This window comes from Psychrobacter cibarius (assembly GCA_030686115.1).
Lineage (GTDB): Bacteria > Pseudomonadota > Gammaproteobacteria > Pseudomonadales > Moraxellaceae > Psychrobacter > Psychrobacter cibarius_C.
In genome coordinates this window covers 403,700-461,370 of record CP131612.1, presented here as the reverse complement: position 1 = coordinate 461,370, position 57,671 = coordinate 403,700, and the positions used below count along the sequence as shown (strand labels likewise).

The following is a 57,671-nucleotide window of genomic DNA, read 5'->3' as shown; positions in this document are numbered from 1 at the left end:
CACTTAGCACGCTCCCATGGATGACCTTTTTCTTTGAGCTTACTTTGCAAGTCACGTAAGGTCAAATCCAGCCCCAAGGTCACGCCACCAATCGCTTGCTGTGCTTGTTCAAGCGTGGCTGCCGATAAGTCTGCTGCTAATTGTACACACAGCTCAGCTTCATAATGGGTCTCACCATATATCGCTGGATTGGGACGGACGATATCATGACGCACACTGACCACTGACGATGCTGGTTTCATAAATAAGATGGGTGATTTTGGTATCTCATTGCCAAGCTCGCGGGCGTGTTCCGCATAGTTACGGCCGACACAGACCACCTTGCCGATGGATGCACGTACGCTATCGTTAACCATTGCGATGCTCGTGTCATCATTGACACTGGCAGCAATCGCATTGATTAAAGACATATGGGGTGATTGGCTCATACTAGACACTCACAGCAGATTATTGATAGGTTGGTCATACATACTGCACTATCTGTCGTTATTTTTCTAGGGCTTATCTTCATTTTAAAAATAGTCATAAAAATGAGATAAATGGCAGTTAAACAAAATAATAGCGGGTTAATATTAAGATATTAACCCGCTATTTCATTGATTTTTTAGCATTATTTTGAGCCAAACCATTAAGGTATGGTATTGGTCATTACATCAGGTGGTACATAGCTTGTGTGGCGATTCATTCTTTTTTCAAACAACCTAAAGCTAAATAGAATCACCCATGATAATAGAAGGTAAATAATACCAGCAGCAAAGAACAGCTCCATCAAGGTATAAGTTCGCGCACTAATGGTTCGAGCGACACCCGTAATATCCATCAAAGCGATGGTCGACGCAAGCGCACTGCCTTTTAGCATAAAGATCACTTCATTGCTATAAGCTGGAATGACAATACCAAAGGCACGGGGTAAGGTAATACGCGTAAGCTTCTGCCATTTCGACATACCGATAGCGTCAGCTGCTTCGAGCTCACCAACAGGAATGGTCTGAATCGCACCGCGAATGATTTCTGCCAAATAAGCACTGGTATTCATAGTAAAGGCAATGATGGCACACCAATACGCTTGACTGAGCACAGGTTCCCATAAGAACGAATTCCGTATCGCCTCAAACTGTCCTAGACCATAATAAATCAAAAATATCTGTACCAGCAGCGGCGTGCCACGGAAGAAGAAGATATAAGAAAATGGTAGTATCTGTACCAGCCAATTTTTTGACAAGCGCAACTGGGCTAACACCAAACCAAAAAATAGACCGATAATACCTGAGATAACCACCAGCTGTACGGTCAATACTGCCCCGTTTAATAAATCAGGAATACTATCAAAAATGACCTGCCAATTCCAATCCATAGTATCTCTCCTCTATCCTATGGTCGATTGACGGTGGGTTGACTGACGGCTCAGCTTTTTAGCGTAGCGTGCCGCTGGATTGGCGCGCCATTCGAGCCACATCATAAAACCAGTAATCAACATGGTTAAACCCAGATAAATAATCGCCGCTGCCATATAAAAAGTAAATGGCTGCTGCGTTGATTGAGCGGCACGTGATGCCTGATACATGATGTCTTTGAGACCCACGACCGATACCAATGCAGTATCTTTGAGCAACACCAAAAACAAATTGCCCAATCCTGGCAACGCAATCTGCCAAACTTGTGGCAAAGTAATGCGATAAAACGTCTGAAAAGGACGCATACCAATCGCTTGCGCCGCCTCCTTTTGCCCTATCGGAATCTCTTGGATCGACATGCGAAAAATTTCAGTCGCATAAGCGCCAAACGCGATAGACAACGCCATCACGCCACCCCAAAAGGCACTGATCTCAACATATTCGTTATAGCCGAATTTTTTGAGAATCGTCATCAGCAGCATAGAGCCACCGTAATAGATAAACAGTACCAATAGCAACTCTGGAATACCGCGCATTGTCGCCGTATATACAGTCGCAATTTTACGCAGCAGCCATACATTGGACAGCTTAGCTGTGGCACCGAGCAGCCCTAAAGCCATGCCGATGACTAAACTGGTCATGGCAAGCTTGATGGTGACGGTAGCGCCGCTCAGTAGTAGCGCGCCAAATCCTTGTAAATCAAACACAATTATCCACTCAGTCTCTTTATATTAGCAATTTGCAAAATATGAGTTAAAAGAATCAGCATCAATCGCTGAGCGCTGCTGATAAGCGTATTTTATACCAAATAGACCTTGGTGCTTTGCGTCATAGATCGACGTCAAATCAATACGATTATTGCGGCGGAAATTGACACAGTAGAAATGAGCGCTGATTTTATCATATTCGCTGCCAGCTATGTTAATACTCACACGTAAAAGCAGTGCTTAAATAGACGCTTATCTTCTTAAAATCACATTAGATTAGTCATATTTTTACAAACCGAACAGTCAATATCACAAGACCAAACTATTTTTTATAAAAAACAAAAAAAGGATATCGCTATTGAAGCAATACCCTTCCTATGAAATGGAATTCAAATTAACCTAGGGCGTGTCCTCAATTCAATTGATAGCAATCTAAATGAGCTAAAAATGGTTAAATCTTGCCAAACATCGTCAAATAGCTAGGTAATATCTCGATATTATCTGCACTATTTTCCTTGTTTGACTGCAATTTACCTGATTTTTATCACCATTTTTAAAATGAGGACACGCCCTAGTAAAAATCACCATTCTCACGATTACGATGCAACAGTGCTAAATGTATTTTAAGACTTATTCAGCAGGTTTTTCTGTCGGCTCAGTATTGACCGTTGAGCTTGACGCTGGAATCGCAAAATATTTTTGATTGATTTTATCGTAAGTGCCATCCGCTTTAATATTGACCAATGACTTATTAATTTTTGCTTGCAATGCATCACCTGGACGCACCGCGATGGCAAAATTATCATTGATGTCAATCTCTTGACCTTTGAGCGCATACTGACTGCCTGAGGTGGAGCCAAGCCATTCTAGCGCTGGCAGCTTATCAGACACCATCGCATCGACACGATTCGAACCCAAATCCAAAAACGCATTACTTAGTGTGTCATAAAGCTTCATATCAGCATTTGGATAAACCTTTTCTAACCACTGCGAAGAAATGGTCGAGCGCTGAGCGGCAATAGAATGCGCATTGATATCATCGCTATTGCTAGGATCGAAGCTGCTGTCTTTTTTGGCCAAAAACACCAAGGTATTGCTAAAGTACGGCTCTGTAAAACTGACTTGTTGCTCACGCTCAGGCGTCACCGACATGGCGGCCACAATCGCATCGTACTTACCCGCTTTTAGACCCGGGATGATACCGTCCCAATCTTGCGCCGTGATTTCACATGTTACCTTCATATCGGCACAGATAGCGTTGGCAATATCAACATCAAAACCACCAAGGGTCCCGTCCGCATTGGTATAATTAAAGGGAGCATAAGCGCCTTCGGTACCAATACGTAACACATCACCCGTCGCTGCGGTCTCAGCGGCGTCTGGGCTGACATCATCATTTACATCATTTTGACCATTGCTACACCCTGCTAAGGTTAAAAGCGCCGCCATCGCAAGCAAGGGCGCTGAAAAACGTCGCGCCTTGATGCCATTGATAACGGATGCGTTCGCGATTGCACGGTGTTGGTCAAAATGGTTATTCATGATCATCCTTGGGGTTTGTGAGTAAAATAACACTCATCTCTATGAGTGAATATCGCCATACGTGACAGCCATATCAGCCGAGCACAGAGATGAGCTATGATATTAGTTAGTCGCCGCTTCAGCTGATTCTTCTTTCACTTCAACAGCATCATCACCTTCAACCACCATCACTTCTTTTACGTCGGTGGTTGCCACGGCTTTTTGCGCAGCAGCGGTAGAGCTGGTGCCAAAATAGCTGCCTGTGATTTGATCATAAGTACCGTTTTCTTTTAATTCAGCCAACGCTTTATTGAATTTAGCGACCAATGGATCGCCTTTACGAAGCGCGATACCCATGGCATCTTCGTCGGTGCTGATTTCTTGTCCTTTCACTTCATAGTCTTTACCAGCATCCGTTTTGAGCCAATCGATGCCAGTGACTTTATCGGACATCATTGCCCGTACGCGACCTGAAGTCAGATCCAGATACGCATTGTCTTGGGTATCATAAAGCTTGATATCAGCATCTGCATGTTCATCCTGCAAGTACTGTGAAGCGACGGTTGAGCGCTGTGAGGCAATGGGCTGACCTTTTAAGGCATCGACGCGAATATCATCACCTTTTTTACCAATCAAGATAATGCCGGTGTGAAAGTACGGATCAGTGAATTCAACCACTTCTTTACGCTCAGGCGTGATCGACATACCTGCGATAATTGCATCGAATTTTTGGGCATTTAGACCAGGAATGAGACCATCCCAATCTTGTGAGATGACTTCACATTTCGCTTTCATTTGTGCACACAGAGCATCGACCAGCTCAATCTCATAACCAATTAACTTGCCATCAGCATCGGTATAACTGAACGGCTTATAGCTTGATTCGGTGGCAATTTTTATGTTCATAGGTGCATCGGCTGTGGTGTCAGCTGCCGCACCATCTTCTGGCGTGGCGCTATTATTACAACCAGCCAGCATAAGCATCGCGGCACTTAATGGCGCAAGCCAAAGCGCCTTAGTTTTTAATGATGATGTCATTGATATTGTCATGTTTGCTATTCCTTCATTTTTCAATCAGAAGATTATTGACCAAAGTTCGCTTGCTCAAGACGGGCCAGCTCACCGTTACTACGGATTTCGCTGAGTGCTTTATTAAAGTCGTCTCTGAGTGCGTCACCTTTACGAACAGCAATGGCAATATTGTCGTCATTGTCAATTTCGTCACCAACGATACCAAAGCCTTCAGGGTTGTCTGCCAACCATGATTTGGCAGAGACTTTTTCCGCCAATACCGCATCGCTACGACCAGACTTTAGATCCAGATAAGCATTGTCATAATTGTCATACAACTGCACAGTATTGCCGTCTTTGCCTTCATAGTTATCTTGTAAATAAGCGCCAGGCGTGGTTGAACGTTGACCACCAAGTGTCAAGTTTTTGATCGCCATAGGATCAAAACTGCCTTTGGTATCGGTCAGCCAAACCATCGTATTGGCAAAGTAAGGCTCGGTAAAGTCGACTTTTTCTTGACGCTCAGGTGTAATAGACATACCCGCAATCACTGCATCATACTTTTGTGCTAAAAGACCCGGAATAATACCATCCCAATCTTGAGCGACGATTTCACATTTGGCTTGCATCTGTTTACACAAGGCATTGGCAACGTCAATATCGTAGCCTGCCAAGCTGCCATCAGCATTGGTGTAGTTAAAAGGAGGGTAAGCACCTTCGGTCGCGATACGAATGGTCTTGCCAGCCGTTTCTGCTGCAGTGGCGTCAGTGTTGCTATCAGTAGTTTCATTAGCCGGTTGACTACAGGCGCTCAGCATCAATGCGGCGGTAACGGTCATCGATGACCACAATAGGCGAGAATTCGACATCATACATTCCTTAAATTCTGATGGGTTTTTAATGTAGGGTTCTGATATTTTGTTCTCTGACGTCCCTGCCAGACAAGCAATATAGATAGCAGAATACACAAGCAGCCGTCATTATCGACCACCTGTAAACCTTTTGATAATACCTGAGTAAAATATCAAAAACAAACGTTTTACATACCGACTGTTATTAACGAGTAATAAACGGTCAACGCTGCTTACTAAGCAGTAATTTTATGCTTAAAATAAAATGACGATAGGGTGGTAAGAATATTACCACCCCATTTTTGCATATAAAACGGATACTAAATACGAGGCTAGTTCTGACGATGCGACGCCATAAAGTCTTTGACACGCTCAGAGGTAGGATTATCAAAAACTTGCTCGGGCGTGCCCATCTCTTCAATCACGCCTTGATGCAAGAACACCACTTTGCTTGATACTTCTCTCGCAAAACGCATCTCATGGGTGACGATAAGCATAGTGCGCCCCTCTTCTGCCAACTCACGCATGACAGCGAGCACTTCATTGACCAGCTCAGGATCTAAGGCTGAGGTTGGCTCATCGAATAGTAGCACCTGTGGCTGCATGGCAAGCGCACGGGCAATAGCGACACGCTGACGCTGACCGCCAGATAAATTCGCTGGATACGCGTCTTTTTTATCAAGCAAACCGACTTTATCAAGCAGCTTTTCAGCATCGCTAATGGCTTGATCTTTTTTAATCTTTAAAACCTGCGTTGGTCCTTCGATGATGTTTTGCAAAATCGTTTTGTGCGGCCACAAGTTAAAGTTTTGGAAGACAAAACCCACGCGCGCGCGCAAGTTTTCCAATTGCTTGATATCGACCGCTTGCAGCTCACCTGACTTGGCAGGCTTGAGCATCAGCTCATCATTACCGATAATAATACGACCTTGATTGGGCTTTTCGAGCAAATTAATGCAGCGCAGCAAGGTAGATTTACCTGAGCCTGATGAGCCCAAAATAGAGATGACATCACCGTCATATGCGGTAAGGGACACCCCTTTTAGCACTGCCAATGAGCCATAGCTTTTATGGACGTCTTGTAAATCTAAGGCGATAGGCCTAGTCGGATCTTTTGCAATATCAAGCATGGTTCAGCAGACTTCCAATAAATATGAGTGAAAACACGAATAAAAATAAATAAAAAATAGCGGCATAGGCAGCATAAATAGTATCAGCATCAATCATAGCATTATCGTGATAAGGCAATGATTCGTGACACAAATAGAAAAAATGTCACATTGTCTCTTATTACACAGCAAAAAGGCAAATCCTGTATTGAACCAGATGCTCAATCAACGCTGAATCAATGCACAATCAGTGGTAAATAAATATTAATAAGCCACTAAATAGCTAACACAAAAAAGCCCAGACTGTATTTACAGCGCTGAGCCTTATTTTATCACTTTCGTGTACTGGGCGTAGTTTTATCTGATTATCTAGTTTTATTCGCTTATATCATCAACTAATGATAACCAGTTAATCAAAGTAGCGATTTAATACGTTGAGACATGTTCTTCGCTCTCAGTGCCGTCCAGCACTTCGGCGTCATCTGCTGTTGCCACCGCCACATCATCATTACTACCCACTGCCATGCCATCATCGGCGCTAGCAACTGCAATATCATCGCCATCGCCTGCTGTCGCAACACCAGTAGCTTCATCCTCTACTGCTGTTTGTGCATCAACGGCTGGAGCAGTTTCCATAGGCGCTTCTTCTTTCTTACCGCAAGCGCCCAATGTCAATGCCGCGGCAACCAAACCAACTGTCAGCAAGCTTTTACGCGTGGTGTTGTCGATAGTGTCATTTCTAATAGCCATTTTTATTCTCCATCATTATTTCATTTATTGAATTGTATTTGACGAGCAACCATTCGTACATGAATGTCTGCCCTTTAATTGCTTTTTGATGCACCGTTAAGCTCTACTATACGTATGATTAATGCTAGCTACCTTAGTAGTTACAACGCAGTTCTGTTAAAACCACGTAACCGAAAGTTTGCGTTTTTGCTTTCTCTGAAATGATGTTTGTATCATGAAGTGGCAAGGACTCAGTAATGGTAAAGTCAGTAAAATGACGCGACGACCATGCTCATAAACGCTATGTAAAGCAGGCACTGTTCACAAAATCATCTTTACTATCGCCTCAATCTCCTCTATGTTAAATAGCATAATACCTGACAGGTATCAAAATCATCTTTTTGCCACATTTTCGCCTTTTTGGGCGCTTTCATTTTCTTAAAACATTTATAACATAAGGAAAATAATTTATGAGTCAATCGAATACCACAGACGTTACTGCCTATATGCAAGCTGTTGGCAAACAGGCACGAGCTGCTTCGCGTGTGCTGGCTGCGGCAAACACTGGTGACAAAAACTCAGCATTAATGGCGATTCATGATGTGTTAAAAGAGGCCAAATCAGATATCTTGGCCGCCAATAAAATCGATATGCATAATGGACAAAGCAACGATTTAGAGGCAGCCTTACTGGATCGCTTAGAGCTAAATGATGCCCGCTTTGACGGCATGCTCCAAGGGTTAAAAGACGTCGCCTCATTACCAGACCCTATCGGCGAAGTCACTGACATGACCTATCAGCCATCAGGGATTCATTTGGGGAAAATGCGGGTGCCGCTCGGCGTGGTCGGTATGATTTATGAGTCACGCCCTAACGTGACCTTAGAAGCGGCTTCATTGGCGCTAAAATCAGGCAACGCTATTATCTTGCGCGGCGGCTCTGAAGCGTTTGAATCCAATCAAGCAATCGCCAAATGTATCTTGGAAGGACTACAGAAAGTCGGGCTGTCTGAGCACAGTGTGCAAGTATTACAAACGACCGATCGCGCTGCTGTCGGCGAGCTGATTACCATGACTGATTATGTCGATGTCATCGTCCCACGCGGTGGCAAAGGATTGATTGAGCGTATCAGCCGCGATGCTCGCGTTCCTGTCATCAAGCATTTAGATGGCAACTGCCACACCTTTATCGATAGTGATGCGGATGCCGAAATCGCCATCAAGGTCAGCGTCAATGCAAAAACCCATCGCTACGGTACGTGTAATACCATGGAGACGCTATTGATCGACGAATCAGTCGCGGGTGAGCTATTGCCAAAGATTGCCGAAGCCATCATCGCCGCTGATGATGCGATGCAATTGCGCCTTGATGATAAGTCGCAAGCCATCTTAAATGATAATGCTAAGCTTGCTGGACATTTGTCTGCGGCCACTGCTGAGGATTGGGATACCGAATATTTAGCGCCTATCTTAGCGGTAAAAGTTTTGTCAGGTATTGACGAAGCCATTGAACATATCAACACTCATGGCAGCCATCATACCGACGTTATCATTACCGACAACTATACCAAGTCGCAACGCTTCATCCGTGAAGTCGACTCGGCGAGCGTCATGATTAACGCCTCTAGCCGTTTTGCCGATGGCTTTGAGTATGGATTGGGTGCCGAGATTGGCATCTCGACCGATAAAATCCATGCTCGTGGTCCAGTAGGACTTGAAGGTCTCACCTCACAAAAATGGATCGTGTATGGTCATGGTGAGACTCGCGCCTAACGTCTTATCGCTTAGCCTATCATCCACTCTCTCATTTAACGTATAATCCACAAAAAAACGCCAGCTCAATTGCTGGCGTTTTTTAGTAGTGTCAAATATGTTATATATGCGGTATTAAAACTATGTATATGATAGAAGTCATGCGGCACGATAACAAAACAGGCGATAGGAAAGTGGGCTTATGCAGAGTGGTAAAATCAAGCACTGGAATTCAGATAAAGGCTATGGCTTTATCGATGTAGACAACCAAAGTGAAGACGTGTTTTTTCATGTGAGTAAAGTGCGATTATCACAGCCGATAACCATCGGTCAAAGCGTCTATTTTAATAGTGAGCGTAATGATAAAAACCAACTACGAGCCACTGAAGTCACTTCCAACGAATTGAGTATTTTAGCCACTCCAGACTCAAATATAACCAATCACCATTCAAATACTAACAGCCGAAACAACTCTACTGATAATAACAAAAACTCGCGACACACTACCCGTGACAATCGCCATAGTCAGCGTGGCAACCAAAACAAGAGAAGCTTAGGCTCTACCCTATTTAGTTTGATTGCTCTTATTACCGTCGCTGTTTACTTTTTTGGTGATTTGTCGTCTGGGTTTTTGACCGATAGTATTGACCCAACGACGGTATCACAAACCTCATCAGAGGCACAGCCAGCAAAGATAAGCGGCGTCACGGGCGATGCTCAGATAGACAATACCATTGTCCTTATTCAACGAGGCGGGCCTTTTCCTTATCCTCATAAAGATGGCACGACATTTTATAATCGTGAGGGCAGATTGCCCACGCAGTCGCAAGGCTACTACCGCGAATATACCGTGCCGACCCCTGGCGTGTCACATCGCGGTGCACGGCGTATCGTCACAGGTGGTCATCCGCCGACCGTATATTACTTAACCGTTGATCACTATGATAGCTTTCGCAGACTGGACGTAAAATAATATGAGTAAAGCCATCCACTATATTAATCTGGGTTTTGACCAAGATATTAACCAAAAAACTACAGCACTAAATGCTAGCATGCCCGCTCAGACTGTTAACATACCGGTAGACGAGATACTTAATAAAACCACATTATTAACAAACTTAGCCAATGCCTGTGATTTTCCCAGCTATTTTTCACATAACTGGGATAGCGCATGGGACTGTTTAAAGGACAGCGAAGTGACTCACCTGATGCTGGATCTAACAGCGGTGAAAAAAATAAACACCGAAGATTTTAATGTTTTCAAAAGCATCATTGAAGATGCCTACAGAGATTTTGGCAAGCCGCAATTATGGGTTATTATGCCGTCCGTGGATGATGCCTAGTCGCCAATCACCACACAAACCTGAATTCGAGATAAAACCATATTTATCCCGAATTCAGGTTAATTTATTTTTATAGAAAGGATTAATATATGGAAATTACCCTAAACGGCTATTACACGCTGATACTAGCCACTCTAGTGCTGCTGCTTGGGCGCTTTTTGGTCAAGAAAATTAAATTCTTAGAAGATTTTAACATTCCAGAGCCTGTTGCTGGTGGTTTGGTCGCGGCAATAGTGGTCTATATTCTAAATATCATTTGGGGATATAGTTTTAACTTTCATCAAGGATTACAGACGGCTACCATGCTGATGTTTTTTGCCTCTATTGGTTTGAGTGCTGATTTTAGTAGACTCAAAGCCGGTGGTACGCCATTGTTGATTTTTACCATCGTTGTGTCCGTTTTTATCGTCTTGCAAGATGTCGTTGGTGTGGCCATGGCAAGCGCGTTGGGACTTGATCCACTACTTGGATTAGTGACAGGTTCTATCGCCCTGACTGGTGGTCACGGTACGGCAGGCGCTTGGGGTATCACCTTGGAGCAAGATTACGGTGTGGTCGGTGCAACGACACTTGGTATCGCCGTTGCCACCTATGGCTTAGTCGCTGGTGGTATCATTGGTGGTCCTGTTGCCCGTCGTCTGATTCAAAAGCTGGGGTTAAAACCAACACCCGCCAATCCCAATCCTAGTGACATCGAAAAAGTCGCTGGTGCGCAGTCGCTTTATAGCACCAAACATGATGAAGATTCAGCGAGTAGTAATAAAGAAATTTTCGAAAGACCTGATAGCATGCGCTTTATCACGGCCTCTTCTACTATTGAGACATTGGCATTGTTTGCCGCAGCGTTGGCTTTCGCCGATGTCATGACGCTTGTTGCCCAAGGCACGTGGTTTGAGCTACCTACCTTCGTTTGGGCGTTGGCAGGTGGTGTGATTATTCGTAATGTCTTAACCACTATCTTTAATTTTGATATGTTTGATCGCTCTATCGACGTATTTGGTAACGCTTCTTTGAGTCTGTTCTTAGCCATGGCGCTGCTGTCATTAAAGCTATGGCAGCTGACTGATTTGGCAGGCCCTGTGTTGATTATCTTACTGGTACAGACTGTCATTATGGTCGTTTATGTCTATTTCATAACCTTTAAGGTGATGGGTAAAGACTATGATGCAGCGGTCTTGTCAGCTGGACATTGTGGTTTCGGTATGGGTGCGACGCCTACGGCGATTGCCAATATGCAGGCAGTCACGGATCGCTATCTGCCTTCGCCTAAGGCGTTTTTGATTGTGCCAATGGTTGGTGCATTCTTTGTCGATATCGTCAACGCGACGATCTTGCAGATATTTACTAAACTGCCGTTTATGTAATTTGATAAGCAATAAAGTCGAATTAACCTGAATAAGGCTGGGCTACGCTATCGTAACCCAGCCTTTTTTATTGGTTATTCAACCTTCCTATAAAGGTATGATTGAACTAAGCTAGATCATTACCTAGTATTGAGAGAATGATATGAGTAAAGACAAACTTATCAAATTATCGAAGGAAGAGGAAGAAGCGCTGTTAGATAATTTGAGAGATTATATGAGCGAAGAGTTTGATTTGGATATCGGTAATTTGCCTGCCAAGTTCTTATTCGATTTTATGGTGGACTTGATCGGCTCTAAAATATATAACCAAGCCATCGATGATGCTGAGCCTTGGTTATATGAGAGATTTATGGGCATATTAGAAGACAGTCATGCGTTGAAGAAAGATTAGCTACTATTTTCTACGACACATAAAAACCGCCTAGCCATTCAGCTAAGCGGTTTTTCACATCAAACTAAGACGCTCAAGTTTTAAAGTACTTCAAGTAACAAATACTTAACGCAAATTTTTATATATTAAAGCGTAAACCTAACCACATTGAGCTTGTTCTCTTCTGCAAACTCAAATAACTTATGAACATGATTTAAATTCTCAAGAAACGTATTCAAACCTTCTTGGCTCTCTGCTTCGTGGTAACCGATGTCGTGTACCAATTTTTTTAAGTCTGTCGCGGCAAACGCTTTGACAATCTTAGGCACGACGGCCACATCATATAATAGCCTGTCATGCTGCTCATGCAGAGGCGTGTTGTCTGCCAAAAATAACAGATCGCACAAGGCGTAATGTCCCTCTCCCAACAGCTCAATCAATTCTTCCGTATAGTGTTCAAAAGATGCTTGTTTCACATCCAAGTATTGGTTGTCACGATTTTCTCTTAGCTCATCAAGTGTAATACTACCATTTAGCATACTTGCTAAATTTTCCTCACGAACACTACAAAAACAAAATGACATAGATGTAGAAATAGGCATCGTACTCCCCTTATCTGTTATTAAAAATAAAAACCACCTAGCAGAAGCTAAATGGTTCTTTCTTCAGTTCAATGAGATTGTATAAAAGATAGGTCGCAGGTTAAGTAATCAATAGCGAGTATTATTATGTAAGTAAGATAAGTAAAACCCACAGTCTTGACTGATTTGCTCATCTGTCATTTTAGCGCTTTTCTTTATACTGAATTTTCACCTGCTACAGATTATTAATCGCGTTTCACTGAATTATCTAGCTAGTTTATCTAGCATGGTCGAGAGCCATGCATTGTTATCTGCAATATACGTGTCCCCTAGTGCTAGGATCTCATCAGCCGCTTGCACAGAGTCAGGATGATCAATCATCGCTTCTTGTATATACGTCTGTCCATGTGACACCATATCTACCATACTCTTGTTAGTCACTTCAAAATGACATTGCCAACCAAGCACCCACGTACCTAATTCTTTATGCTTTGATGTTTGATAAACAAAACCTTGATTGGCCCAAGTATGTGACGTTGCAATTGGCATCGCGCCTTTGGGACACTCAAAACCATCGCCATGCCAATGAAATACAGTGAATTCATTCTTTGGCAAATCTGCTAGCAGCGGATGCGCAAGCCCCTGTTCGGTCAATTGAATGGGCAGCCAGCCAACCTCTTTTATGCCTGATGGCGCAACTTTCGCCCCCAAGCTATCTGCAATCAGTTGTGCACCCAAACAAACACCAATCACGGTTTTTCCGTCATTAATACTTTGCTGAATGAAAGATTTTTCATCAGCTAGCCACTGAAAGTCACTTTCATCATGAATGCTCATTGGTCCACCCATAACGACTAACCAATCAAAACTGTCTTGCGCGGGTAATGGTTCATTTTTATAAAAACGTGTGACCGTAATACTATGGCCTCGATTATCTGCCCACTGCTTGATATGGCTGAGCTCTTCAAAATCAACATGGTAAAGAGCATGAATTCGTAGCATCATCAAATTATCCTTTTATTAAAAAAATAAAAACCGCCTAGCAAAAGCTAAGCGGTTTTTGTTATACAGCTCCCAAAAAGAGTCAGTTAAGACTTACTGATTTTTTTCGTAAACTGGTAACTCTTTGCAGATCGCTTCTACTTTACCGCGTACTTCAGTAGCGACGGCTTCATCACCGCGGCTATCTAATACATCACAAATCCAACCTGCCAAATCACCCGCTTGCGCTTCGTTGAAGCCACGAGTAGTGATTGCTGGCGTGCCGATACGGATGCCAGACGTCACGAACGGAGATTTTGGATCATTTGGTACGGCGTTTTTATTCACAGTAATATGCGCATCGCCAAGCCATTTGTCCGCTTCTTTACCCGTCATTTCTTGCTTAACTAGGCTGATCAGCATGAGATGGTTTTCAGTACCGCCAGAGATGATTTCATAGCCGCGGTCTTGAACCACTTTTGCCATCGCTTTAGCATTTTTAACCACTTGCTGCTGATAAGTAGAAAAGTTATCTTCTAACGCTTCTTTAAAGCAAACCGCTTTTGCCGCGATGACATGCATCAACGGGCCACCTTGGTTACCTGGGAATACGGCAGAATTGAGCTTTTTAGCAAGTACTTCATCACGCGCCAAAATCATGCCTGAACGTGGACCACGTAGGGTTTTGTGCGTAGTCGTTGTAACCACATCAGCGAAAGGTACTGGGTTTGGATAAACACCACCAGCAACTAGACCAGCAACGTGCGCCATATCTACTAGCAAATAAGCGCCAACTTCATCAGCGATTTCACGGAAACGTGCCCAATCGACTACCTGTGAATACGCTGAAAAACCAGCAATAATCATTTTAGGCTTATGCTCTTTTGCCAAACTTTCAACTTGATCATAATCGATAAGACCAGTGCCTTCGACCAAGCCGTACTGTACGGCATTGTAGTTCAGACCTGAAAAGTTAATGTGTGCGCCGTGAGTCAAGTGACCACCTGCGTCTAAGCTCATGCCTAGTACGGTGTCATTTGCTTCAAGTAACGCTAAAAATACGGCAGAGTTTGCTTGGCTACCAGAATGTGGCTGGACGTTGACGTACTCAGCACCGAACAACTCTTTTGCACGATCAATCGCCAATTGCTCTACAACGTCTACATGCTCACAACCACCATAATAACGCTTACCAGGATAGCCTTCAGCGTATTTGTTGGTTAGATCTGTGCCTTGCGCTTCCATCACTGCTTGCGAGCAGTAGTTTTCAGACGCAATCAATTCGATATGGTTTTCTTGACGAACGCTTTCTGCAGCCATCGCTTCTGCAAGTACTGGATCAAAATCTTTGATAGAAATATCTTTAAACATAGTGATGTCCTAGGTAGTGACTGTCATTGAAAAATGTCGTTGAAAAGAAGCTTATAGGCTGCCCACAATAAAACAATTACTGTGTCAACGTCGCTCAAAGTACCAGCGGTACTTTTACGCTCAGTTTTATGGTATGACCATTATTGTGAATTGAGTCTATTAGCAAAGATAAGTAGGAGTAAGCAGAGGCAATAGGCCTGTCATTAACTTGTCCAATTCGGCAATAAACTCGATACGCGTTGGCATCAAAATCATCGCTAAACATTAAGTGTAACATGAAAATTTGTACGGTGAGCGCAAAAAAACCTCACTGTAAGCTGAGTGAATTAAATGGTGATATAACACAGATAAATAGCCAATAAAATAAATGGTTTACCGCTATCATATTGCTCCTAGCCTGTTGTTGGTCAGCAGAGTAGTAGCGATATTTATCTATTGGCTGGCTACTTAACGGATATTTAACTGTCAGTAGCGACAAATGCTGGCAAGAAAGTTTCGCTGATCAGCAGCTGGCGACCATACCAATCATAACGTGTTTGCCGTTGCCAACCCTCACTTTTCTGCTGGATAAAACGCTGATTGGGCAAGGTCCGACTGCGTTTAAATAACACATAACCGATGGGTGTGCCTTTGAGCTGCTGTAGACGGCGGGCGTTACCTTTGAGACTGGGTAACGGAAAGATACTTTGCGCGGCCACCCACGGATGCTCGTCATTGCCATACAGTTGCGCCTCTCGCACCCATGCTAGCATGGGACGATTCAGCATGGCACCTGTGACATTCAATTGTTTTTTTTGTGCCAATGACAGCAATCGGTAGCCCTCAAAGCTACGCTCCACGCGTAAGGGCTGCCCTGCTTTCACTTCCAACACCGCCGTGAGAGAGCCTGCGACATTGAGCCACGAGAGTAGCTCACTAGGAGGAGACAAATGGGTAGGACAAAAAAATTGAGTACTGGACATAGTTAACGGCTAATAGTGACATAATAATAAAAAAGAAAGCGAGCGTTAGGCGTATTAAGCAAAGCCTATTGATTGGTATCAAAGGCTGGCATATTATCCGCATTAAAGGGCAATGCCTCAAACGCTTGCTGACGATACTGCGCCATATGCGCACGGTCTTGGGCGCAAAAATTGGCGATAGCTGGCACAAAACGTGGATCATAAATACGGTGGATAGAGTGTGTCGTCGTTGGAATAAAACCACGAACCAGCTTATGCTCCCCTTGCGTACCCGGATCAAAATACTTAAGCTCTTGCTCGATGGCAAACTCAATACCTTGATAATAACATAGCTCAAAGTGTAAGCTGTCGTACTCACCCAGTGCTCCCCAATAGCGACCATAAAGAGTGGCATTGGTACTATTGGGTTTATCATATAAAAACAAGCTACTGGCGATAATTTCTCCAGAGGCATCTAACGCTTGTGCGAGCATTAAGTGCTCAGACATAGTCGCTGCCAGTGCCATAAAAAAATCTATCGTCAAATAAGGCTGTTGTCCACGTATTGCATAGGTCATTACATAACAATGATAAAAGACTTTCCAGTCGTCCTCGGTAATATCATCGCCGCATTTACGTTGGCAGATGATGCCTTGCTCCGCAACTTTACGACGCTCAGCACGAATGGTTTTGCGTTTTTTGGCTTTTAGCGTTGCTAAGAATGCTTCAAAATCAGCAAACGGTTGGCAGTCTTGTAGCAAGTCTTTATTTTGCCATAAGAACTGACAGCCTTGACGTTCCAGTATAGGCATGTCAATTGCGGTTAACTCTAAACTATTATCTTGAGCGGCTAGCAAATGCGCTACATCAATATCAGTAGGCATAGATGCCGTGGCAATTGTAGCCAGCTCAGGCGTAATAAATAATCCATGCCAGCTTGAGGCGCCTACTTGCTGAGCAATATCATCGACGCCTGCGATAGCTGTCTTTATGATATCGGTGGTTAACGTCTCACCTTTTGCCAACCAAAGCCGCTGACCCGTAATCGGTGTATAGGGCACGCTGGTAACCAGCCTTGGATAATAATCCACACCATAACGCGCATAGGCTTCTGCCCATGAATGGTCAAACACAAACTCGCCGCGATGATGACCTTTGAGGAATACTGGCAACACCGCCACAGGATGCGCAGCTTCATTAATCGCAGAATGGTTTTCACTATGGTTTTCGCTATGATCAGCGTGGTCTATCGAGCTGTCGCTTTGACTATCTGCGACACGATGTACTAACACAAATAGCGGCAACCAGCCTGCCTGCTCACCAATCGCACCAGTGTCAGCTAACGCTTGCCAAAAAGCAAATGACATAAAAGGGGTATCGGGGGTTTGCCAGTCTGCTTGACTCTGCCAGCTGGTGTCATTGAGTAATGCATATTGTAAACTCATAATACTCACTATTTATTTTTATATGGGCGTAGTTTTTTATACCTTGTTTCGTATATGACTGGCCTAGCAAAATTCTACTCAAACTCTGTCACAATTATGCTCTCATAATTTTCAGATATTACGAATAAAATAGATAACAATGCGCTCTCGATAATAAAAGCTATCCCAGTAAAGTCATCTCTAAAAACATAGATGATTTGGTTTGTCAGCTCATTGCTGCAATGAGAGTAAGAATCACTTAGTCACGACTCATATCTATGATATGACTGGCAGTTTTTTGAATAATGATTGTATTATTCATCGTTTTATGACGAATATTAGCAGGCAGTGTTTGTATAGAAAGGATGAAATTTTTATCGATGACTGGTAGAATAAGGCTCTTAACAGCTTAATGTAATTAAGACATATTAGAAACAACCGAAAACACTACACTTAGTTCATTATGCGATATTGACATCGTATCAGATTTATAATCAGTTAACTATGATGTAGCGTCCGCACTCTATTTTTAAGTCATTCATATGAGCAGGTCGTTCAGACAAGACAGTCAAACTGCCGCTTAACGAAGAAAAATTCTAAGCAGACTCGATAGTTTCCAAGAAACTGTGTACAAAAAGCTCGCGACACATTATTTAGTATCGTTGCATGATCCATTATTACATCAGAGCTGTATGGAATTATTAACTTATATTTGAGCCTTATTATTAATTACAACTAAAAGGAATGCCCAACTAATGTCTAAAATTATTTATACAAAAACTGACGAAGCACCAGCGCTAGCAACCTTATCATTTTTGCCAATTGTAAAAGCTTTTACTCAAACAGCAGGCATCGAAGTTGAAACCAGCGATATCTCTGTTGCTGCCCGTGTGTTGGCTGAGTTTCCAGAGTACTTAACGGAAGAGCAGCGCGTTCCTGATAATCTGGCTGAGCTGGGTCGTCTGACTCAAGATCCAGATACCAATATCATTAAACTGCCTAATATCAGTGCTTCTGTTGGACAGCTAAAAGCTTGTATCAAAGAATTGCAAAGCAAAGGCTACGCTATCCCTGATTTTCCAGATGATCCTAAGACAGAAGAAGAAGAAGAGATCCGTAAGCGTTATGGCAAAAGCTTGGGCAGTTCTGTCAACCCAGTATTGCGTGAAGGCAACTCAGATCGCCGTGCACCAAAAGCGGTTAAAAACTATGCACGCAAGCATCCACACTCTATGGGTGAATGGAAGCAATGGTCACAGACCCACGTGTCGCACATGCACAGTGGCGATTTTTATGCTGGTGAGCAATCTATCACTTTGGATAAAGCACGTAGCGTACGTATGGAGCGCGTGGCTGAAGATGGCACTATTCATGTCTTCAAAACAGGCATTGCCTTGCTGGATAAAGAAGTCATCGACTTGATGTTTATGAGCAAAAAATCATTACTTGAGTTTTATGAGCGTGAAATGGAAGATTGCCGCGAAGCTGGTATCTTGTTTTCACTGCACGTAAAAGCCACGATGATGAAAGTATCGCATCCTATCGTGTTTGGTCATGCGGTCAAAACTTATTATAAAGATGCCTTTAATAAACATGGCGCTTTCTTTGACGAGCTAGGTATCAACGTCAACAACGGCATGGCAAGTTTATATGAAAAAATCGCTGAGCTACCTGCCAGTAAGCGTGAAGAAATCGAACGCGATTTACATGCTTGCCAAGTGCATCGTCCACGCCTAGCGATGGTTGATTCATCAAAAGGTATCACCAACTTCCATTCACCAAGTGATGTAATTGTTGATGCATCTATGCCTGCGATGATTCGTTCAGGCGGTAAAATGTGGGGCGCTGATGGCAAAATGTATGACTGTAAAGCGGTCATGCCTGAATCTACCTTTGCTCGCATCTATCAAGAAATGATTAACTTCTGTAAATGGCATGGCAATTTTGACCCAACGACGATGGGTACGGTCCCTAACGTTGGTTTGATGGCACAAAAAGCCGAAGAGTATGGCTCGCATGACAAGACTTTTGAGGCGAGTGGTTCAGGATTGGCTCGTATTGTCGATGAAGATACTGATGAGGTATTGCTTGAGCAGCAGGTTGAAAACGGTGATATTTGGCGCATGTGTCAGGTTAAAGATGAGCCTATCCAAGATTGGGTAAAACTTGCGGTACGCCGTGCCCGTGAATCAGATACACCAGTTATTTTTTGGCTAGACCCTTATCGCCCACATGAGAACGAGCTGATCAAAAAAGTTCAAACTTACTTAAAAGATCATGATACTACAGGCCTGCATATTGAAATCATGTCACAGGTTCGTGCGATGCGTTATACGCTAGAGCGCGTTGCCCGTGGTCTGGATACTATCTCTGCGACTGGTAATATTTTACGTGATTACTTGACTGACTTGTTCCCAATTTTAGAATTAGGAACCAGTGCAAAAATGCTGTCAGTCGTACCATTAATGAAAGGCGGCGGTTTGTTTGAAACGGGCGCTGGTGGTTCTGCACCTAAGCACGTTCAACAGCTACTAGAAGAGAACCATTTACGTTGGGATTCATTGGGTGAGTTCTTAGCTTTGACCGTGTCTTTGGAGCATTTGGCCAGTCACGATAACAATGCTAAAGCGCAAATCTTGGCGGATACGCTAGATACGGCGACAGAAAAACTGTTGTTAAACAACAAAGGTCCTTCACGTAAAACAGGTGAAATCGATAACCGTGGTAGTCATTTCTATCTGGCGATGTACTGGGCACAAGAGCTTGCGGCACAAGATAAAGATGCTGATCTAAAAGCAAAATTTGCACCGCTGGCAGAAAAACTTGAGAGCAACGAAGCTGCTATCGTCAAGGAGCTAAATGAAGCTCAAGGCAAGCCTGTAGACTTGAAAGGTTACTACTTGGCAGACGAAGCATTGGCTGAACAAGCGATGCGTCCAAGCACGCTATTCAATGCAGCAATCGCCTCATTGTAATTGAGTCATGTGCTAATACAGCAAACAATTGGGCTTAATTTTCTTTACTTATAAAGACTTTTGAACCCAGTTAGGTAAAATAAAAACACCGCTTAGGTCTCAGACTTAAGCGGTGTTTTTTATGCTTGAACATAAGATAGTACGTTTAAAACGTTACTTTTAAAATATAGTCAGAGCACTTTTAAACCGCTACGGTGTTACCCACCCTAGATGTACTCAGTGTACTATCTGCGGTCGGTCGCCTTGTAGCGATTCTAAAATTCCTTGACTATATCACTTATAAACAGCAAAAAAATGTCAATAAAAAAACCACCTACATAACTGTAGATGGCTTTATAATATTTATATGTTCAGCGATACTTTTGTGAATATTGATATTTTTATTGATACTATAAAATTCTGATAACTGCTGACTCAGCTCTATATACTTTTTAAACATCCATGTGCTTGATAACCGCTTTACCAAACTCAGAAGTACTGAGCAAGATAGCATCTGGCATGAGGCGCTCAAAGTCATAAGTGACCGTTTTATTAGCAATAGCACCTTGGATACCACTGATAATGAGATCAGCGGCTTCTGTCCAGCCCATGTCTCGTAACATCATCTCAGCTGATAAAATTAATGAGCCAGGATTTACTTTATTCTGACCCGCATATTTAGGTGCTGTGCCATGAGTTGCCTCATAAACTGCAATTGCGCCGCCTTTGTTAGCGCCCGGTGCGATACCAATACCGCCCACCTCGGCTGCTAGGGCATCTGAGATATAATCACCGTTTAAGTTTAGCGTCGCAACGACTGAATAATCCGCAGGACGCATCAAGATTTGCTGCAAAAAGGCATCAGCAATAACATCCTTGATAATAATATCATTGCCTGTTTTTGGATTTTTCATTGTCATCCAAGGACCACCATCTAATAATTCTGCATCAAAGCGTTCTGCGGCCAGCTCATAGCCCCATTCCTTAAATGCGCCTTCGGTATACTTCATAATATTGCCTTTGTGCACTAAAGTCACACTGGGCAAATCATTATCGATAGCATGTTGAATGGCTTTACGCACCAGACGCTGCGAGCCTTCTTTCGATACTGGCTTGATGCCGATACCGCAATCATCATCGAAGCGGATCTTCGTGACGCCCATCTCTTCTTTTAAAAATTTGATGATTTTCTTAGCGTCTTCACTGCCTGCTTTCCATTCGATACCTGCATAGATATCTTCTGAATTTTCACGGAAAATGACCATATCTGTCAGCTCAGGATGCTGAACAGGACTTGGTACACCTTCAAACCAACGAACTGGGCGCTGACATACATAGAGGTCAAGCTCTTGACGTACCGCTACATTCAATGAGCGAAAGCCACCGCCAACTGGCGTGGTCAATGGGCCTTTGATACTGATAACATAGTCTTTTAAAATCTCTAGCGTCTCGCTTGGCAGATAGTCACCATCATATATTTTAGCGGCTTTTTCGCCGAGATAAGCCTCCATCCAAATGATGGACTGTTTGCCATGATAAGCTTTCTCCACTGCCGCATTGACCACTTTTATCATGACAGGCGTGATATCGATCCCGATGCCATCGCCTTCAACGAACGGGATAATAGGATGATTGGGTACATTTAGCGACAGATCAGCATTTACGGTAATTTTTTCGCCGTCTCTTGGGACGATAACCTTCTCATAAGACATGGATAAAACTCCTTGGTTGTATGTTAGATATCGCAAGCATCCTTAGCACTCTGTTATGCTAGCCACTCTATTATGATTATTTATACCGCTTTAAACGCGGATTGGCCAAACTAAAAACTTTGAGCAATAAGTAAGTTGCGATATGCTGATAAATGATTTAAAAAATGAATAAGTAAAATAGTGATGCACTGAATAATCATTTATTGACTTAACGATTTATTGACTTAACGATACTGTAAAAATCCCTTTAGTAAAATAGCATCCACACAGACTGTTATAATAACGCGCAAAATAACAAAGATACTTTATATAAAATCAACAAATTTGCAGCTTATAGCGTTGATTTAAAAAAATAACGTTTTATTAGGGTGTATCCTCGTTTTAAAAATGGTGAATTGAGGACACGCTCTAACCTCACAATACGCACAAAATAATAATTCAAATTTAGGAAATCCCAAACCATGTCGACCTCTAGTCTGATTTTATTCAACAAACCTTATGGGGTGCAAAGTCAGTTTCGTGATGACAGCAACAATGATCACACCACCCTATCACAGTATTTTACCGATAAATCTTTACGGATTGCTGGTAGGCTTGATGCCACCTCAGAGGGTTTGCTGATTTTAACGAGTGATGGTCGAGTCAATAAAGCCATTACCCAGCCACCTTCTGCTACTAATTTTGCAAAAAACCGTCATAAGCAGGGCAAAACTTACTTGGTGCAAGTTGAAGGCACAGCAACGCCAGCGCAGTTGAATGAGCTTGCCTCTGGCGTACATTTAAAAGATGGCAAGACACTACCGGCGACGGCTCTCATGGTAGAAGAGGCAAACTTACCCATTGATTTATGGCAACGTGAGCCGCCTATTCGTGAGCGTAAGAATGTACCGACTTCGTGGCTCATGCTGACAATTTATGAAGGTAAAAATCGCCAAGTCAGACGTATGACAGCACAGGTTGGACTGCCTTGCCTGCGTTTGATACGCTGGTCAGTGGCAGGGTTTGAATTGGGTGATTTAGCCGTTGGTGAGTTTGTGCGAATTCATCTCACTAGCGAACGCTGTCAGCAATTAGGCATTCTCGATTAATTATTACTACCAATCTACTGGTATCTCATTGCTGATTGCTCGTGACTGGCATCTACTTATTAAGACATATCCACATTTCTATCAGTTTTTTAGATAAGAATACGTCTTAATCATTGGCTTTGATATCCATTAAAACCAATTACGACTTGCTAAACATCGCGTCTCGAACGAGCAAGGTTTATTTGCTAAGCTTCAGAACACTATTATTTAGGTATCATAAGTCTCATCCACTTATCATTTGGTTTTTTATTATAGGGATATGTTATGTTTGTTTCTCGTCGTTGGATCTTGTTGGCCACTAGCGTTTCTACAGCGCTTATACTGAGCGCCTGTCAGCCGACAAAAGACAACGATGACACAGATCCTAATACAGCGACCCCACCTGTGAGTGATATCGTTGATGCTCTAAATGACGTTGACGCTGATAACGACCTAGTAGGTGGCGAAAACAGCGCGGACGAGAGTCAAATGACTGACATACTCAGAGACTATACAAGGTCGATGACTAGAATGCATGATGAGATGATGATCGGTATGGGTTATAACGATCCTGATACAGCCTTTGCTAAAGCGATGCTTGGCCACCACCGCGGTGCCGTAGAAATGGCAAAAATTCAGCTGAAATATGGTACTGACGAAGAGATGCGTCAATTGGCACAAGAGATTATCGCCGCTCAGCAAGTTGAAATCGATATTTTGAATAAATGGCTTGCTAGCCACCCTGATACAGCCAAACCTAAACCCAATACTGAAGCGATGCAGCAAGCGTATGCCAGAAGCATGGATGTCTTAAATGGCGAGATGGTATTGGGTATCGCCGATCCTGTGCCTGACATGGCATTTGCACGTGGTATGCTACCGCATCACATTGGCGCGGTAGAGATGGCAAACATTCAGCTGAAATATGGCACTGACGAAGAGATGCGTCAATTGGCACAAGATATCATCGATGGTCAGCAGACTGAGATTGAGCATATGCAACAATGGATTGCAGATGCTAATACCGATAACAAGGTTGAAGAGACACAGGGCACAAGTGAAGCGGATAATCATCAGCAATCTGAGCAAGCTGCTTCTTAGGTGCTGAATTATTAAACGCTGACCTAGCTGTTAATTTTTAACAAACCTTAAAAGACTGCCAGTCATTACACAAAGCCCCTGCCAAATAATATTATTTAGCAGGGGCTTTTATTTTTAACCAATTATTGAACAGAATAGTGAGAAAAAGTACATTCACATTAATACATTTAGCAATGTATTTAACTTTGATAACGCTCTATAGCGTTAAGCCATACTTGCCAGCCTGCATCGCCTGGAGAAGAGTTATCACTGACTCCTGCCGATTGATTTGCTTTTGTTAAGTGCAAGCTCACTTTATGCGGAGATGCTTTGTCAATGGCTTCATCAGCCGCTTTAGGCAGCACATTAACACGCATCAACTCATCACGGCGAAACAGATGACACTCAATATCACGCTCCACATTACTTAGCAACGCCAATTGTTTACTGTCAGCTTTGATACCGTCAAGCGCCACAATGACATCGTTCGCTGAAATACCTGCACTAGCAGCGACACTAGCACGTGTCACGCGATTAACTTTGAGTCCAGCAGGTGTTTCAGTACAGCGCATGCCCCAAGGCACATGCTTGTCAGCCGTCTCTTTGGTATTGCTATGCATGCTAATGCCTTTTGCCGCCAGCAGCGCTTCAATTGGCAACTCTTCAACACCATTGACATAACGATACTCAAAGTCTTCCCAATCCTCTATGGGCATGAACTGCCCAATGACTGAACCCATATCAGCACTATTGATGCCAATGCGTTTATTGTCGTTTTGCTTTGCTTGAGTATAAAAAGCCTTGACCACATCAAACAGACGATAGCGACCATTGCTCTTTTGGAGCAGTGTTAAATCCAAGCATAACGCCACCAGTGCACCTTTGTTGTAATAACTGATACCAGCATTGCCTGTATTTTCATCGTTACGGTATAGCTTAATCCACGCATCAAAGCTTGACTCTGCAACGCTTTGATACGCGCGACCCGCGGTTTGATAGTAACGATTAATTTGCTCAGCCAGTAGCTTGAGATAGCTTGGCTTATCAATCACGCCCGACGCTTGCAACATAAAGTCATCGATATACGAAGTAAAGCCCTCAAATACCCATAGCAGTGGTGTAAATGCCTCGTGGCGCAAATCGACATCCAACATAACATCTGGGCGTACCGTTTTGACCCACCACGAATGAAAATACTCATGGCTGCATAAGCCCAAAAATCGCTGATAATCGGCGCTTGGTATTTTTGGCTCATCAAGAGTTGGTAAGTCTCGGCGCGGCGTAATGAGACTGGTCGAATTGATATGCTCAAGCCCACCATAATCCTGACCACTGGCAAAGGTCATAAACGTATAATCATTAAATGGCGCATCACCCAACCAATCTAAATAGCACTGACAGATCTGAGTGACATCCTGCTGTAGCCTGCCCATATTGGCACTGTGCTTACCTGAGAGATAAAAACGATGATGTAGCGTCTGATGCGTACTGTCTTGAATAATAAAGTCAAACTTATCTTGCTCTGCAATCTCAAACGGGTAATCAATAAGGTCGTGATAACTGCCTGCTTGTAGTCCATAGCTATGCTGCCCATCAAGACGTAGATGAGTAGACTCTAACCCACATGCCAATAGTAGCCGACTCTCGTCTTTACCTGCTAAAAATGCTGCTGGCACTGCTAAACTGACTTGTACAGCTCGATGCTCCTGCCCTTCTACAGCCAATGCCAGTGAGGTGAAATTCCCATACAAACGTTGCTGATCGACATAGGCAGTACGTACCGATAAATCATAGCAGTACACTTCATAGTGGACATTGATGGCTTGCCCTGCCTTAGCTTTTGGTAATTGCCACGTGTTTTTATCTATTTTGTGCGCGCGATAAGTCTCGTGAGTATCGTCATCCATGATTTGGCTGTCTAACACCTGATAATGCACCGCGGTAATGTTGCGCGCAAACTCACGCATCAGATAACTGCCTGGTATCCACGCTGGCATCCAAAGTTGAGATGCATCATTTACTGCCGTAAAATTGAGTGACACATCAACCAAGTGCTCAGAAAAACGCTCGAAATTGAGTCGATAATTGATATCAGTTTTTGCTTTATGGTGATTATTGATTGTATTAGCATCTGATAGCTGATTGCGTGAATCATTGGCAAATGAAGTCATTGTCTTTTTATCCTTATTTATATCATTATGGTAAAAGCCATTGTCCAAAAACGCAACTGGCAAACCCCGAATATCCATTTACGGTCTTCAAACCACAAAAAACTGTGTTTATTTTCATAAAAAACGACATTTATCAGTATAAAATAGCATTTTTTATTGTTTTTACCTTGAAAGTTATATGAGCCATCTCAATTAAAGATGCTAACTGCTAAAGTTACTTTAATAAACTGATGATAATTGACTAATGACGTGGCTATTTGGCTTGCTGATTGGATTTTTTAGGTTTATTGCAACCGTATTTAATTTTTTACATAGATATATTTAGGATAACTTATGACTATTATTGCAAAAGACACTGCCGTCAAATTCAATTACACACTAAAAGACGACGAAGGCAACATTCTTGACCAATCACCAGAAGGTCAACCACTTGCGTATTTGCATGGCCACAGCAACATCATTCCAGGCCTTGAGCAACAGCTAGAAGGTAAATCTGCTGGCGAACAAGTCAATGCTGTTGTTGAACCTGCTGATGGCTACGGCGAATATCAAGAGCAAGCGGTACAACATGTACCACGTGATAACTTCCAAGGCGTTGAAGATATCCAGCCGGGTATGCAGTTTCAGTCAGAAGCTGGCGGACAAGTAATGCTAGTTACCGTTACTGAAGTAAATGACAAAGAAGTGACCGTTGATGCAAACCATCCATTGGCTGGTAAGCGTTTGACGTTTGATGTTGAAATCCAAGAAGTACGTGCAGCAACCGAAGACGAATTAAACCATGGTCATGTCCATGGCGCTGGTGGCGTTGAGCACTAATCTCTTCTAGAGTATAGTGAAATGTTAAATGGTAGTCTTTATTAAGACTACCATTTGGTCAAAAAAGGTCAGTGGCTTTGTCTACTGACCTTTTTTTATGGCTATTATTTATCACAATCACCTTTTTAAAATATGAACCTCTTAGGCGTACATTAAGCAACCTGACAGGCTTACAAACTATTCACTGCTACTGAGTTACCTATTAACACCTATTAGCTAGTTAGTCGTGTTTCTCAATTAATATATAGCAGACGTAACAAAGCCGCATAACGACAAGCGTTATGCGGCTTTTATCACTAACCATCCATGTTATCGTTATATGATACCTAATCCCGGAGTATCCTATAACTGACAGGCATCCAGCCTTATCATCCTTAATCAGCAAACCACCTATCCCTGATGCGACCTTTGAGATACCAATCCCTAGTATCAATGAACCGTTTCGTTCAATCGTGCCGTACAGTTATAATCGCAGATTGCCTCATGGTTAGTAAGAGGTATAAACGTCAATCCATGTAAGCATATGCTTACATGGATTTTAATCACAGCCTTTTTGGCTGACAATATTGACGGTTTATAGCTTCTCTTCAGGGCTTAGCAAGGCTTTAGGTTCAGCGCTCAGCATAATATAGGCCGCTTCATTGATGAAGGCTTCGTCTTCCGGTAGCTCTGGGCGCTCCTTGGCTTTCATGCGACTGCGCTCTTCAAATTTTGCATCCATTGCTGCTTGATAGGTGTTCCAATTTGCATAAGGGCGCTCACCCGTTGCAATAAGACGTTTATTTTCAGCCTCTAGTGAACGCTTTTCAATCAATTGCATCTTAGCTCGGCGGCTATTGATATCAAGTGGAATTGGTTTTTTCTCATCTTCCATATCGCGAATGTTGTTTAGCGCTGATAGATAAACAAACTGTGGGTTTTGCTCTTGACGAATTTTAGACTGCTGGTTAAGTGTCGCCAGCGTCGTGTCAGTGAACTTACCTTCAGGCTTGTAAGGCGCCGTTTTGATGGTATCCCAAGGCAACGCTTTTTTCTGCGCACGTTCGCCAAAAGTGGCATCATCGTAGATATTGACCAACTCTACGTCAGGTACCACACCTTTATTCTGCGTACTACCACCAGTGATGCGATAGAATTTGCGCTGCGTTAAAGTGGCTGAACCCAATGCCAAATTATCGAGTTGAATCTGCGCTGAACCTTTACCCGTTGTCGTACTGCCAACCACTAGCCCACGACCGTAATCTTGGATAGCCGCGGCAAATATCTCACTGGCTGAGGCAGACGCTAGGTTGGTAATAACGACCACTTTGCCATCATAAAGTTGCTCACCGCCATCATCGTCACGGTAGACTTGGATGTTGCCGCGATTGTCACGGATTTGCACCATCGGCCCGCTCTTGATAAAGAAGCCAAGCATTTTTGCTACTTCATCCAATGAACCACCTGGATTATTGCGCAAATCAACCACGAGGCCATCAATATTTTCTTTATTCAACGCTTTCAATGCTTTTTCGGTATCGATACTGACACTGCGATAATCCTCACCGTTACGGCGTGCCTGATAATTCAGATAAAAGCTTGGTATCTCAAGGACGCCGATGCGTTTTGGCGTTTTATCAATATTAGGGCGCTGTACTTCTACCACGCGCTGGTTAACCCCTGACTCTTCTTGTTGAATAATATCACGCACCACCGTCACATTACGGGCACTAGCATCAGGAGTATTTGGCTGACGCACTTTGATGGTCACTGACGTGCCACGTTTACCGCGAATCAAGCTCACAATCTCACGCGTTGACCAGCCAACCACGTCTGTCATGTTCTCGCCATCTTTGGCAATACCGATAATCAAATCATTGGGTTTAATCTGACCAGATTTGGCTGCTGGACCACCATCGACCAAGGTCACGATGCGAGTATAATCTGGGTTTTTACGATCAGGACGAATAGAGACGCCAATGCCTTCTAATTGCAAGCTAGATTGGATTTGTAATTCGTTGGCCTGAATCGGTGCGTAATAATTACTGTGCGGATCGTAAGTCAGCATCGCCGTATTTAAGATGGTTTCCATGATTTCATCGTTTGTGAGACGCTTAAACTGCTCTTGCTGTCGCGATAAACGATTTTGTAAAATCTCGCTTGGTGTACGTTGGTCGTTGCGCACCAAATCTTGCCCACGAGTAATATCTGGATTGCTTAGGAATACTTTTTCTTTGGCTTTTTCATCTTCTTGACCCAAGGTAATACTCATCAGCTGAAACTTAAGCTGACGCGTCCAATAATCACGCTGCTCTTTTTTGGTTTTAAAATGATTGAGTTTTTCACGGTCGAGCACGATCGTATCATCACTCGTCAAATCAATATCGGTTTTTAGCATCTTGCTCGCCATCGCAAAATACTCATTTGAGCGTTTGCGATAGCGTTCAAAGACCTCTACTCCTGCAGACAAGTCGCCACGCTTGAGGCGAGCACCAAATTCATCGGCGTATTTTTTCTTAAACTCATCCACATCAGACTGCAAAAACAACGTATGGTTTGGGTCAAGGCTATCGATATACATAGACAAGATTTCGCTGCCCGTTTTGCTATCTAGCGGCTGATTCAAATAGTGGCTACGATCCAGCAATGCGGCTACTTGGCGAGTGGTGACTTTTTGTTCAGGGTTTTGTACAAAGCCTTCAGTATTGGTGTCGGCCATTGCCGTCCCGTAGCTCTGGGTGAGAATAATACCGGCGATGCCCACTGACGCTGCACTGAGTAACCACTGTGCTGGTTGTTTTTTCATCATATATACCTAGTTATTTTACGTTAATAATATTATTTGTTTTATAAAAATCAAAAGTGACTGAATCAATCGCCGCCTATAAATGCTTTATCTTTAAGTCACGAAATACTTATCTACCATTATCAATCGAATATGTATTCAATGATAGTTTCTAAAATCTAAAACGATACTTTCTAAAATGCTACTTTCTGAATAATTATGGTCACTAAATGCCATTGCTGTTTGCTAATATATTGTTAAAAATCACTCAATATTATCATGCACATAGATATCCAACTGTCTCAAACTGTATAAGCAATCTTACACGCTACGCCTGCACATACCAAACTTTCTATGACATTTATTGTTCATCATTATTTGGGTCATTTATTGACGATTCAATGCCCACTCGCGAATTGATTTGAGTCTATTCATCTGCCACATTATGCTCATCTGATAATAACTGTCATAATAAAGCAGTTTTGATAATAGTGGCACACTGCCAGCTATCATCATTTATTTATTTGAATCTGAACCGATCATACAACAATATATAACACCATAAGGATTACGCAATGTACGGCGTCTTAATGATTGATATCGATAGTACCGCACTGACAGCAGAAGATGTCAGCTTAATCAAACAGGCACAGGTGGGCGGGGTGATTCTATTTGCCCGAAACGTTGCAGATGCCGCACAAGTACGGGCGTTGTGTGACGACATACGTTATCACAACCCGGACATATTAATCGGCGTCGACCAAGAAGGTGGACGAGTCGCACGCCTGCGCAATGGCTTTACCCCACTCCCCGCCATGGGCAGGCTTGGGGAATTATTCAATCAAGAGCCTAGCCATGCGCTAAGCTGTGCTTACGATTGTGGCTATCTAATGGCAACAGAAGTATTGGCCGTGGGCATTGATCTCAGTTTTGCCCCAGTACTTGACAAAGATGGCATCAGCCAAGTCATTGGGGATCGTAGCTTTCATCAAGAGCCGCAAGCGATCACTGCGCTGGCGACGCAGTTTATGCGCGGTATGAAAGCCGCTGGCATGGCAACCACAGGCAAGCATTTCCCCGGTCATGGCGCCATTGCCCCTGACTCCCATGTGGCTGAGGCCATCGATACGCGTAGCTTGGATGAGATTATGCATAGCGATATGCAGCCTTTTGCCCAAACCTTACCGTGGCTTGATGCCTTAATGCCTGCCCATGTTATTTTTTCGCAAGTCGATGATAAGCCAGCAGGTTTTTCTAAAATTTGGCTCAAGGACATCATACGGGATCAGCTAAAGTTTGATGGGGTCTTATTCTCTGATGATCTATGTATGGCAGGTGCTCAAGCCGCAGGCGATGTCAGCGCACGTGTGAAAGCCGCGATTGAAGCGGGTTGTGATATTGCGCTGGTTTGTAATGATCGCGTCGCCGCCCATGAAGCCGCAGAGACCGCACAAGAGCTGCCTTATCCCAATCAAAACCGTATTAAAACAATGTGCGGACAGATACCAACATGGCAAGGTGATCTGGAATCAACTTGTCAACAATTCGATTATTGGCAACAGGCAAAGCAAAACGTGACTCAAACCTTTTTTAATCCTCAATCTGAGGCACAAGCGACTCGCAGCGCTACTGAATTAAAAGATCCGACCGCCTATAAATAATAGCCTTAACAAAATAAAAAACCGCATCTTATAAAGGTGCGGTTTTTTTGAATAAATAACTTCTCAATCAATCTTTTGTGCATTAATTGGTTGGATCTACTGCCGTACCTTGAGTGGCATCATCACCATCAGGCAACAAGTCATCGTTATTGCTATCCAAAGGGTTTAAGTCTGGGTCAAGCGCGTTATTACTAATAATCATACCATCGTTCGCACTGGCCATCTCGTCATTGACTATAAATTCAATACGGCGATTACGGAAGCGACCCTGCTCAGTTGAGTTATCAGCAATAGGCTCTGATTCACCCATGCCTTTCGTCATCAATTTACTAGCATCAACACCTTGAGATACCAAATACTCTTTCACTGCCTCAGCGCGATCACGAGACAATTCTACATTGTAAGAATCTGATGCCTGACTGTCAGTATGACCGATAATCGTCAGCTTCATATTCGGTACTTCTTTGATAATCTTAGCAGCGCGGTCAAGCAGCTCTTTATTGACATCAGGAATGACCGCTTCATCCACTTCAAAGTTGATCACCTGAATACTCAATGCACGAGCCACATCACGTGGATCTGGGTTTTTACCAAGATTGGTCATAGCAACATCCGCAGCTGCCAAACTATTATCAATCTCACCCTGCAAATCTAACGGTCCTTCGGCTTGTATGGTCATCGCAGGAACAGCTGCTTGTAAGTCAGCCACTAGCTTATCTAATGCCGCTGCATCAGGCGCATTGACAGTGATAACATCACCTTTGATGATCATGCTCGCATTTGGTACATTTTTGACGATAGGCAAGATAGTAGCTAGCTGAGCCGCTGCTGGCATATCTACTGCAAAATTGTCATCGACATCAGCACGGCATTTATTGGCTTCTTCACCAAATGCACTGGTTAACGCATTCATTACATTGGTCTGCAAGGTCTCGTCGCCCACATTCATACGGCAAGCATACAGCTCACTATTTTCACCAGTCGCAATGCGCAATGATGCAGGCTCGATATCACCTGCCACTGCCAACTGACCCTCTCCCTGCGCTGCTTGTTGGGCAGTGGCCACCGGTGTAGCGACAGGCTCAGGGTTCTCTTGACAACCACGAAGTAAAGCCCAAGCCAATGCGCCTAAAATAATCAAGCCAATAATGGGGAGCAATGCTTTCATAAAGCTGCCTTGCTGCTCTTCTTCGCGTTGCAATGGAGCGGTGCTCACCGTATCAGAGATACGCGCGCCAGCAGCAGGCGTCGCTGCAAACACACCGACTGGCAGAACGGCACTTGCCCAAGCAGGGATATAACGCTGGTAACTGTCGAGATTATCATTTAGGAACTGCGGCACTGGTGTGGTACCTGCCAAGCTTTTGATTTCGTGAAAAGCCAGTGGCGCTGCCATCGCTATCAGTCCACGCGAAGACGTTGCATCAACATTATGCTTGCCTGCCAGCTCACGAGCGATTTGATCACGTTGCGAATCATCGCTCCATACACGGTCATAAAACCCTTGGTCATCACGAGTGATATTCTCATTTGCAAAACGATTATAAGTATCGTTATCCGCTAAGCGAGCCGCAAAAATAGCGTAGAACTGTTCAAGCAGCCCCTTTTTAGCGGGACTATGATCATCTTCCAGCACGGCTGGGCTGACTGTACGCGTCAAATGACTGATAATATCCATAATACAATTCTCCTATTAATGCCTATATTAGTATCGATTTATATAATTAAAATATTCAAAAAACACCAGATAAAATAATGATTTGAAATAAGAACCATGACAGCTAAAACCATCTTGACCCTGTTCAATTTTCATCATTATAAAAGTATTAAGTCAGTGTTAACAATCAACAGGTTGTTGTACAAATGATACGTTAGGTAATATTTCAAGTGTCACACGTAACCAAAAACATGGCAAATAACCAATCATTAACCCAGTGAGAAGCCATAAAAGAATCAGTAAAACTTATGTATAAATAGAGAAAATACATCCTTTTTTCAGATACTTTATCGTTTTTTAGATACTTCTAACTGGGTATCTACAGAAAAAATGGCGGTATAAGCAACTTATACCGCCATCTTTACTTGATAACTTGTTTCAATGGATAGGTGATTAAACAATCGTTAAACACCTCTATTATCCAATCATTTATTCCTTACTTGTGCAGGTTCAGCGATGATGAGTGTACTTGCCATATCATCTACCTCCGATTCTGAAATAGCACCTGACGGTCTGTTATTCATCGGTGCATTGTTAGGGGTATTGTTAGGAATGTTGCTGGGAATATTGTTGGCATTGTTACTATAATTGTTGGGTACAGGATTAGGTACGATACGATCGCCTGTATCATCATCTGCTGCTTGGAACTCTCCAGACCCACCGTTGTTATAGTCATTAGCATACTGATTATTGGCAGCTCCCTCATTCTCAAACTGGTTATTCGTATTATTCATTGCATCAGCATCGTTATTTTCAGGCAATGGTAATGGTGCAGTACTATCGATGACCATGGCAGGTATCAAAGTACGCATATCCGTAACCAGTCGTTGCAATAGCATACTGTCTGGCGCTTCTAACATAAAACGATCATTCTGCAAATGTAGGCGTGCAAATGGCGTAGACCTAATCATCGTCAAGACATTGGGTAGTAATTCCTCTGGTAAGTTGGCAATACTACTAGCAACTCCAGCCTGTACTGTTAATTCGCAAATACTCGCTTGCTCACCAAAGCTGGTATTGAGCGCTTGTTGCAAGGTGCTTTGTAGCGCTGCATCGCCAATGGTAGCACTACAGGCATACAGACTACCGCTGTTATCTACGCCAACGATGAGCTCAATGGGAGTCATTACCTGCGCTACTGGTGCAGGCGTTGGTGCTACCACAACAGGCACTGTCGCAGCGGCTTCTATAGGCGGCGCGTTGTTCGGTCTGATCAATATTGCCCAAGCAGCAAGCCCTATCGCGGCAATGGCTACTATTAATAAACCCACCCGTACCAGTAAATCATTACGTTGATTGCGAGTACGTACTTTTTCTTGCTTCATACTGCTATTTTCTGCCAAATGATGCGCGGATGGATTGGCATGAATGGCACCAGTATGAGCACTAAAATGACCATCGGTATCACCTATCCTCATACTTTCTACATCAGTATTTCCAATATCTTTTTTATCTGCTGTATCAGCATTTTGCTTATAAGCGGCTGTCGCTGCGGCGATCGTACTGGTATCTATATGAGAATTTTTCCGTCCATCCAAGGAGGTGTCACGCACTGGTACGCTATCAATATCCACGGCGATGTGTGGGTGTGATTCTGATGCGCTATTTACGTTTTGAGGAGCAGTAATAATAGGTGCTGACCACATCGGTAAATACTGACGCAGTGCCGCCTGCTCTCCCTGCAAAAACGCTGGTAAAAACTGGCCGTTTGCCAATACTGTCAGCTCACGATAAGCCAGTGGCGCGGCATTGATAAGCAGCTGTAACGTAGCAAACTCATCAATATGATGGGTAGCAGACAGCTCTCGGATCATAAGCTGTTGTATGCTTTTATCTTGCCACAGTTGCTCGAACAGTGGACTTTCTGTGACTCTATCAACCATCCCTTGCTCGGCGCGGATAAATTGTGAATACACTTGCGGCAAGGCGAGACGTGATGCCAAGATGGCATAAAACTGCTCTAGCAAGCTACTGTAAGCCACACTATCATGACTGTTGCGCTCACCTATGACAGCTGGCGTTACGGTCTTTTCTAATTGGTCGATAATACTCATAGATTACTGCCTCTTTCGGCCTTTATTTTAAATTTACCAACGCATGAAACGTTTATTTTACTTGTCGTTAGCGTCTGTATTCTTGGATACCGCTCTCATTTAACCCGCCATTACCGTCAAGATACGAAGCATTACTTAATTTGCCTGACAGCCTGCTATATTATTCACTATAAAAGCATATAAATGCACTATTTTGTCACATAATAAGTTTTTGCATTGTCATAACTACTGTTAGTATTACTTTATTATAAATAGCTCATGCTTAATAATTGCTTGTCAGTCCTATTTAGTTTGCACTCAGCCATAATGCGTAGGCTTTGAACATTGTTATTCATCACATTGTCACATATCAGGCGCAGCCTAAGGATTTCCCTTTGTTCAATCATACGACCCTTATTATTATTATCACGGTTATTGTCAGCTTAGTGGCATGGCAAAACAAGACAGTATTTAATCGACTTATTTTTTATCCGCCAGCGGTAAATAATGGGCAGTGGGACCGTTTTGTCACGCATGGCTTTATTCATGCCGATAGCATGCACCTGCTCTTTAATATGTTTACTTTATACTTTTTCGGTCGTGCTATTGAAGGGCTGTATCAGCCGTTCTTATTTGGCTATGGTTTTGTGGTCTTTTACGTCTTGGCCATTATCATTGCGATGATTCCAAGCTACCTTAAGAATAAAAACAATGCGAGCTATTTAAGCCTTGGCGCGTCAGGCGGTGTATCAGCCGTGTTGTTTGCTTTTATTTTGCTGGCACCGTGGGAAAAAATCTACCTATTCGCGATTATTCCTATACCTGCGATCCTATTCGCCGTCGCTTATATTGCTTATAGTATCTATGCAGACAAACGGGGCGGCTCTAATATCAATCATATGGCGCATATGTGGGGCGGCGCGTTTGGGGTTATTGCCACGATTATTTTAGAACCGCAAGTCCTACCGCATTTTATCAATGCGCTATTATCGCCTGGGCTTTAAATTTAGTAATAAGTTCAGTAATGAAGTTTAGTGGTAAAAACTGAAATAAAACTCAGTGATAAAAAGTGAAATGAGCACTTGGTTTATGATGGCAATTTAAGTAACTAAGCAATGATTAACGTCGCGTTATGTTTTGCACAAACTTATACTTAACAAACTATTTAAGAATTTGATAATTATTATGATGATAGATGTTATCGGTGATATTCACGGCTACGCAGACAAGTTAATTGGCTTATTAGAGCAGCTAGGTTACGTTCATAATGGCACGTACTTTGTACCGCCAGTAGGGCATCAGGCGTTATTTATCGGTGACTTGATTGACCGAGGACCACAGCAATTGGCTACCTTAGAGATTGTTTTTGCCATGTTAGATGCTAACGTGGCAGATGCGATAATGGGTAATCATGAATATAATGCCCTCGCCTTTGCCACACTTGACCCTGATAATTCCAGCCAATATCTGCGCTCGCACAATGACATACATACACGCCAACATGCGGCATTTTTAGCCGAAATAGCTTTTGGCTCAGAGCGTCATCAATATTGGCTTAATCGGTTATATGAGCTGCCTTTATGGATTGAAACAGACGACGCTTGTTTTGTTCATGCCTGCTGGGATGTCGATAGTATGGCAGTATTGCAGCCATTATTGACTAACGATAACTGTTTAACGCCGCACGGGCTAGTCGCCACTGCCAAAGAAAACACGGCGCCATTTGACGCGCTAGAGCGGGTATTAAAAGGTGTAGAAACAGCATTACCCGACGGCATGATCATGGTCGATAAAGAAGGCACTGAGCGCAAGCGCGTTCGAGTATGCTGGTGGCTTGACGGGCTGAATAAGCGCCGTCTTTATGAGGTGGCGCGTGCGCCTGCATCAGCATTGGCGCAGATTCCAAAAGAGGTGTTGGCTGAAAATATTGATTTCGCCCTGAAAACGAATAAAGCAGTATTTGTCGGTCATTATTGGCTAACTGGCACGCCTGAGCCACTGAGTTCACAAGTTGCCTGTACTGATTATTCAGCGGCGGTAGACAGCGGATATCTGACTTGTTATCAGCTCAATACTGAGCAACCATTGCCACTAAAAGCCAGTAACTTTGTCCAATATCGCCATGATAAAACGGTAAACCCCAATCCATAAAATTGGTACTATTGTCCCCGCTTTTTTATTAAAAATCAAACTTGGCTTTACGAGAGCAACAAAACTTTTGTATGATGGTCTTTTTGAGGATATCAAAGCATGAGCACCACAACAGCTACTGTTAACACGATGGATCAAAACAGCCCTATCGCCTCCCCTGCTGGTCAGCCAAAAGTTGGCATTATTATGGGATCACAATCTGATTGGGCAACCATGAGTGCGGCAGCGCAATTACTCGCAGACTTTGATATCGCCTTTGATTGTGAAGTGGTGTCAGCACACCGCACCCCTGATAGATTGTTTGACTATGCAAAAAGCGCAAAAGATAACGGTCTACAAGTTATCATCGCTGGCGCTGGTGGTGCTGCTCATCTGCCTGGCATGTGTGCCAGTCAAACGCCGTTACCTGTGTTTGGTGTTCCTGTAAAGTCTTCCATGCTCAGCGGTTGGGATAGTCTCTTGTCTATCGTACAGATGCCTAAAGGCGTCGCAGTTGGCACATTAGCGATTGGCTCAGCAGGCGCTTACAATGCTGCCCTGCTTGCGATTCAAGTGTTAGCATTGAATGATGAGACTATTGCGACTAAGCTGGACAATCTGCGCCAAATGCAAACTGATACCATCCTTGCTAGCCCAACGCCAGGCATTATCAATAGCTAATTACCTGTCTTTGATAACGGTTCTTGAATCCCATTATTGAGATATAGCGGCTATTTACTTGATATTTATTTTTAGATGGGTTTTACTTAATACAAGGTGCATGTAATGCACCTTTTCCTATTTTAATAGATGACTTTTTGCCTTTTAATACACCCAAAATATTATTCATTTTTAACTCAAAGAGCCTGCCATGACTACAGCGAACGCTTACCCTGTTACCCAAACCATTCGTACCATCGGTATTTTAGGCGGTGGTCAGCTTGGTATGATGCTTGCCGAAGCAGCGATGCCACTGGGCTACCAATGTGTGTTTTTAGAAGACAGCGCTGAATGCCCTGCTAGCCTATACGGCCGCGTCTTTCATAACGATCAATTGGAAGACTTCATCGCCGCAGCAGACGTTTTCACCTTAGAGTTTGAAAACACACCGACTGCGACAGTTGAACAGCTGACCGATCTGTCAAAATCAGGTAGTAAACAAGGTATGTTTCCTCCATTGATTGCGCTTGATATCGCTCAAGACCGCTTAAAAGAAAAGCAGATGTTCAATTCGCTTGATATTGCCACTGTACCCTTTATGGCTGTCAACTCTGAAGCGGATTTGCAGCAAGCCTGTCATGAATTAGGACTGCCTATCGTCCTAAAAACCAGCCGTGGTGGTTATGATGGCAAAGGTCAGTTCGTGATTAGACAAGACAGTGATATCAAGGCAGCATGGCAAGATCTTAAAGATGCAGTTACGGGTAAAGGCTCACTAACGCCAACGCCTGCACCCTTGATTGCAGAAGGTTTTATTAACTTTAGCCGCGAGCTTTCTATTATCGCCGCACGCGCACAAAATGGTCAGGTTCGTTGCTACGATTTGGTCGAAAACCATCATCATAATGGTATTTTAGCCAAGACCCAAGCGCCTGCCGTTGGCACCAGTCATTTATTCAAACAAGCAACCGATGCCATCACCAAGATCATGAACCACTTAGACTATGTTGGTGTGATGGCACTTGAGCTCTTTGTGACCAAAGATGCGCGTGGTCATGACACGCTACTCGCTAATGAAATTGCGCCGCGTGTGCATAATTCAGGACATTGGAGTATTGAAGGCGCTGTCACCAGCCAATTTGAGAACCACATTCGTGCCGTCGTCAATCTGCCATTAGGTGACACCGACAACGTGCATCCAGCCATTATGCTCAATGTCTTGGGACAATATCCAGATATCAGCGACGTACTAAATATCGATGGTGCGCACTATCATAGCTACCATAAAGCAGAACGCGATGACCGAAAAATTGCGCATATTACCTTGATGCCCAATGATGTTGCCGACTTAGAGCCTGCTTTAGCCAAGCTCGTCGCTACGCTACCCAATAAAATGGGACTTGAGAAAAAACCATCTGCAATTGATAGCCAGCCAAAAGCGGCAAATAGTCTAATCATTACTGACAATAACAATGACAATATTTTAGAGAGTACAGAAATCCATATTGATGACAGCCAAACAACTCAGGCTATCGACGCTAAGGCAAAAACAGAAAAGGTTAAGAAATAATGCAGATTTGGGTAGATGCCGATTCGGTGCCATTGATTGCCAAAGATTTGATTATCAAAACCGCTGAACGCACACAAACCATGGCAATATTCGTCGCCAATCAGCCGATCAAACTGCGTAAGTCACCACTGCTTGTCATGACAGTGGTGCCATCAGGGTTTGATAAAGCCGATGATTATATCGTTGAGCAAATACAGCCAGGCGATTTGGCTATTACTAGCGACATTCCTTTGGCTAATGACATTTTGGACAAAGGTGGTATGGTCTTGACCTCTCGCGGCATGGTTTATGATAAAAATAATATCAAGCAAAAGCTCAATATGCGTGATTTTATGGATACCATGCGCGGTACTGGCGTGCTCGAGCTACAAGAAATGAGTGGTCAAAAACCTTATGGCGATCGTGATAAAAAAGCTTTTGCTGATGGATTAAACAAGTTGGTACGCTAGTTTTCACCCGCTTTGTCTTTGGTTTTTTTATCTTATCCACTTTGCAAACCGTATACATGCCATAACCAAACACTATGCAATCGGCACGCTTCATAACGAAGTGTGCCTTTTTTTCTTGATACGCTATAGTCAGTTTTTACAACAACGATAACGTATATAAGAATAGGAATGACAATGAAAATTTTAGTAATTGGGGCAAGTGGTCGAGTGGGTACGGATTTGGTCAAGCAACTATTAGCGGATAACCATCAAGTTATTGGCACGACACGCCAAGAAGAAAAGCTGTTTACCGATGACAATTATAGCCAGCTAGATTTAGATATCACCGCCGAAAAAGAGGCTATACAAAAGCAAATTGACCAAGATATTGACGCTATATATTTCGTTGCAGGGTCTGGTGGCAAAGATGTCTTAGAAGTAGATTTGCATGGGGCGGTCAAGACCATGCAAGCCGCAGAGGACAAAGGTATTAAACGCTATATCATGCTCAGTACCGTCTTTTCGTTAGACACCAGTAAATGGGACAATGCTGGTATTGCTGACCTAAAAGAATACTATATCTGCAAACACTATGCGGATCAGTGGTTAATTAATAACAGTAGCCTTGATTACACCATCGTTCAAGCAGGGGCGCTAAAAGAGCGCGAAGCAACTGGTAAAATCACTGTCAACGATGATAATGCTGGAGAAAATTCAATTGCCGATGTGGCGACTACTTTGGCAGCCGTCTTAAATGCCAATAATACCATCAAGAAAGTGTTTAGTATGCATAACGGTGAAACTGCGATTGATGAAGCGATTGCAAAATTATAAGAATCAACTTTACAGCGATTAAAACGAAAAAAGCGAGTAAGCCTAATGGGTTACTCGCTTTTTTCTAATAGGCTTGTCAAATAAGTGGCAACTGTATTAAGTCTCTCAATAATCGACTAGGCCAAACCGCTTGGAAAAGAAATCACATCTTCTAAGCTATTCGCGCCTGTGATTACCATGAGTAATCTATCGATACCAACGGCAATACCGCTACAGGGTATTAAAGCATCAGACGCTGCTAATAAATGCTCATCGATTGGCATTTGTGGCAGGTTATGACGCTTACGCAGTTGATTGTCTTGCTCAAACCGTTCTCTTAACGCTTGTCCATCTGCTAGCTCATCATAAGCGTTGGCAATCTCAATACCATTGATATACAGCTCGAAACGTTTAGCGACTGTATTGCCCTCTTTATCAACCGCTGTTTTTGCCAGTGCCGCCGTGGCAGGTGGATATTCTATAATCAAGGTAGGTAAGTCGTGACCCAAGTTTGGCTCGACCGCATGACTGAACAGCAAATCCAGCCAGCTTTGACGAACCTCTGTTTCGCCATCTTCTGTATTATCCAAATCACTATTGAAATCAAAACCTGTCAAACCCTTATCTTCTGCTACTGCTTGCAGGGCATCAAGGCTAGCTGTCAGCGGATGTATGCCGACGAAATCCATAAACGCATCAACATAGCGGTAATGACTCATCACCACTGAATGCCCATAAAGCGCCGCTAATAACTCACTTAGCTCAGCCGCCATATCATCCAGACTATAATTCGGCTGATACCACTCAAGCATGGTAAATTCGATATTATGGCGTACGCCTATTTCGTTATCTCGAAATACGGAGCAAATTTGATATATAGGCACTTGCCAGCTGGCAAGTAAACGCTTCATGGCAAACTCAGGTGAAGTATGCAAATAATAAGTACAAGGTTTATCTTGATACGTCACTTGCGCGGCAACTGATTGTAAGAAAGTATCAGTATTGCCAGCCTGCGATAGTAGCGGTGTTTGCACTTCAAGCACTTGATGCGTGGCGAAAAACTGACGAACGGTGATCATCAATTGCGCACGCTGCTGAGCCATTGCCAATGTCATGGTCGGCGCATAGCTGGGTTTTGAAGAAGAGTTACTTTCTTGGGTCATTATTATTTACTGCAATTAAAGGATAAGAATAAGTTCTCAGATGCTACTTTAGGGTTGAGGGCTGCCTAACTTTTACCACTGCCATTCACGGCGTAAGTGATAATCTCGGCGCAACTGATCAAAGTCAGTACCCTTTACTTGACCGTCAGCCAGTTTGCTTCTTAGTGCAGCATCATCGTGCATGATATCGTAAAACTTCTGTAATCTGTCTGGATGTGCTTTTAGCTCAGACCAGAGATAAGTATTAAGCGGTAGCAACTGATGCATCGACAATACAGGCAAGACTGCCAATTTTTCACAGAGCGCGTCATAGATAATTTGCGTACCACGCAACTTACCTTCGACCGTATAGCCTGCGATATGAGGAGTGGCGATAGCCAGTTTGGACAATAAACTCTCAGAAATCTCTGGTTCAAATTCAAACACATCAAGCACTACTTGGCGATCTGTGCGCTCAATATCTGCTTCTAAATCACGCGCATTAATGACTGGTCCTCGTGCACTGTTAATCAACAAGGTATGCGCAGGCATCACTGCCAGCGTAGTTGCGTCAATCAGATGCTTTGTTGGATAATCACTGCCACTAGGGTTTGTAGTATCTTTATCGGTTAAAGGCACATGTAAGCTCACTACATCGCTTTGGCTAAGCACTTGCTCAAGGCTGGCATTATTCGTATTCGATGCAGGCAGTAGTGGATCATAGCCTAGTACTTGCCAGCCTAAATCATTGGCATACTGAGCTAGCGTACTACCAATATTACCAAGTCCGATGATGCCCAATGTTAATGGCTTCGTGGATTGCTGCCAATAGTGCGGACGCAACGTCAAAATCGCCGTCAATACATACTGCGCAACAGAATGCTTGCTACATCCAGCCGCATTGGCGAAAGTGATATTTCGCGCCGCCAAATAGTCTTGATCGACATGATCGGTACCGATAGTCGCCGAACCGACAAATTTTACGCTGTTATTATTGGCTAGCAATGCCTCGCCTACTGGCGTCACCGAACGTATCAACAGCACATCAGGCTCAACGTCTGCCAGTAATTGCGCATTGATATCACGTCCAGCGACGGTGATTATATTGACCGTCTGCTCAGACGCCTGTCCAAGCATCGAAGCATTAAAAAACGCATCCAAGCTTGCGATATTGCTATCGGCCACGATAGTAATGCTGTCAATAGAGTTCGCTCTATTTTGCATAGCGTTTGCAGTATCCTTATTTAACATGACTATGTGCCTCTACGTGCCTCTACTCTGATTCATTGACTGGTGGCAACGTTTGGTTGTCAGACAACACCAAATCCTGCGGAGCAAATATCTCATTTTTATGCTGCGATATCCATTCTCGCCATACCGCCAATCCGATGGCTAGCACCACAGGACCGATAAACAAACCAACAAAGCCAAAAGCCGTTAGACCACCTAATACACCAATAAAAATAATAATAAAAGGGATTTTGGTCGCGCCACTAATCACAATAGGACGGATGAGATTGTCAACCCAGCTGATAACCAAAGTGCCCCATAGTGCCAAGCCAATCCCTTCTACAGTATGACCTTGGCTTAACAACCAAATGGATACACCACCCCAGACAAATGGCGTGCCAAACGGAATCAGGGCGATAATAAAAGTTACGATAGTGAGTAAGATAGGACTTGGTGCACCAGCGAAGTAGTAACCCACACCTGCGAGCAGTGCTTGTGCCAATGCCGTCAAACCAATACCATAAACCACCGCACGCGTGGTCGTACCCACAGAATCAATATAACCATCAATGCGATTGCCAATGATATTACGCAGTGCTTGGCGAATTTGACGCACCAAACTGGTACCATCACGATAAAAGAAAAACAACGTCATCAGCGCCATACCTAACTTGGCAAGACCGCTAAACACCACATCAAATGCTACTTTGCCATAATATAAATGTGACTGTACCCAAATACGAAACGCCTCTAACGTCCCTTCTGGGTTTTTATTGATTCTCCACAGCACATCTTTCACTTGCTGACCGATGATAGGCATATCTTTAATAGAATCAGGCACATCTAAATAACCCACTTTTATACGATAAATCAAGTTACTGATTAGGCTCAAGGCTTCTTGCTGTAGAATAAAAACACCGATAACCAGTGGCACACCTATCATTAAGGAGATACTCACCGTCATAATAGCAGCGCTAAAATTAGGACTCAGCTTTACTTTTTCATAAAAAAAGTTATAAATAGGAAAGGTTACATACGCTAAAATCGCCGCCCATAATGCGGGTACAATAAAAAACTGTACCACTTGAAAACACAGTACGAACAGCACCACCAACAGAGTAATAGCCAATAAGCGCTGAATAATAAATTCTTTTGTCCAATTTTCAATCATAGCGTATAAACCAAGAGCAGACAGCGAAGATCTATCGCGACCTTGCTGGCAAGTTTATAAATGTGTGATGAATATCAACTCACAGACGGTGCCCATAAAAAGACCCTGTCCATTAGCGGTATTCATTAGCGAGGGGTGTAAACAATCAGTGCCAGTAAATCTGCTTTGAGAGCATCAAATCGTAGCATACCGTAACATACTTACGGACGATAGTTTTGACTAACGCAAGATAAATATCAAACGATTATCACGGCTTATTATGCCGCAAAATACGATAATGATATAACGATATGTTGTAATCTTTACTTACAACTTTCTCTGTATAAGCTTACTAGATGATGACATTAATAGATAGAAGTTGACATATAGATTTAACATGTAAAAACAAGGCACTAAAAGGATATTTTACATTCATACTGTAAACTGACTTATTGAAAGGTAATTCACTGGCGCGTTCTATTTGCAACGATAATTGATGCTATACTAAAGCAATTATTTTAAGCTTTTTAATAGCATTAAATTCGTTTGTTCTTATTTATTTGGATCGTTCTACATATATAACATTTTTCAGACGATGCGCTACAGCCCTCTTTTATCGTCCTTCTATAGACTATCATAAGATCAAACCTGTAGAGGGGCGTTACAACGTTGGATACTGTGCGTAAGCAAGCTCATCATCTCGGTTCACTATTAGAATTCGATATGACAGAGTGCTATTTTGAGTGAATTTCGGACTTACTTTGATTTTATTTTAAATCAACAATGACCCAACAAATTTTAAACCATATATCGATAGGAACAATAACAATGTCAAAAGACAATGATAATCCCAATATAACTCCCTCAACTGAGGCCAGTAAGACCAATAAAACCCAAGAAACAGTTACTTTTGCATTGGCTCAGTCGCATTTTTTGGTTGGTGATATCACTGCCAATGCTGAAAAAATGCGTGCACTCGCATTGCAAGCTCGTGAGCAAGGTGCGGATGTCATTATTTTCCCAGAACTTGCTTTATTAGGTTACCCACCGCAAGATTTATTACTACGCCCAAGTTTATCTGGTCGCATCAAAAGCGCCTTGTCTACTTTAAGTGATATCGATGATATCGTGATGATTGTCGGTTATCCACATGTCGACCATCATGGTACTTTCAACTCTGCTGCTATCTTGCATAATGGTCATCAAAAAGGCTTTTATCATAAGCAAATCTTGCCAAATTATGGCGTATTTGATGAGCGTCGTTATTTTGATAAAGGTCGTAACCAAGTTTTATTTGACTATAAAGGCATCACAATCGGTCTGCTCATCTGTGAAGACTTGTGGGAAAAAGGCCCTATTGCCGAGCTTAAAAAGCAAGGTGCTGATCTGATTATTAGCTTGAACGCCTCACCTTTTGAGATCGAAAAACAAGACAATCGTAAAACGATGCTGGCTAAGCGTAGCCGTGAGAATAATTTGCCTATCGTGTATGTCAACGCCGTTGGCGGTCAAGACGACTTGGTATTTGATGGTGGTTCTATGGCGGTGCAAGCTGATGGTAGCGTTGCCCACGAAGCACCACGTTTTATGAATCAGTTACTTCTTGCCACTTTAGACGTCAAAACTGCTAAGTTTAATAGTCAAACTAAAGCGCCATTAACACTGAGCCGTGAGTCAGAGATGTATCAAGCACTGGTCGTTGGCCTACGCGATTATGTCAACCATTCAGGATTCACTGGTATTATCCTTGGGCTATCAGGTGGTATTGATTCTGCCTTAACGCTATGTATCGCTGTTGATGCTTTGGGTGCTGACAAGGTATATGCGGTGATGATGCCTTATGAATATACTTCTCAGATTAGTCTAGAAGATGCTCAAGCACAGGCTCGCCGCTTAAATGTTTCTTATACGGTTTGTCCTATTTTTGATGCGGTTGAAGGCATCCGTCATACCTTAGCGCCACTATTTAACAAATCGCCAGCAGACACCACTGAAGAAAATATCCAAGCGCGTGCGCGCGGTGTGGTACTGATGGCGCTGTCCAATAAGTTTGGGCACTTGGTCATCACCACTGGTAATAAGTCTGAGTTAGCAGTCGGCTATTCAACATTATATGGTGATATGGCAGGCGGCTTTGATGTGTTAAAAGACGTTTATAAGTCACAGGTTTATAAATTGGCCAGTTATCGCAACCGCTTGGAAGACACCCCAGTCATCCCTGAGCGTGTCATCACTCGCCCGCCATCTGCTGAGTTACGCCCAGACCAAAAAGACCAAGACAGCTTGCCTGACTATGATGTATTAGATGGCATCTTAATGTCATACATCGATGAAGACATGGGCTATCAAGACATCATTAATAAAGGGTTTGACGCTGAACTGGTCGCAAAAGTCATCCAGATGGTAGACAATAGCGAATATAAGCGTTTACAAGCGCCAATCGGTACCAAAATTAGCCATAAAGCCTTTGGACGTGAACGCCGTTATCCATTAGTGAATAAATGGTCAGTAAAAGGCTAAATTAGATTAGCCATTGTTGCTTGCCCTACTTTTATTATGTAGAACGCGAGCAACATGGCTAATTTAATACTTTTATAAAAAATCAAGTTTCTTATGATTAGCTGGGTGCTTGCCCAGCTTTTTTAGTTTCTATAAACCGATTTTTAATGCCCAGCTGTTATAAACAACACTTTCTTTTTGTACTTCTAACCCATTCATTCTTTAACTTCAATTATTTTAATCCCTATATTTTTTACCGAGTATGTCATGAGTTTGCTAACCGCTAGTATCTTTCTTCTTTTATTGCTTGCCCTAAGTGCCTTTGTATCTGCTGCCGAAATAGCCATCGCTGCTGGTCGCAAAATTAAGCTACAAATCATGGCAAAAGAAGGGGATGTCCGCGCATTTGACGTCCTTAAAATGCAAGAGCACCCTGGCAGTTTTATTACTGTCGTACAAGTGGTTTTGAATGCCGTCGCTATCTCAGCTGGTGCAGTAGGTGAGTCAGCTATTAGCCCTTATCTAGAGCTTTTGGTGAAGAATGAAGCAGTGTCATCCGTCATATCATTTGTGCTGATCACCAGTTTGTTTTCTCTGCTCGCTGATTTGATGCCCAGACGATTGGCGATGTCGAACACTGAAGCTATCGCTGTACGTCTCGTACGACCAATGATGCTATTGATTTTTATATTCAAACCCGTGATTTGGATATTTGATGGTGCAGCAAATGTCATCTTTGAATTACTGGGTATTTCAACTATACGGCAAGACGATATGACGCCAGAAGATATTTATGCTGTCATGGATGCTGGTGCTGAAGCTGGTGTACTCAAAAAACAAGAACATCATCTGATAGAAAATATCTTTGATATGCAAGAGCGCACCGTAACGTCGGTGATGAATCCACGTGAAAACATTGTTTATTTTGATACCAAAACGAGCACTGAAAAAGTCGTTGAAGTGATGATTGAACAACCACATAACAAGTTTTTGGTCTGTCAGGAAGATGATTTAGAGCACATTATTGGTTATGTAGAGTCGCGCAGCTTTTTGGCATTGGTTCTTAACCAGCAAGAGGTCAGCTTAACTGACAAAGCCCTACTAAAACCTGCACTCTTCGTCCCTGATACCTTGTCCTTGTTTGAAGTATTAGAGATGTTTAAATCTACAGGCGCTGACTTTGCCGTCATCGTGAATGAGTATGGATTGGTAGTGGGTGTCATCACGCTTAAGGATGTGATGAGTATCGTCATGGGGGAGCTTGTCACCTTGGAGGAGCAGCCCATTGTTCAACGTACTGATAACTCGTGGCTAATCGATGGCATGACTCCTATCGAAGACGTCGTACGCGCTTTAGATATCGTTGATCTGCCACGCAGTCAGAACTATGAAACCATTAGTGGCTTTATGATGTACATGCTACGCAAGATTCCAAAGAAAACCGATACTATCGAGTATGCCAATTATCGATTTGAGATTATCGCAACGGACAATCTCAAAATCACTCAGATGCTGGTGACCAGAATGGATGAGACTGTCTGATAAATAAAAATTTAAGCTCGTGCGCCAAATATGGCGCTACCAACGCGCACCATTGTCGAACCACTGGCTATCGCCTCTGTCATATCACCGCTCATGCCCATGCTCAGTGTATCCCAAGCATTTAGCTCTGCATGAGTCTGTTTAATCTCATCAAATAACTGCTTGGTACGGGTAAAAGCGTCCGTACCTCCCTTAGCAGGAATAATCATCAAACCACGCAGCTGTAACCTGTCATACCCCTTGATAGCAGTTATCAAATCAGGCAGCTGTGCTGGCAGGCAGCCTGATTTGCTTTCTTCGTTATCGATATTCAACTGAATCAATACATTCAGTGGGGGTAGCTCAGCTGGACGCTGGTCGTTTAGACGCTGAGCAATAATGTCACGCTCAACCGTTTGTACCCAATCGAAATGCTCAGCAATATCGCGAGTCTTATTGCGCTGGATACTACCAATATAATGCCAAACAATGCCTTTAGTTTCTGGCTGTCGTTTTAGCGTATCAATTTTTTCGATGGCTTCTTGCAGATAATTTTCACCAAAGTGCTGCTGTCCTTGCTGAGCCAAAGTAGCAATCATATCAGCTGGTTTGGTCTTGGAAACTGCCAGCAACGTCACACTATCTGCTTGTCGTGCCGCATGCTCACACGCTTGAGTCATTTGCTTGCTCACTTGCTGCCAGCTCGCAATAAGATTTTGGCTATCAATGTTATTTTCTATTTCTTTCATATATTACTCACGAGAATAACTTAATCCATTTTTTAATCAATCACTTTTAATGACTTCTATTTTTAATCACTTCTATAACGAACTTTTATTAATTAGGCTTAAAATTTTTATAAATGTCTTCTAATATAGAAAAACTCAACAAGGATCGATCTATAAATTGACACTCATAATGACTAATTTTACATTTTATTAGTGTAGTAGATGGTTAATTGTCGGTAGTCTTGTTATTATATTGTTACATGGTTTAACATATGCTACTGAATATAATAGTAATGGTAAAGACCATCGCTACTCCTTTATTAACGTGACCGACTTTAATCAGATCGTTTATCGATTGATAATCACTCCCCTTTTTTGCTCTTTTGTCCTACCCTTATTGATTGATAGGAATATCCGATTATGGCTGAAAAAAACAATTTAAGCATCGAAGACTTGCTGCGCTTTACGGTTAAGCATAAAGCATCAGATTTACATATTTCAGCCGGTATGCCAGCAATGATACGTGTTGATGGTGAAATGACCCGTATTAATATGCCAGAGATGACTCATCAGGTTGTGCATCAGCTTATTTATGACATCATGAATGATAAGCAGCGCGCTGACTTTGAAGAATTTTATGAGACGGATTTCTCTTTTGAGATTCCCAATCTAGCACGTTTTCGAGTAAATGCCTTTAATCAAAACCGTGGGGCGGGCGCTGTCTTTCGTACTATTCCGTCCAAAGTCTTAACGATGGAAGACTTAGGGATGGGCGATGTATTTAAGCGCGTGTCAGACTTTAAGCGTGGCGTGGTATTGGTCACGGGTCCGACAGGTTCTGGTAAGTCCACAACGCTGGCTGCCATGATTGACTATATCAACGAGAGCCGTAAAGAGCATATTTTAACTATTGAAGATCCGATCGAATTTGTCCACGAATCCAAGAAAAGTCTGATTAACCAACGTGAGGTGCATCGTGACACCTTGGGTTTCGAGCCTGCATTGCGCTCTGCGCTACGTGAGGATCCCGATGTTATTTTGGTTGGCGAGCTACGTGACCTTGAGACCATTCGCTTGGCATTGACAGCAGCAGAGACTGGTCACTTAGTCTTTGGCACTTTGCATACCAGCTCTGCCGCTAAGACCATTGACCGTGTCATTGATGTATTCCCCGCCGCAGAAAAAGATATGATTCGGGCGATGCTATCAGAGTCACTACAAGCCGTTATCTCACAAACGCTTTTGCGTCGTCAAGCAGGCGGACGTGTAGCAGCACATGAAATCATGCTCGGCACCCCTGCTATCCGTAACTTAATACGTGAGAATAAAATCGCTCAAATGTACTCTGCTATCCAAACAGGTGCAGGTGAAGGTATGATTACGCTGGATCAAACACTCAAAAATCTAGTAGCGAAAGGCACCATTAGTAAAGACGTAGCCCGTCCTTATGCCAAACAGCCTGAGGCATTCTTGTAATATTATTCATCGTGCGTCACTGGCTTATCTTGATTGATGTGTGAGTCAATAATACAAGCATTCATGAGCCATGATATACCTTACTTTTATTCTAATGGTTATTATTAGCGATTTTTAAAACATGATTTTAAATACTTTTTTAGTCGATTTACATCGAATGCAGGTACGATATGGACATTGATAAACTATTGCAGTTAATGATCAATAAAAATGGCTCGGACCTTTTTATTACCGCTGATGTAGCGCCCTCCATGAAAGTAAATGGCAAAATTCTGCCTGTCGGTAAAACGCCTTTAACCGCTGAGCAAACCATGCGATTGGTCAAAGGCGTCATGACACCAAACCAGCAAAAAGAGTTTGAAGAGACTAACGAGTGCCAATTTGCCATTGCTGATGAAGCACAGCAAGCACGTTTTCGGGTCAGTGCCTTTATACAGCGTGATATGGCAGGGATGATTTTAAGGAAAATTGAGAATAAAATTCCGACTGTCGAAGAGCTACGTTTACCGCCCGCGTTAAAAGAGCTGGCAATGAAAAAACGCGGTATCATTCTGCTAGTGGGTGCGACAGGTACAGGTAAATCAACGACCCTTGCTTCTATGATCGGACACCGTAATCAAAACTCGCATGGTCACATCATTACCATTGAAGATCCTATCGAGTTTGTTCATAAACATCGTGGTTGTATTATTACCCAGCGTGAAGTTGGTATCGATACCCATTCATTTGAAGCAGGGCTAAAAAACACGTTACGCCAAGCACCTGATGTTATTTTGATTGGTGAGATTCGTAACCGTGAGGTCATGAGCTACGCGATTCAGTACGCTGAGACAGGGCATTTGGTGTTTGCAACCTTACATGCCAACAACGCCAACCAAGCGATTGACCGTATCATTCACTTTTTTGAAACCAGTCGCCACAATCAGTTATTTATGGATTTGTCGCTCAACTTGCAAGCCATTATTGCGCAGCAGCTCATCCCAACTCCTGATGGTAAAGGACGCCGTGCGGCTATCGAAATTTTGTTAAATTCACAGCTGATTAGTGACTATATCCGTAAAGGCGAGGTTCATGAAATCAAAGATGTCATGACACGATCGCGGGATAGCGGCATGCAAACCTTTGATCAGGCTCTTTTTGACTTATATGAGCAAGGAGAAATCACCTATAAAGAAGCCATTCTTCATGCTGACTCTCCTAATGATTTGCGCCTAAAAATCAAACTCAGTAGTAAGAATGGCACCGCCAATCTGGATGAAGGTGCGGATAACTTATCATTAGATATTAGTTAAGCATGGCTTTTGAGCGTTGTTATTCGTTTTTGCCATAAAAACTTATAAGAAAGCCCTCATATTATTATGAGGGCTTTTCCTATTTTATACATAGCGATAACGCAATAAAAACGATATCAAAGGTAGATCATGCTCACCTATTAAAAAATTACTTGATGCTATCCCGACACTCTTGGTCATTACAAATACCGTATAGCACCAATGAATGACCTGATAACTTAAATCCATGCTTTTCTGCGACTTTAAGTTGCTCTTCTTCGATGACTTCGTTATGAAACTCTATAATCTTGCCACAAACATCACAAACCAGATGGTCATGATGGCCTTCTTGGGTAATCTCGAACACCGATAAATTATTTTCGAAGTTATGACGCTCGACGATACCAGCTTGCTCAAATTGCGTCAGCACTCGGTAGACAGTCGCTAAACCCACATCCTCACCTTGCTCTATCAGTGCCTTATAAACCTCCTCAGCACTCATATGATGCAACTCTGCACTCTCTAGTAGCTCTAAAATCTTGATGCGAGGTAACGTGACTTTTAATCCCGCTTTACGTAAATCTTGATTGGTAAAAGAAGCCATAATATCCCTTCTGACTGTGACAGTCTTAGCAAATAAAGAACCAAAAATATGAGATAAATAATCGTTAATGATTATTTTTTATAGTATATAAAACATTTTAATAACAGCAGACTGGCTGATTTGACCTCATGTCCAAGCCTGTTATTTTCTATAATAATCCTAACGCAAGTCTATGAATTTAAAATATAAATAATAAAATGACTCAGGTAGCATTTGGTAAATAATGTCGTAAGTGGTAGGAAATTGCAAGTAAATGACGTATCATTTGTCCAAGATTGTCGGCCAGACTCGCATTAACAACCTCTGGCTGCGCCTAATTCATTTCTTATGAGTCATCTTACCATGATAAAGACATTAACTTTTCGTCCGTTAAGCCCTGCAAGCGTATTACGCAAGATTGTCATAACCAGTATGCTTAGCGCTACTGTCGCTATGTCTGGCTGCTCATTATTGAGTGTTTATAAGATTGATTTGCCACAAGGCACTGCCATCACTCAAGCACAAGCGCAAAAGCTGCAAGTGGGTATGAATCAAAACCAAGTCCTTTATATCCTTGGTAGCCCAGCTATTAGAGACACCTTAGAACCTAAGCGTTGGGATTATATTTACGATTACAAAGCAGGGACAGAAGGTAGCCGCAAGGGTATTGCTGATGTCAAAAATGCCAGTCAGCACTTAATTATCTACTTTGATAATAATGGTTTGGTCAATCGTATTGAAGGTATCGAAAGCCTGCCTGCCTCATAATCAAGAACGGCAACTGGCTTTAATGATAGATGGCGCAACATCGCTTAAACTCGAGATTTATTTTTGCGCTGAGACATTGGATCAGCGCTTAAGCTGCGATATACTTCAATACGATCAAAAGGCTGCAAGCGATAGCTGAGCGGCTGTTTTTGTGCATAGATACCCACATGCCAACGCTTCGCCGTTGGCGTTGCAATATCTGCCACTTGCTCACACCAACGTGCTAACGCTGGAAATTTCACCAACCATCCTGCCTGCCTCAATGCCTCATACAAACTTGTTTCATCATTAACTTGTAGGGTTAAATAATGCTGACATTTTGCATCTTCAGCGTATGCCAAATAAACAGTCATTAGCATGGTCTGCTCAGATGACGGCGCACAATTATTATCAGATTGAACGCCATTAGCGGTTAACTCAACCACTGCATCACCCAACCTATCAATGCCAATAACAGTGCTAGTGGCACAATCAAACGAATCGCTATTCGCCATAAGTTATAAAACGCTTCATTGCCAAAATTTAATGACTTACGCAGGTGACTAATTTTCATCTGCCAACCCGCAAAGATAGACAGCAATAATACCGCTATGCTGCTAATAATCACTAAAAGTCCAACCAGCCAAACAGTTGGTATGATAACGACTAACAAAAGCGCCAAGACAAAGGTTAATACCAAACTAACCAGTAGTCCAAACTTGTGCGCTAATTGCTGGGTACTATAATGCAGCAAATAGCTGGCGACAAATAACACCCCTATCCAATACGATAGCTGTCCAATCGGTGGCAATGCCATGCCACTAATAGATAACGCCACAACCCCAACGATCAATTGCAATATCCAAATCGGAAGTACCAATTTGGTTGCCCGATACTCACTCATCGCACGGCTGCGAGCAGGTTTTTGCGCATTGATATTGTCCGTGTCTACTGCTGTTGCCACTTGGTTCGTTACCAAGTTTTGACCAAACCAGTATAAGCCTGTGCCTGCACCCACACTAACCAACGCTAACGCAACTGCACGCGCCCATTCATTTAAGCTGATATCAGTCATCGCAAAGTCAATATTGGGTAGGCCATTTGCCACGCCGAGCAATAAGCCTATCACCATTAATCCCAGGCCAATCGGTAACGGTGCAACGCCCAATAAACTGAGTAACACAGCAATGACCATAAGGCCAGCAGCGATCGCAAAATCTGGTATAGCAGGAGCGCTATTAAGCTCCGTCAATGCCTCCAAAATACCTGTGCTCGCGCCTGAGATCACTAACGCCGCAATCAGAATAGAGACCAGCGCGGCGAGCCACCCAAAACTACGCCATATTGGGCTGGCATCTGCTTCGCGAGTAAGCTTTTGCATCCCTGCTAATGGCGCATCGACACTACGATAGGCTAAGGCAATTTCCGCATAAACAACGGGCAAGGATACCAATACCATAGCCAATAGCCAGAGTAACCAAAAGTCAATCTCACCAATGGATGCTGGTGCAAACCAACGAAACAGCAGTAGCGGTAGCAGTGCCGCGATAAAATAAGAAGCATAACGGATCATCATAATCTAAATCCAAACGATCTAATACCTTTCACAAAAATGAGAATAGCTGGGAAAACGAGGGTCAGTACTACGCATTGTAGACGAAACAAGTTTGACACCGCCAATCATACTCTGTGGGTTTGGTATAAAGTGAATAACGATAATTTATCATGATACAGAGCAATCATAGGCCTCTGTAAGCAGTTTTATTTTATATAGTCGATTCCATTTAAAAGAAGCACAAGGTAACCAGAAGCAAATATATATTCAATACTTCAAGCAAGGTTAATGCAGCGACTCTTTATAATGGAATGACTATAAGGTCTCTATAATATAAGGGATGAACAGTTATAAAAAAACCCCGAAATCGGGGTTTAATAATGAAACAATGGCGGATATATGGTCAAGTGCTTATTAATTTCAGCGAGGTAACGTGCATTAGGCACTCGTAGCTGATACCAATGAATTAGTGAACAGCACTGATATAGTCTGACAAGATACGAATATCACGATCCGACAGTTTCGATGCGACTGTCTGCATCATGCCCATATCGCCTTCTTTCGCAGCATCATTGACACGTTTTTGCTCATCACTATCAACATCATCAACACGGCCAGCCGCACGGAAGAGTTTTAGCTGAGTTGCGATGTACTGTGCATGCTGACCACCTAAGCGTGGAAATGCCGCCCAAGTATTACCAGCAGCATCTGGACCATGACAGCCTGCACAACCGATGACACCGCGTGACTTATCACCACCTAAGAATAGCTTAGTGGCTTCTTGGTTGGTCGCAGGATTACCAAATCCAACACCCCAAGGCGCTTGGCTAGCATAATAACCAGCCACGTTGGCTAAATCTTGCTGCGATAAGTTTGCAACTTGTGATTGCATAATACCGTTCTTGCGATAACCTGCTTTAAAGTTGACCAACTGTTTGTAAAGATATTTTACGTTTTGGCCACCCAAGTTAGGCTGCGCAGGGACAACACTAACACCATCAACACCATGACAAGCAGCACAAACCGTTTCTGCAATTTGCTTACCGGCATTGACGTCGTACTCAGGAACAATAATAGCAGCTTGTACGCTGAAACTTGCAACGCATAAGCTGGCAGCAGCGATTAACTTTTTCATTGATACAAATCCTACTAGCTCGGCGTAAGCATTATTTAGAGTGATTGCACTGATAAGATACCTTATATAAACCACCCTACTATTGGTTAGGTAGGTATATGTTTTAAGGTCTTGGCCACAAGCAGTCTGAAAGTACTTACTAACATCAGGGTTTATTTTCGATTATTATAGCAAGACTTTGTAGCATTTGCCTACTTAATCGTCACATCCATCAGTTTTTCTAACACATAGACAAGTATGCCAACAAAAAACAAAAAGCGCTTACAGGCTAAAAAACCCAGCTCTTTTTTAAGTTGTTTTATAGTATGTCGTATTGTGTTGCTTTATCGGTCAGCGTCTCACTTGCTCATGTACTCAATCAGCTTACGATAATCATCGTCGCTACAACTGTTACAAAGACCACCAGCAGGCATCTGCGTCATACCACTTTTAACAGAATTAATAAGTGTCGGCATGCTTTTTTGTTTGATAAGCTGTTGCCATTTGGCACTATCACCTTTTTTGATGGCGTTCAGCGCCCCACTATCGTGACAGGCAGCACATGAGTTATCATAGGTGGCTGCAATATCAGCAGCATTAGCGCTAGTCATGATAGCACTACTGAGCAGTAATGCCGCTCCGCTACCTACTAAAACTCGGTAGGTCCGGCTAAAAAGTGCATTGATTGAAACCATAGAACACCTCCTTTTGATGCTTCTCTCGTTTAATCAATCTTGCTATTAAACGTCGTTCGTTCAGTATATCTTATGAAACATTGTAACAATGTATGTCGTATAAATATAGATAAATATAGTTTGGCTTTGGTAACGCATGAATAAAAGCGGCAACTTGCTCTAATGAGCGCTTATTTTAATGGTATTCTGTTATTTATGTGATGCTAATCATAGTTATTTCAATAAGTAAGATAAGTAATAGTATAGAATAGTCGATAACTTGAAATGACTGTGTTTATGACCAATAAACATTGAAAGTTATGATGAATAAATTCGTAACGATTTTTTGTCTAATGCACTATCTTCTCGACAACCAGTTGATTAAAATTTTATAACCGTATCCAATTTCTTAAAGATTAATGAGCCATTTATGAGTACCCCGTTTACTGATGTCGCCGCCGAACATGCATTGTTCAACACTAAATCTCGTCAAAAAATTCAGCAAACTGAGTTTATGATGTCAGCGCCTACTTTTCGTCTCTGCCCACCCGATATGGGCTTAGAAGTTGCCTTTGCAGGACGCTCAAACGCAGGTAAATCCTCTGCTATTAATGCCTTAACCAACCAACGCCAACTGGCACGCTCATCTAAAACGCCTGGTCGTACGCAGATGATTAACTTTTTTAGTATTGGTGATGCTGATAGACGTTTGGTGGATTTGCCAGGTTATGGCTACGCAGCCGTACCGCTTGAGATGAAGAAAGAATGGCAGGTTGAGCTAGAAGAATACTTGGTGGCGCGCTCAAGCCTTGCAGGTTTGGTGCTCATGACTGATATTCGTCATCCATTGAAATTCTTTGATGAGCAAATGCTACGTTGGGCAAATGATGGTGAACTGCCGGTGCATATCTTGTTAACCAAAGCAGATAAGCTAAAGTATGGCGCATCTAAAAA

The 57,671-nt window shown here is 42.9% G+C and carries 49 protein-coding genes (2 of these 49 running past the window's edge); 22 read left to right on the top strand and 27 right to left on the bottom strand.

Translation table 11 applies throughout. The annotated features are described in order from the left end of the window. The 8 genes from Q6344_01960 to Q6344_01925 all read right to left on the bottom strand — a co-directional run. On the bottom strand, positions 1-356 hold the 5' portion of the coding sequence (locus Q6344_01960) for a fumarylacetoacetate hydrolase family protein (protein ID WLG15113.1). Its footprint begins 289 nt before the window's first position; only the first 356 of its 645 coding nucleotides appear in the window; its start codon is at positions 354-356; the stop codon falls past the left edge of the window. A gap of 272 nt (positions 357-628) precedes the next feature. Then, positions 629-1,354: an ABC transporter permease gene (locus Q6344_01955; GenBank protein ID WLG14145.1), complete on the bottom strand. Its 726-nt coding sequence runs from the start codon at positions 1,352-1,354 to the stop codon at positions 629-631. A 12-nt stretch (positions 1,355-1,366) separates the two neighbouring features. Next, positions 1,367-2,101, bottom strand: coding sequence for an ABC transporter permease (locus tag Q6344_01950; GenBank protein WLG14144.1), 735 nt, complete (start codon positions 2,099-2,101; stop codon positions 1,367-1,369). A gap of 630 nt (positions 2,102-2,731) precedes the next feature. Next, a complete protein-coding gene (locus tag Q6344_01945) occupies positions 2,732-3,613 on the bottom strand; it encodes an ABC transporter substrate-binding protein (protein ID WLG15112.1) in 882 nt (293 codons plus the stop codon). Between the two features lie 132 nt (positions 3,614-3,745). Then, a complete protein-coding gene (locus Q6344_01940; protein ID WLG14143.1) occupies positions 3,746-4,672 on the bottom strand; it encodes a transporter substrate-binding domain-containing protein in 927 nt (308 codons plus the stop codon). Positions 4,673-4,704: 32 nt separating this feature from the next. Beyond that, positions 4,705-5,505 carry a transporter substrate-binding domain-containing protein gene (locus Q6344_01935; protein ID WLG14142.1) on the bottom strand — a complete coding sequence of 267 codons (801 nt, stop codon included), beginning with the start codon at positions 5,503-5,505 and terminating at the stop codon, positions 4,705-4,707. 311 nt (positions 5,506-5,816) lie between these two features. Further along, a complete protein-coding gene (locus Q6344_01930) occupies positions 5,817-6,614 on the bottom strand; it encodes an ATP-binding cassette domain-containing protein (GenBank protein WLG14141.1) in 798 nt (265 codons plus the stop codon). Positions 6,615-7,019: 405 nt separating this feature from the next. Next, complete coding sequence (locus tag Q6344_01925) at positions 7,020-7,343, bottom strand: hypothetical protein (protein ID WLG14140.1); 324 nt, start codon at positions 7,341-7,343, stop codon at positions 7,020-7,022. A gap of 449 nt (positions 7,344-7,792) precedes the next feature. Here Q6344_01925 and Q6344_01920 point away from each other — a divergent pair, with 449 nt between their 5' ends. The 5 genes from Q6344_01920 to Q6344_01900 all read left to right on the top strand — a co-directional run bounded on the left by Q6344_01920 (position 7,793) and on the right by Q6344_01900 (position 12,171). Then, on the top strand, positions 7,793-9,094 hold the full coding sequence (locus Q6344_01920) for a glutamate-5-semialdehyde dehydrogenase (protein ID WLG14139.1): 1,302 nt from the start codon (positions 7,793-7,795) through the stop codon (positions 9,092-9,094). A 181-nt stretch (positions 9,095-9,275) separates the two neighbouring features. Then, on the top strand, positions 9,276-10,046 hold the full coding sequence (locus Q6344_01915; GenBank protein WLG14138.1) for a ribonuclease domain-containing protein: 771 nt from the start codon (positions 9,276-9,278) through the stop codon (positions 10,044-10,046). Position 10,047: 1 nt separating this feature from the next. Next, positions 10,048-10,416, top strand: a complete 369-nt coding sequence (locus Q6344_01910) for a barstar family protein (GenBank protein WLG14137.1) — start codon at positions 10,048-10,050, stop codon at positions 10,414-10,416. An 89-nt stretch (positions 10,417-10,505) separates the two neighbouring features. Further along, a complete protein-coding gene (gene gltS, locus Q6344_01905; GenBank protein WLG14136.1) occupies positions 10,506-11,780 on the top strand; it encodes a sodium/glutamate symporter in 1,275 nt (424 codons plus the stop codon). A 142-nt stretch (positions 11,781-11,922) separates the two neighbouring features. Then, a complete protein-coding gene (locus Q6344_01900) occupies positions 11,923-12,171 on the top strand; it encodes a DUF2164 domain-containing protein (GenBank protein ID WLG14135.1) in 249 nt (82 codons plus the stop codon). A gap of 125 nt (positions 12,172-12,296) precedes the next feature. Here the strand turns inward: Q6344_01900 and Q6344_01895 are convergent, their stop codons facing one another. The 5 genes from Q6344_01895 to Q6344_01875 all read right to left on the bottom strand — a co-directional run bounded on the left by Q6344_01895 (position 12,297) and on the right by Q6344_01875 (position 17,469). Then, positions 12,297-12,752 carry a hypothetical protein gene (locus Q6344_01895; GenBank protein WLG14134.1) on the bottom strand — a complete coding sequence of 152 codons (456 nt, stop codon included), beginning with the start codon at positions 12,750-12,752 and terminating at the stop codon, positions 12,297-12,299. Between the two features lie 243 nt (positions 12,753-12,995). Continuing rightward, positions 12,996-13,736 carry a type 1 glutamine amidotransferase gene (locus Q6344_01890; protein WLG14133.1) on the bottom strand — a complete coding sequence of 247 codons (741 nt, stop codon included), beginning with the start codon at positions 13,734-13,736 and terminating at the stop codon, positions 12,996-12,998. A gap of 90 nt (positions 13,737-13,826) precedes the next feature. Next, positions 13,827-15,083 carry a serine hydroxymethyltransferase gene (glyA, locus tag Q6344_01885; GenBank protein ID WLG14132.1) on the bottom strand — a complete coding sequence of 419 codons (1,257 nt, stop codon included), beginning with the start codon at positions 15,081-15,083 and terminating at the stop codon, positions 13,827-13,829. A 458-nt stretch (positions 15,084-15,541) separates the two neighbouring features. Then, the gene (locus Q6344_01880) at positions 15,542-16,045 is read right to left on the bottom strand and encodes a chorismate lyase (GenBank protein WLG14131.1); all 504 of its coding nucleotides are present in this window, start codon (positions 16,043-16,045) and stop codon (positions 15,542-15,544) included. A 65-nt stretch (positions 16,046-16,110) separates the two neighbouring features. Next, entirely contained in the window at positions 16,111-17,469 is a 1,359-nt protein-coding gene (locus Q6344_01875; GenBank protein ID WLG14130.1) for a GNAT family N-acetyltransferase, read from the bottom strand. A gap of 734 nt (positions 17,470-18,203) precedes the next feature. Between Q6344_01875 and Q6344_01870 the strand changes: the two genes are divergently transcribed. Beyond that, positions 18,204-20,423 carry an NADP-dependent isocitrate dehydrogenase gene (locus Q6344_01870; GenBank protein WLG14129.1) on the top strand — a complete coding sequence of 740 codons (2,220 nt, stop codon included), beginning with the start codon at positions 18,204-18,206 and terminating at the stop codon, positions 20,421-20,423. Positions 20,424-20,854: 431 nt separating this feature from the next. Here the strand turns inward: Q6344_01870 and icd are convergent, their stop codons facing one another. Beyond that, positions 20,855-22,114, bottom strand: a complete 1,260-nt coding sequence (gene icd / locus Q6344_01865; GenBank protein ID WLG14128.1) for an NADP-dependent isocitrate dehydrogenase — start codon at positions 22,112-22,114, stop codon at positions 20,855-20,857. A 461-nt stretch (positions 22,115-22,575) separates the two neighbouring features. On the opposite strand from icd, the gene Q6344_01860 reads away from it, so the two are divergent. Next, on the top strand, positions 22,576-23,202 hold the full coding sequence (locus Q6344_01860; GenBank protein ID WLG14127.1) for a pseudouridine synthase: 627 nt from the start codon (positions 22,576-22,578) through the stop codon (positions 23,200-23,202). Positions 23,203-23,466: 264 nt separating this feature from the next. Beyond that, the gene (locus Q6344_01855; GenBank protein WLG14126.1) at positions 23,467-24,282 is read left to right on the top strand and encodes a DUF305 domain-containing protein; all 816 of its coding nucleotides are present in this window, start codon (positions 23,467-23,469) and stop codon (positions 24,280-24,282) included. 179 nt (positions 24,283-24,461) lie between these two features. Here the strand turns inward: Q6344_01855 and Q6344_01850 are convergent, their stop codons facing one another. Then, positions 24,462-26,432 carry a M61 family peptidase gene (locus tag Q6344_01850; GenBank protein ID WLG14125.1) on the bottom strand — a complete coding sequence of 657 codons (1,971 nt, stop codon included), beginning with the start codon at positions 26,430-26,432 and terminating at the stop codon, positions 24,462-24,464. A gap of 333 nt (positions 26,433-26,765) precedes the next feature. On the opposite strand from Q6344_01850, the gene Q6344_01845 reads away from it, so the two are divergent. Beyond that, entirely contained in the window at positions 26,766-27,251 is a 486-nt protein-coding gene (locus Q6344_01845; protein ID WLG14124.1) for a peptidylprolyl isomerase, read from the top strand. Between the two features lie 574 nt (positions 27,252-27,825). Here Q6344_01845 and Q6344_01840 read toward each other — a convergent pair. After that, the gene (locus Q6344_01840) at positions 27,826-30,036 is read right to left on the bottom strand and encodes a carboxy terminal-processing peptidase (GenBank protein ID WLG14123.1); all 2,211 of its coding nucleotides are present in this window, start codon (positions 30,034-30,036) and stop codon (positions 27,826-27,828) included. Between the two features lie 554 nt (positions 30,037-30,590). Between Q6344_01840 and nagZ the strand changes: the two genes are divergently transcribed. After that, the gene (nagZ, locus tag Q6344_01835; GenBank protein ID WLG14122.1) at positions 30,591-31,676 is read left to right on the top strand and encodes a beta-N-acetylhexosaminidase; all 1,086 of its coding nucleotides are present in this window, start codon (positions 30,591-30,593) and stop codon (positions 31,674-31,676) included. 82 nt (positions 31,677-31,758) lie between these two features. Here the strand turns inward: nagZ and Q6344_01830 are convergent, their stop codons facing one another. Together Q6344_01830 and Q6344_01825 are read right to left on the bottom strand one after the other, a co-directional pair. Beyond that, the gene (locus Q6344_01830) at positions 31,759-33,354 is read right to left on the bottom strand and encodes an OmpA family protein (GenBank protein ID WLG14121.1); all 1,596 of its coding nucleotides are present in this window, start codon (positions 33,352-33,354) and stop codon (positions 31,759-31,761) included. A 464-nt stretch (positions 33,355-33,818) separates the two neighbouring features. Then, positions 33,819-35,447, bottom strand: a complete 1,629-nt coding sequence (locus Q6344_01825) for a hypothetical protein (protein ID WLG14120.1) — start codon at positions 35,445-35,447, stop codon at positions 33,819-33,821. A 374-nt stretch (positions 35,448-35,821) separates the two neighbouring features. Here Q6344_01825 and Q6344_01820 point away from each other — a divergent pair, with 374 nt between their 5' ends. The 6 genes from Q6344_01820 (at position 35,822) to Q6344_01795 (ending at position 41,048) form a co-directional block, all read left to right on the top strand. Continuing rightward, a complete protein-coding gene (locus tag Q6344_01820) occupies positions 35,822-36,430 on the top strand; it encodes a rhomboid family intramembrane serine protease (GenBank protein WLG14119.1) in 609 nt (202 codons plus the stop codon). 181 nt (positions 36,431-36,611) lie between these two features. Further along, positions 36,612-37,577, top strand: a complete 966-nt coding sequence (locus tag Q6344_01815) for a metallophosphoesterase (GenBank protein WLG14118.1) — start codon at positions 36,612-36,614, stop codon at positions 37,575-37,577. 99 nt (positions 37,578-37,676) lie between these two features. Then, positions 37,677-38,237: a 5-(carboxyamino)imidazole ribonucleotide mutase gene (gene purE / locus Q6344_01810; GenBank protein ID WLG14117.1), complete on the top strand. Its 561-nt coding sequence runs from the start codon at positions 37,677-37,679 to the stop codon at positions 38,235-38,237. 190 nt (positions 38,238-38,427) lie between these two features. Then, positions 38,428-39,786: a 5-(carboxyamino)imidazole ribonucleotide synthase gene (locus Q6344_01805; protein ID WLG14116.1), complete on the top strand. Its 1,359-nt coding sequence runs from the start codon at positions 38,428-38,430 to the stop codon at positions 39,784-39,786. Further along, positions 39,786-40,235, top strand: a complete 450-nt coding sequence (locus Q6344_01800) for a YaiI/YqxD family protein (GenBank protein ID WLG14115.1) — start codon at positions 39,786-39,788, stop codon at positions 40,233-40,235. The genes Q6344_01805 and Q6344_01800 overlap by 1 nt, the downstream gene beginning before the upstream one ends. A gap of 174 nt (positions 40,236-40,409) precedes the next feature. Continuing rightward, positions 40,410-41,048 carry an NAD(P)H-binding protein gene (locus Q6344_01795; GenBank protein ID WLG14114.1) on the top strand — a complete coding sequence of 213 codons (639 nt, stop codon included), beginning with the start codon at positions 40,410-40,412 and terminating at the stop codon, positions 41,046-41,048. Positions 41,049-41,164: 116 nt separating this feature from the next. On the opposite strand, the gene epmA is transcribed toward Q6344_01795, so the two are convergent. From epmA to Q6344_01780, 3 genes are all read right to left on the bottom strand, one after another. After that, the gene (gene epmA / locus Q6344_01790) at positions 41,165-42,190 is read right to left on the bottom strand and encodes an EF-P lysine aminoacylase EpmA (protein WLG14113.1); all 1,026 of its coding nucleotides are present in this window, start codon (positions 42,188-42,190) and stop codon (positions 41,165-41,167) included. A 72-nt stretch (positions 42,191-42,262) separates the two neighbouring features. Next, positions 42,263-43,372 (bottom strand): 4-phosphoerythronate dehydrogenase, encoded by a 1,110-nt coding sequence (locus Q6344_01785; protein WLG15111.1) that lies wholly within the window; start codon positions 43,370-43,372, stop codon positions 42,263-42,265. Between the two features lie 70 nt (positions 43,373-43,442). Next, positions 43,443-44,570, bottom strand: coding sequence for an AI-2E family transporter (locus Q6344_01780; GenBank protein ID WLG14112.1), 1,128 nt, complete (start codon positions 44,568-44,570; stop codon positions 43,443-43,445). An 807-nt stretch (positions 44,571-45,377) separates the two neighbouring features. Between Q6344_01780 and Q6344_01775 the strand changes: the two genes are divergently transcribed. Both Q6344_01775 and Q6344_01770 read left to right on the top strand, forming a co-directional pair. Then, a complete protein-coding gene (locus Q6344_01775; GenBank protein WLG14111.1) occupies positions 45,378-47,069 on the top strand; it encodes an NAD+ synthase in 1,692 nt (563 codons plus the stop codon). A gap of 246 nt (positions 47,070-47,315) precedes the next feature. Further along, positions 47,316-48,590: a hemolysin family protein gene (locus Q6344_01770; protein ID WLG14110.1), complete on the top strand. Its 1,275-nt coding sequence runs from the start codon at positions 47,316-47,318 to the stop codon at positions 48,588-48,590. A gap of 11 nt (positions 48,591-48,601) precedes the next feature. On the opposite strand, the gene Q6344_01765 is transcribed toward Q6344_01770, so the two are convergent. Continuing rightward, complete coding sequence (locus tag Q6344_01765; GenBank protein WLG15110.1) at positions 48,602-49,249, bottom strand: YggS family pyridoxal phosphate-dependent enzyme; 648 nt, start codon at positions 49,247-49,249, stop codon at positions 48,602-48,604. Between the two features lie 468 nt (positions 49,250-49,717). Here Q6344_01765 and Q6344_01760 point away from each other — a divergent pair, with 468 nt between their 5' ends. After that, a complete protein-coding gene (locus tag Q6344_01760; GenBank protein WLG14109.1) occupies positions 49,718-50,773 on the top strand; it encodes a type IV pilus twitching motility protein PilT in 1,056 nt (351 codons plus the stop codon). Between the two features lie 170 nt (positions 50,774-50,943). Then, positions 50,944-52,065, top strand: a complete 1,122-nt coding sequence (locus Q6344_01755) for a PilT/PilU family type 4a pilus ATPase (protein ID WLG14108.1) — start codon at positions 50,944-50,946, stop codon at positions 52,063-52,065. A gap of 148 nt (positions 52,066-52,213) precedes the next feature. Here Q6344_01755 and fur read toward each other — a convergent pair whose 3' ends face one another. Beyond that, entirely contained in the window at positions 52,214-52,648 is a 435-nt protein-coding gene (gene fur / locus Q6344_01750; protein ID WLG14107.1) for a ferric iron uptake transcriptional regulator, read from the bottom strand. Positions 52,649-52,975: 327 nt separating this feature from the next. On the opposite strand from fur, the gene bamE reads away from it, so the two are divergent. Further along, complete coding sequence (gene bamE / locus Q6344_01745; GenBank protein WLG14106.1) at positions 52,976-53,395, top strand: outer membrane protein assembly factor BamE; 420 nt, start codon at positions 52,976-52,978, stop codon at positions 53,393-53,395. 44 nt (positions 53,396-53,439) lie between these two features. On the opposite strand, the gene Q6344_01740 is transcribed toward bamE, so the two are convergent. The 4 genes from Q6344_01740 to Q6344_01725 all read right to left on the bottom strand — a co-directional run bounded on the left by Q6344_01740 (position 53,440) and on the right by Q6344_01725 (position 56,738). Beyond that, a complete protein-coding gene (locus Q6344_01740) occupies positions 53,440-53,820 on the bottom strand; it encodes an RnfH family protein (GenBank protein WLG14105.1) in 381 nt (126 codons plus the stop codon). Then, positions 53,808-54,950: a hypothetical protein gene (locus Q6344_01735; GenBank protein WLG14104.1), complete on the bottom strand. Its 1,143-nt coding sequence runs from the start codon at positions 54,948-54,950 to the stop codon at positions 53,808-53,810. Before Q6344_01735 ends, Q6344_01740 begins: the two co-directional genes overlap by 13 nt. A 445-nt stretch (positions 54,951-55,395) precedes the next feature. After that, complete coding sequence (locus Q6344_01730; protein ID WLG14103.1) at positions 55,396-56,064, bottom strand: c-type cytochrome; 669 nt, start codon at positions 56,062-56,064, stop codon at positions 55,396-55,398. A gap of 338 nt (positions 56,065-56,402) precedes the next feature. Next, positions 56,403-56,738, bottom strand: a complete 336-nt coding sequence (locus tag Q6344_01725; GenBank protein ID WLG14102.1) for a c-type cytochrome — start codon at positions 56,736-56,738, stop codon at positions 56,403-56,405. Positions 56,739-57,147: 409 nt separating this feature from the next. Here Q6344_01725 and yihA point away from each other — a divergent pair, with 409 nt between their 5' ends. After that, positions 57,148-57,671: the 5' portion of a ribosome biogenesis GTP-binding protein YihA/YsxC gene (yihA, locus tag Q6344_01720; GenBank protein ID WLG14101.1), read on the top strand. 268 nt of this gene lie beyond the right edge of the window; 524 of the gene's 792 nt are visible here — the first part of the coding sequence; the start codon lies at positions 57,148-57,150; the stop codon falls past the right edge of the window.

Coding starts and splice junctions, on each gene's coding strand:
- Q6344_01890 (WLG14133.1), bottom strand. CDS start 13,736: ATGATGCTACGAATTCATGCTCTTTACCATGTTGATTTTGAAGAGCTC.
- Q6344_01800 (WLG14115.1), top strand. CDS start 39,786: ATGCAGATTTGGGTAGATGCCGATTCGGTGCCATTGATTGCCAAAGAT.
- Q6344_01895 (WLG14134.1), bottom strand. CDS start 12,752: ATGCCTATTTCTACATCTATGTCATTTTGTTTTTGTAGTGTTCGTGAG.
- Q6344_01870 (WLG14129.1), top strand. CDS start 18,204: ATGTCTAAAATTATTTATACAAAAACTGACGAAGCACCAGCGCTAGCA.
- Q6344_01780 (WLG14112.1), bottom strand. CDS start 44,570: ATGATTGAAAATTGGACAAAAGAATTTATTATTCAGCGCTTATTGGCT.
- Q6344_01940 (WLG14143.1), bottom strand. CDS start 4,672: ATGACAATATCAATGACATCATCATTAAAAACTAAGGCGCTTTGGCTT.
- Q6344_01930 (WLG14141.1), bottom strand. CDS start 6,614: ATGCTTGATATTGCAAAAGATCCGACTAGGCCTATCGCCTTAGATTTA.
- Q6344_01830 (WLG14121.1), bottom strand. CDS start 33,354: ATGGATATTATCAGTCATTTGACGCGTACAGTCAGCCCAGCCGTGCTG.
- Q6344_01855 (WLG14126.1), top strand. CDS start 23,467: ATGTTTGTTTCTCGTCGTTGGATCTTGTTGGCCACTAGCGTTTCTACA.
- icd (WLG14128.1), bottom strand. CDS start 22,114: ATGTCTTATGAGAAGGTTATCGTCCCAAGAGACGGCGAAAAAATTACC.
- Q6344_01825 (WLG14120.1), bottom strand. CDS start 35,447: ATGAGTATTATCGACCAATTAGAAAAGACCGTAACGCCAGCTGTCATA.
- Q6344_01775 (WLG14111.1), top strand. CDS start 45,378: ATGTCAAAAGACAATGATAATCCCAATATAACTCCCTCAACTGAGGCC.
- Q6344_01735 (WLG14104.1), bottom strand. CDS start 54,950: ATGATGATCCGTTATGCTTCTTATTTTATCGCGGCACTGCTACCGCTA.
- Q6344_01805 (WLG14116.1), top strand. CDS start 38,428: ATGACTACAGCGAACGCTTACCCTGTTACCCAAACCATTCGTACCATC.
- Q6344_01755 (WLG14108.1), top strand. CDS start 50,944: ATGGACATTGATAAACTATTGCAGTTAATGATCAATAAAAATGGCTCG.
- gltS (WLG14136.1), top strand. CDS start 10,506: ATGGAAATTACCCTAAACGGCTATTACACGCTGATACTAGCCACTCTA.
- bamE (WLG14106.1), top strand. CDS start 52,976: ATGAGTCATCTTACCATGATAAAGACATTAACTTTTCGTCCGTTAAGC.
- Q6344_01920 (WLG14139.1), top strand. CDS start 7,793: ATGAGTCAATCGAATACCACAGACGTTACTGCCTATATGCAAGCTGTT.
- Q6344_01845 (WLG14124.1), top strand. CDS start 26,766: ATGACTATTATTGCAAAAGACACTGCCGTCAAATTCAATTACACACTA.
- epmA (WLG14113.1), bottom strand. CDS start 42,190: ATGACCCAAGAAAGTAACTCTTCTTCAAAACCCAGCTATGCGCCGACC.
- Q6344_01935 (WLG14142.1), bottom strand. CDS start 5,505: ATGATGTCGAATTCTCGCCTATTGTGGTCATCGATGACCGTTACCGCC.
- Q6344_01910 (WLG14137.1), top strand. CDS start 10,048: ATGAGTAAAGCCATCCACTATATTAATCTGGGTTTTGACCAAGATATT.
- Q6344_01875 (WLG14130.1), bottom strand. CDS start 17,469: ATGAGTTTACAATATGCATTACTCAATGACACCAGCTGGCAGAGTCAA.
- nagZ (WLG14122.1), top strand. CDS start 30,591: ATGTACGGCGTCTTAATGATTGATATCGATAGTACCGCACTGACAGCA.
- Q6344_01795 (WLG14114.1), top strand. CDS start 40,410: ATGAAAATTTTAGTAATTGGGGCAAGTGGTCGAGTGGGTACGGATTTG.
- Q6344_01725 (WLG14102.1), bottom strand. CDS start 56,738: ATGGTTTCAATCAATGCACTTTTTAGCCGGACCTACCGAGTTTTAGTA.
- Q6344_01840 (WLG14123.1), bottom strand. CDS start 30,036: ATGAAAAAACAACCAGCACAGTGGTTACTCAGTGCAGCGTCAGTGGGC.
- Q6344_01850 (WLG14125.1), bottom strand. CDS start 26,432: ATGACTTCATTTGCCAATGATTCACGCAATCAGCTATCAGATGCTAAT.
- Q6344_01730 (WLG14103.1), bottom strand. CDS start 56,064: ATGAAAAAGTTAATCGCTGCTGCCAGCTTATGCGTTGCAAGTTTCAGC.
- Q6344_01760 (WLG14109.1), top strand. CDS start 49,718: ATGGCTGAAAAAAACAATTTAAGCATCGAAGACTTGCTGCGCTTTACG.
- Q6344_01900 (WLG14135.1), top strand. CDS start 11,923: ATGAGTAAAGACAAACTTATCAAATTATCGAAGGAAGAGGAAGAAGCG.
- glyA (WLG14132.1), bottom strand. CDS start 15,083: ATGTTTAAAGATATTTCTATCAAAGATTTTGATCCAGTACTTGCAGAA.
- Q6344_01770 (WLG14110.1), top strand. CDS start 47,316: ATGAGTTTGCTAACCGCTAGTATCTTTCTTCTTTTATTGCTTGCCCTA.
- Q6344_01955 (WLG14145.1), bottom strand. CDS start 1,354: ATGGATTGGAATTGGCAGGTCATTTTTGATAGTATTCCTGATTTATTA.
- fur (WLG14107.1), bottom strand. CDS start 52,648: ATGGCTTCTTTTACCAATCAAGATTTACGTAAAGCGGGATTAAAAGTC.
- Q6344_01815 (WLG14118.1), top strand. CDS start 36,612: ATGATGATAGATGTTATCGGTGATATTCACGGCTACGCAGACAAGTTA.
- Q6344_01880 (WLG14131.1), bottom strand. CDS start 16,045: ATGTCCAGTACTCAATTTTTTTGTCCTACCCATTTGTCTCCTCCTAGT.
- Q6344_01915 (WLG14138.1), top strand. CDS start 9,276: ATGCAGAGTGGTAAAATCAAGCACTGGAATTCAGATAAAGGCTATGGC.
- Q6344_01860 (WLG14127.1), top strand. CDS start 22,576: ATGTCGACCTCTAGTCTGATTTTATTCAACAAACCTTATGGGGTGCAA.
- Q6344_01925 (WLG14140.1), bottom strand. CDS start 7,343: ATGGCTATTAGAAATGACACTATCGACAACACCACGCGTAAAAGCTTG.
- purE (WLG14117.1), top strand. CDS start 37,677: ATGAGCACCACAACAGCTACTGTTAACACGATGGATCAAAACAGCCCT.
- Q6344_01765 (WLG15110.1), bottom strand. CDS start 49,249: ATGACTCAAGCGTGTGAGCATGCGGCACGACAAGCAGATAGTGTGACG.